Origin of the sequence: Candidatus Enterococcus courvalinii, from assembly GCF_017315945.1 — a bacterium.
Taxonomy (GTDB): domain Bacteria; phylum Bacillota; class Bacilli; order Lactobacillales; family Enterococcaceae; genus Enterococcus_B; species Enterococcus_B courvalinii.
Window position 1 is genome coordinate 1 of the sequence record NZ_JAFLWI010000019.1, and the last position, 57,671, is coordinate 57,671.

The 57,671-nt window shown below is 36.0% G+C and carries 53 protein-coding genes, 2 tRNA genes, 2 pseudogenes and 1 other annotated feature (1 of these 58 running past the window's edge); of the genes and pseudogenes, 45 read left to right on the top strand and 12 right to left on the bottom strand.

The genetic code is table 11. The features are described from left to right. Positions 1-161: 161 nt before the first annotated feature. Entirely contained in the window at positions 162-524 is a 363-nt protein-coding gene (locus JZO71_RS11020) for an iron-sulfur cluster biosynthesis family protein (RefSeq protein ID WP_206899564.1), read from the top strand. A 60-nt stretch (positions 525-584) separates the two neighbouring features. Here the strand turns inward: JZO71_RS11020 and JZO71_RS11025 are convergent, their stop codons facing one another. Both JZO71_RS11025 and JZO71_RS11030 read right to left on the bottom strand, forming a co-directional pair. After that, positions 585-1,217 carry a cadmium resistance transporter gene (locus JZO71_RS11025; protein WP_206899566.1) on the bottom strand — a complete coding sequence of 211 codons (633 nt, stop codon included), beginning with the start codon at positions 1,215-1,217 and terminating at the stop codon, positions 585-587. A 330-nt stretch (positions 1,218-1,547) separates the two neighbouring features. Then, positions 1,548-1,620 (bottom strand) — tRNA-Thr (locus JZO71_RS11030). Between the two features lie 258 nt (positions 1,621-1,878). Between JZO71_RS11030 and JZO71_RS11035 the strand changes: the two genes are divergently transcribed. The 4 genes from JZO71_RS11035 to JZO71_RS11050 all read left to right on the top strand — a co-directional run bounded on the left by JZO71_RS11035 (position 1,879) and on the right by JZO71_RS11050 (position 5,247). Continuing rightward, positions 1,879-1,952, top strand: a tRNA-Asn gene (locus tag JZO71_RS11035). Between the two features lie 150 nt (positions 1,953-2,102). Continuing rightward, entirely contained in the window at positions 2,103-3,431 is a 1,329-nt protein-coding gene (locus JZO71_RS11040; protein ID WP_206899567.1) for a C1 family peptidase, read from the top strand. A 229-nt stretch (positions 3,432-3,660) separates the two neighbouring features. Further along, entirely contained in the window at positions 3,661-4,494 is an 834-nt protein-coding gene (locus JZO71_RS11045; RefSeq protein ID WP_206899569.1) for a fructosamine kinase family protein, read from the top strand. Between the two features lie 15 nt (positions 4,495-4,509). Further along, positions 4,510-5,247, top strand: coding sequence for an acyl-ACP thioesterase domain-containing protein (locus JZO71_RS11050; RefSeq protein ID WP_206899571.1), 738 nt, complete (start codon positions 4,510-4,512; stop codon positions 5,245-5,247). Positions 5,248-5,310: 63 nt separating this feature from the next. On the opposite strand, the gene JZO71_RS11055 is transcribed toward JZO71_RS11050, so the two are convergent. Then, on the bottom strand, positions 5,311-6,279 hold the full coding sequence (locus JZO71_RS11055; protein ID WP_206899573.1) for an asparaginase: 969 nt from the start codon (positions 6,277-6,279) through the stop codon (positions 5,311-5,313). Positions 6,280-6,527: 248 nt separating this feature from the next. On the opposite strand from JZO71_RS11055, the gene JZO71_RS11060 reads away from it, so the two are divergent. The 12 genes from JZO71_RS11060 to JZO71_RS11115 all read left to right on the top strand — a co-directional run bounded on the left by JZO71_RS11060 (position 6,528) and on the right by JZO71_RS11115 (position 20,941). After that, positions 6,528-7,361 carry a DUF72 domain-containing protein gene (locus tag JZO71_RS11060; protein WP_206899575.1) on the top strand — a complete coding sequence of 278 codons (834 nt, stop codon included), beginning with the start codon at positions 6,528-6,530 and terminating at the stop codon, positions 7,359-7,361. Positions 7,362-7,378: 17 nt separating this feature from the next. Continuing rightward, the gene (locus tag JZO71_RS11065) at positions 7,379-8,224 is read left to right on the top strand and encodes a Cof-type HAD-IIB family hydrolase (protein ID WP_206899577.1); all 846 of its coding nucleotides are present in this window, start codon (positions 7,379-7,381) and stop codon (positions 8,222-8,224) included. 33 nt (positions 8,225-8,257) lie between these two features. Continuing rightward, positions 8,258-8,809 carry a pyrophosphohydrolase domain-containing protein gene (locus JZO71_RS11070; RefSeq protein ID WP_206899579.1) on the top strand — a complete coding sequence of 184 codons (552 nt, stop codon included), beginning with the start codon at positions 8,258-8,260 and terminating at the stop codon, positions 8,807-8,809. Positions 8,810-9,026: 217 nt separating this feature from the next. Then, positions 9,027-10,751, top strand: a complete 1,725-nt coding sequence (locus tag JZO71_RS11075) for a septation ring formation regulator EzrA (RefSeq protein WP_206899581.1) — start codon at positions 9,027-9,029, stop codon at positions 10,749-10,751. Between the two features lie 488 nt (positions 10,752-11,239). Further along, a complete protein-coding gene (locus JZO71_RS11080) occupies positions 11,240-12,382 on the top strand; it encodes a cysteine desulfurase family protein (RefSeq protein ID WP_206899583.1) in 1,143 nt (380 codons plus the stop codon). 16 nt (positions 12,383-12,398) lie between these two features. Then, positions 12,399-13,610 carry a tRNA uracil 4-sulfurtransferase ThiI gene (thiI, locus tag JZO71_RS11085; RefSeq protein ID WP_206899585.1) on the top strand — a complete coding sequence of 404 codons (1,212 nt, stop codon included), beginning with the start codon at positions 12,399-12,401 and terminating at the stop codon, positions 13,608-13,610. A gap of 412 nt (positions 13,611-14,022) precedes the next feature. Further along, positions 14,023-14,676 (top strand): redox-sensing transcriptional repressor Rex, encoded by a 654-nt coding sequence (locus tag JZO71_RS11090; protein ID WP_206899588.1) that lies wholly within the window; start codon positions 14,023-14,025, stop codon positions 14,674-14,676. A gap of 55 nt (positions 14,677-14,731) precedes the next feature. Then, positions 14,732-14,971 (top strand) — a binding site (T-box leader). A 46-nt stretch (positions 14,972-15,017) separates the two neighbouring features. Continuing rightward, on the top strand, positions 15,018-17,663 hold the full coding sequence (locus tag JZO71_RS11095) for a valine--tRNA ligase (protein ID WP_206899597.1): 2,646 nt from the start codon (positions 15,018-15,020) through the stop codon (positions 17,661-17,663). 227 nt (positions 17,664-17,890) lie between these two features. Next, positions 17,891-19,204, top strand: a complete 1,314-nt coding sequence (locus JZO71_RS11100) for a bifunctional folylpolyglutamate synthase/dihydrofolate synthase (protein ID WP_206899599.1) — start codon at positions 17,891-17,893, stop codon at positions 19,202-19,204. Continuing rightward, positions 19,194-19,844 (top strand): HAD family hydrolase, encoded by a 651-nt coding sequence (locus JZO71_RS11105; protein WP_206899601.1) that lies wholly within the window; start codon positions 19,194-19,196, stop codon positions 19,842-19,844. Before JZO71_RS11100 ends, JZO71_RS11105 begins: the two co-directional genes overlap by 11 nt. 54 nt (positions 19,845-19,898) lie before the next feature. After that, a complete protein-coding gene (gene radC, locus JZO71_RS11110; RefSeq protein ID WP_206899604.1) occupies positions 19,899-20,591 on the top strand; it encodes a RadC family protein in 693 nt (230 codons plus the stop codon). 149 nt (positions 20,592-20,740) lie between these two features. After that, complete coding sequence (locus JZO71_RS11115) at positions 20,741-20,941, top strand: cold-shock protein (protein ID WP_067480248.1); 201 nt, start codon at positions 20,741-20,743, stop codon at positions 20,939-20,941. Positions 20,942-21,269: 328 nt separating this feature from the next. Here JZO71_RS11115 and rnjA read toward each other — a convergent pair whose 3' ends face one another. Both rnjA and JZO71_RS11125 read right to left on the bottom strand, forming a co-directional pair. Then, positions 21,270-22,952 (bottom strand): ribonuclease J1, encoded by a 1,683-nt coding sequence (gene rnjA / locus JZO71_RS11120; protein WP_206899607.1) that lies wholly within the window; start codon positions 22,950-22,952, stop codon positions 21,270-21,272. 1 nt (position 22,953) lies between these two features. Next, a complete protein-coding gene (locus JZO71_RS11125) occupies positions 22,954-23,166 on the bottom strand; it encodes a DNA-directed RNA polymerase subunit epsilon (protein WP_067480254.1) in 213 nt (70 codons plus the stop codon). Between the two features lie 382 nt (positions 23,167-23,548). On the opposite strand from JZO71_RS11125, the gene efrA reads away from it, so the two are divergent. The 4 genes from efrA (at position 23,549) to JZO71_RS11145 (ending at position 27,940) form a co-directional block, all read left to right on the top strand. Next, complete coding sequence (gene efrA, locus JZO71_RS11130) at positions 23,549-25,279, top strand: multidrug efflux ABC transporter subunit EfrA (protein ID WP_206899615.1); 1,731 nt, start codon at positions 23,549-23,551, stop codon at positions 25,277-25,279. Further along, on the top strand, positions 25,276-27,036 hold the full coding sequence (efrB, locus tag JZO71_RS11135) for a multidrug efflux ABC transporter subunit EfrB (protein WP_206899623.1): 1,761 nt from the start codon (positions 25,276-25,278) through the stop codon (positions 27,034-27,036). The genes efrA and efrB overlap by 4 nt, the downstream gene beginning before the upstream one ends. 105 nt (positions 27,037-27,141) lie before the next feature. Beyond that, the gene (locus JZO71_RS11140) at positions 27,142-27,315 is read left to right on the top strand and encodes a hypothetical protein (protein ID WP_430733289.1); all 174 of its coding nucleotides are present in this window, start codon (positions 27,142-27,144) and stop codon (positions 27,313-27,315) included. A 136-nt stretch (positions 27,316-27,451) separates the two neighbouring features. After that, positions 27,452-27,940: a gamma carbonic anhydrase family protein gene (locus JZO71_RS11145; RefSeq protein ID WP_206899626.1), complete on the top strand. Its 489-nt coding sequence runs from the start codon at positions 27,452-27,454 to the stop codon at positions 27,938-27,940. A gap of 41 nt (positions 27,941-27,981) precedes the next feature. Here JZO71_RS11145 and clpP read toward each other — a convergent pair whose 3' ends face one another. Beyond that, the gene (clpP, locus tag JZO71_RS11150; protein WP_206899628.1) at positions 27,982-28,575 is read right to left on the bottom strand and encodes an ATP-dependent Clp endopeptidase proteolytic subunit ClpP; all 594 of its coding nucleotides are present in this window, start codon (positions 28,573-28,575) and stop codon (positions 27,982-27,984) included. 184 nt (positions 28,576-28,759) lie between these two features. Between clpP and JZO71_RS11155 the strand changes: the two genes are divergently transcribed. The 13 genes and pseudogenes from JZO71_RS11155 to JZO71_RS11215 all read left to right on the top strand — a co-directional run bounded on the left by JZO71_RS11155 (position 28,760) and on the right by JZO71_RS11215 (position 42,569). After that, positions 28,760-29,287 (top strand): hypothetical protein, encoded by a 528-nt coding sequence (locus JZO71_RS11155; protein WP_206899630.1) that lies wholly within the window; start codon positions 28,760-28,762, stop codon positions 29,285-29,287. Between the two features lie 281 nt (positions 29,288-29,568). After that, positions 29,569-30,300: a glycerophosphodiester phosphodiesterase gene (locus JZO71_RS11160; protein ID WP_206899632.1), complete on the top strand. Its 732-nt coding sequence runs from the start codon at positions 29,569-29,571 to the stop codon at positions 30,298-30,300. A 7-nt stretch (positions 30,301-30,307) separates the two neighbouring features. Then, complete coding sequence (gene miaA / locus JZO71_RS11165; protein ID WP_206899634.1) at positions 30,308-31,237, top strand: tRNA (adenosine(37)-N6)-dimethylallyltransferase MiaA; 930 nt, start codon at positions 30,308-30,310, stop codon at positions 31,235-31,237. Next, positions 31,234-32,487, top strand: a complete 1,254-nt coding sequence (gene hflX, locus JZO71_RS11170) for a GTPase HflX (RefSeq protein ID WP_206899636.1) — start codon at positions 31,234-31,236, stop codon at positions 32,485-32,487. The genes miaA and hflX overlap by 4 nt, the downstream gene beginning before the upstream one ends. Further along, positions 32,471-33,724 carry a methionine gamma-lyase family protein gene (locus JZO71_RS11175; RefSeq protein WP_206899637.1) on the top strand — a complete coding sequence of 418 codons (1,254 nt, stop codon included), beginning with the start codon at positions 32,471-32,473 and terminating at the stop codon, positions 33,722-33,724. The genes hflX and JZO71_RS11175 overlap by 17 nt, the downstream gene beginning before the upstream one ends. Before the next feature lie 159 nt (positions 33,725-33,883). Then, complete coding sequence (locus JZO71_RS11180) at positions 33,884-34,276, top strand: MerR family transcriptional regulator (protein ID WP_067480287.1); 393 nt, start codon at positions 33,884-33,886, stop codon at positions 34,274-34,276. Between the two features lie 40 nt (positions 34,277-34,316). After that, the gene (gene glnA / locus JZO71_RS11185; protein ID WP_206899639.1) at positions 34,317-35,657 is read left to right on the top strand and encodes a type I glutamate--ammonia ligase; all 1,341 of its coding nucleotides are present in this window, start codon (positions 34,317-34,319) and stop codon (positions 35,655-35,657) included. 556 nt (positions 35,658-36,213) lie between these two features. Further along, complete coding sequence (gene pyrG, locus JZO71_RS11190) at positions 36,214-37,824, top strand: CTP synthase (RefSeq protein WP_206899641.1); 1,611 nt, start codon at positions 36,214-36,216, stop codon at positions 37,822-37,824. A gap of 338 nt (positions 37,825-38,162) precedes the next feature. Beyond that, on the top strand, positions 38,163-39,032 hold the full coding sequence (locus JZO71_RS11195; RefSeq protein ID WP_206899643.1) for a class II fructose-bisphosphate aldolase: 870 nt from the start codon (positions 38,163-38,165) through the stop codon (positions 39,030-39,032). Positions 39,033-39,130: 98 nt separating this feature from the next. Then, positions 39,131-39,421, top strand: a pseudogene (locus JZO71_RS11200) (ROK family protein); the annotation flags it as partial. 222 nt (positions 39,422-39,643) lie between these two features. Further along, positions 39,644-40,915, top strand: coding sequence for a UDP-N-acetylglucosamine 1-carboxyvinyltransferase (gene murA / locus JZO71_RS11205; RefSeq protein ID WP_206899651.1), 1,272 nt, complete (start codon positions 39,644-39,646; stop codon positions 40,913-40,915). Further along, positions 40,912-42,207, top strand: a complete 1,296-nt coding sequence (gene rho, locus JZO71_RS11210) for a transcription termination factor Rho (RefSeq protein WP_206899652.1) — start codon at positions 40,912-40,914, stop codon at positions 42,205-42,207. The genes murA and rho overlap by 4 nt, the downstream gene beginning before the upstream one ends. Before the next feature lie 98 nt (positions 42,208-42,305). After that, positions 42,306-42,569, top strand: coding sequence for a type B 50S ribosomal protein L31 (locus JZO71_RS11215; protein WP_206899662.1), 264 nt, complete (start codon positions 42,306-42,308; stop codon positions 42,567-42,569). 31 nt (positions 42,570-42,600) lie between these two features. Here JZO71_RS11215 and JZO71_RS11220 read toward each other — a convergent pair whose 3' ends face one another. From JZO71_RS11220 to JZO71_RS11240, 5 genes are all read right to left on the bottom strand, one after another. Next, positions 42,601-43,824: a site-specific integrase gene (locus JZO71_RS11220; protein ID WP_242590596.1), complete on the bottom strand. Its 1,224-nt coding sequence runs from the start codon at positions 43,822-43,824 to the stop codon at positions 42,601-42,603. A 94-nt stretch (positions 43,825-43,918) separates the two neighbouring features. After that, positions 43,919-44,194, bottom strand: a complete 276-nt coding sequence (locus JZO71_RS11225; protein WP_206899664.1) for a DNA-binding protein — start codon at positions 44,192-44,194, stop codon at positions 43,919-43,921. Between the two features lie 21 nt (positions 44,195-44,215). Further along, a complete protein-coding gene (locus JZO71_RS11230; protein ID WP_206899665.1) occupies positions 44,216-45,061 on the bottom strand; it encodes a rolling circle replication-associated protein in 846 nt (281 codons plus the stop codon). A gap of 204 nt (positions 45,062-45,265) precedes the next feature. Next, positions 45,266-45,616 carry a hypothetical protein gene (locus JZO71_RS11235; protein WP_206899667.1) on the bottom strand — a complete coding sequence of 117 codons (351 nt, stop codon included), beginning with the start codon at positions 45,614-45,616 and terminating at the stop codon, positions 45,266-45,268. 370 nt (positions 45,617-45,986) lie between these two features. Further along, positions 45,987-46,835, bottom strand: coding sequence for a helix-turn-helix domain-containing protein (locus JZO71_RS11240; protein ID WP_206899669.1), 849 nt, complete (start codon positions 46,833-46,835; stop codon positions 45,987-45,989). 254 nt (positions 46,836-47,089) lie between these two features. Here JZO71_RS11240 and JZO71_RS12505 point away from each other — a divergent pair, with 254 nt between their 5' ends. The 5 genes from JZO71_RS12505 (at position 47,090) to JZO71_RS11265 (ending at position 50,248) form a co-directional block, all read left to right on the top strand. Beyond that, positions 47,090-47,737: a hypothetical protein gene (locus JZO71_RS12505; RefSeq protein WP_242590598.1), complete on the top strand. Its 648-nt coding sequence runs from the start codon at positions 47,090-47,092 to the stop codon at positions 47,735-47,737. Between the two features lie 225 nt (positions 47,738-47,962). Further along, positions 47,963-48,175, top strand: coding sequence for a hypothetical protein (locus JZO71_RS11250; protein ID WP_242590600.1), 213 nt, complete (start codon positions 47,963-47,965; stop codon positions 48,173-48,175). Further along, positions 48,138-48,845 (top strand): ATP-binding cassette domain-containing protein, encoded by a 708-nt coding sequence (locus JZO71_RS11255; RefSeq protein WP_206899678.1) that lies wholly within the window; start codon positions 48,138-48,140, stop codon positions 48,843-48,845. Before JZO71_RS11250 ends, JZO71_RS11255 begins: the two co-directional genes overlap by 38 nt. Next, complete coding sequence (locus JZO71_RS11260) at positions 48,826-49,761, top strand: hypothetical protein (RefSeq protein ID WP_347401347.1); 936 nt, start codon at positions 48,826-48,828, stop codon at positions 49,759-49,761. The genes JZO71_RS11255 and JZO71_RS11260 overlap by 20 nt, the downstream gene beginning before the upstream one ends. A gap of 274 nt (positions 49,762-50,035) precedes the next feature. Beyond that, the gene (locus tag JZO71_RS11265) at positions 50,036-50,248 is read left to right on the top strand and encodes a hypothetical protein (RefSeq protein ID WP_206899682.1); all 213 of its coding nucleotides are present in this window, start codon (positions 50,036-50,038) and stop codon (positions 50,246-50,248) included. Positions 50,249-50,698: 450 nt separating this feature from the next. Here the strand turns inward: JZO71_RS11265 and JZO71_RS11270 are convergent. Further along, positions 50,699-51,255: pseudogene (locus JZO71_RS11270) on the bottom strand (transposase). Positions 51,256-51,622: 367 nt separating this feature from the next. Between JZO71_RS11270 and JZO71_RS11275 the strand changes: the two are divergent. The 6 genes from JZO71_RS11275 to JZO71_RS11295 form a co-directional block, all read left to right on the top strand. After that, positions 51,623-52,867: a hypothetical protein gene (locus JZO71_RS11275; RefSeq protein WP_206899684.1), complete on the top strand. Its 1,245-nt coding sequence runs from the start codon at positions 51,623-51,625 to the stop codon at positions 52,865-52,867. 77 nt (positions 52,868-52,944) lie between these two features. Beyond that, entirely contained in the window at positions 52,945-54,414 is a 1,470-nt protein-coding gene (locus JZO71_RS11280) for a DUF5677 domain-containing protein (RefSeq protein ID WP_242590602.1), read from the top strand. Between the two features lie 14 nt (positions 54,415-54,428). Continuing rightward, complete coding sequence (locus JZO71_RS11285; protein ID WP_206899686.1) at positions 54,429-55,505, top strand: hypothetical protein; 1,077 nt, start codon at positions 54,429-54,431, stop codon at positions 55,503-55,505. 532 nt (positions 55,506-56,037) lie between these two features. After that, the gene (locus tag JZO71_RS12560; RefSeq protein ID WP_277988617.1) at positions 56,038-56,160 is read left to right on the top strand and encodes a hypothetical protein; all 123 of its coding nucleotides are present in this window, start codon (positions 56,038-56,040) and stop codon (positions 56,158-56,160) included. Continuing rightward, positions 56,150-56,980 (top strand): pentapeptide repeat-containing protein, encoded by an 831-nt coding sequence (locus JZO71_RS11290; RefSeq protein ID WP_206899688.1) that lies wholly within the window; start codon positions 56,150-56,152, stop codon positions 56,978-56,980. Before JZO71_RS12560 ends, JZO71_RS11290 begins: the two co-directional genes overlap by 11 nt. 253 nt (positions 56,981-57,233) lie before the next feature. After that, positions 57,234-57,671: the 5' portion of an HNH endonuclease signature motif containing protein gene (locus JZO71_RS11295; RefSeq protein WP_206899690.1), read on the top strand. The gene runs 705 nt beyond the window's last position; the window shows 438 of its 1,143 coding nt (coding positions 1-438); its start codon is at positions 57,234-57,236; its stop codon lies beyond the right edge, outside the window.

Here is a 57,671-nt window from a genome sequence, read left to right on the forward strand (position 1 = left end):
TCGTAGGTTCGAGTCCTACTGCCGGAGTAATAAAAAAGAAGGAAGAAATCGTAATGATTTCTTCCTTCTTTTTTATTGTATTAGTTGATGAAGCAAGTGACTCGCTATATTTATTAATATGTGTTAGCATTTTTTTGGAAGAATAAAGGAGGTTTTAAATAATGTATTTAAAAATTTCTACTGAAGCACAAGAACGATTACAAAAATATTTAGATGAAGAAGCAGTCGTGATTCTTGATCTCGATGATGGTGTAGGTGCATATTCTAAAATGGGAGTTTGCTCATTAGACACTAGTTTTCGTCTATTGATTTTAGATAAAGCACAAAAAAAAGAAGACTATCAATTAGTTTTGGATAGTGATGTTGGCGAGCTTTATGTGAAAGACTACTCCAAAATGTATATGGACGAGGCAATGACTTTGTCTCTTGATACAAGACTAGGTGTATTCCAATTGTCGAGCCCCAGTGGTATGCTAGATAGCCATGTTCAATTAGTAGATCTTCGTCCTAATAAAATTGTGTGACTCTTTAATTAAATAAGAAAAACTCTCTTATGCATAAACTTTTATACATAAGAGAGTTTTTTAGTTCAACAAACCACTGTCGATAAGAATGTAGATTCCTAATCCAATAAAGATGACCGGGATTAAAAATACTTGATGCCGCTTGAGTTCTTCTTTTATAAATGAAAGATTGGCTAATTTAAAACTTAGATAACACCAGATAGCAATCATAATCATAAATATAAGAATAGTTATGATTAAATCAATGAAAGAATACCTACTAAATAATGGAATATAAATTCCGATATTATTTGAGCCATTGCCAATGGTCAAAAGAGTAACATTTAAAAAATGTGGTCGTAAGCCACTTGTTAATAGTTTTTCATCTGGGAGATCTGTCTCGTCAGCTGAGGTTTCTTTCTCAATAAAAGAAGTTCTTTTTTTATTTTTAACAAAGTCAAACCAAGACTTAATTCCTAAAAAAATTGGGATGAAGCCCAACAAACCTAAATACTCTGTTTGTATACGATTCAAACTGTGGGAGGCTAAGATACTGATTAGAACTAAAAGCCCTACTCCCAAATATTGTCCAAAAACAATATCTTTTTTCGATAAATTCTTCCCAACTTGAGAAAATAAAATGGTTAATATAAAAATATCATCAATGTTGGTGCTGATAAAAGAAATCAAACTGGTAGTAATTGTCGTAATCACTGGAATACCTCCTCACATTTAAGGATAAATAATCTTATACTTAATTATAACGTTTTATTTAGTTGGTGTGCTAGTAAGAGAGGCACAACTACGAGATCAGATGATAGTTCATTTACTACGAAAAGTTTTGAGTGAAGATAGTTATAAATTGTAAGCATTGAAGCAAAATTAAAAATGGTTACGAGTTTTTAGTTGTTGTTTAGACTGTGATTTGCGTGGAGTGGAAGAGGATAGTTTAAAAGTAAATTTGATTTTGTGGACTTTTCGTGGGACAAAATAAAAAAATAGCACAGATACGTTGTTAAAACAACATATCGCGCTATTTTACAAAGCCACTTGACGGGCTTGAACCGTCGACCCCCACCTTACCATGGTGGTGCTCTACCAGCTGAGCTAAAGCGGCATGAATATTTTCACAACTAATAGAATAGCGAAAATAATGAAATTTGTCAATCCTATTTATGGCGAAAAGTGGATGTAATAAATTAAAATAAGTCAGTGAGAGATTGATTTTCAATAGTGTTTTATGAAGGATAAGAGAGATTCGTTTGTTTAAAAAATAATGAAAAGAACGATAATTTTTTTAGCTAAAAATATAAAAAAAAACAAAAAAAGTCTTGCACGCGGTGAAATAAATTGCTATTATATTCTTGTACTTGATTCCGGCATAGCTCAGTTGGTAGTAGCGCATGACTGTTAATCATGATGTCGTAGGTTCGAGTCCTACTGCCGGAGTAAGAATAAAAAAACACAACTTTTTGAAGTTGTGTTTTTTTGTTTTCATTTAAATAGCTACTTACTAGGAAAGTCTGTTTGGCAGATTGTAATTAGTGGAGCAGAAGAGTAGAATGGTGATTGTATCATGGATTTGGAAAGGATGATTGGATGTCAGCTATTACACCTGAGATGACAAAAAAGTTTGAGGAACAGTTTTTAGAAAATAATAAACAACAGGCGTTACAACGTACGGTTGTGAAAAATGGAATTTCTGCATCAGCAGAGAATATTTCTGCTCACGTTGCGAATACACCCGTATTTTCAATTGATTTAGCAACAGGGAATGTTGCCAATCAAAAACAATCTGGACGCTGCTGGATGTTTGCAGCATTGAATACGTTCCGTCATAAAATGCTTACGCAATTTCAATTAAAAGATTTTGAATTATCACAGAATTATACTTTTTTCTGGGATAAATATGAAAAAGCAAATTATTTCTATGAAAATGTTATTGCAACTGGTAAAGAGGACTTAACAAGTCGTAAAGTGGCTTTCTTGTTAGCAACACCACAACAAGATGGCGGGCAATGGGATATGATTGTTTCTTTATTCCAAAAATATGGAGTAGTACCTAAGTCTGTTATGCCAGAAAGCGCAAATAGTTCAAATTCTCGCGACTTAAATAATTATTTGAATAAAATCTTACGTAAAGATGCAGTTACTTTGCGGGAATTAGTTGCTAAAGGATCACCTGAAGCAGAAATACAAGCTAAGAAAGAAGCAATGCTTAAAGAAGTCTATCAATTTTTGGCGATTTCACTAGGTACACCACCAGAATCTTTTGATTTTGAATACCGTGATGAAGAAAAAAATTACCATATTGACCAAAAACTAACACCAAAGACATTTTATGATAAGTATGTGGGTGTGAATTTGGATGACTATGTCAGCATCATTAATGCACCAACTGAAGACAAGCCTTTTGAACGTTCATATACGGTTGAAATGTTAGGCAATGTCGTTGGTGGAAAAGAAGTTAAATATTTAAATGTGGATATGCCAACATTTAAAAAATTAGCGATTGCACAATTAGAACAAGGGGAATCTGTTTGGTTTGGTTGTGATGTAGGTCAATCTTCAACTAGAGATAGTGGGATCATGGCGTTAGATGCGTATGACATGAATGATTTATTCGATGTCGATTTTACAATGACTAAAGCTGAACGCTTAGATTTTGGTGAAAGCTTGATGACCCATGCAATGGTCTTAACTGGCGTTGATCTAGTGGACGATAAATCAACTAAGTGGAAAGTTGAAAATAGTTGGGGAGAAAAAGTTGGAACAAAAGGTTTCTTTGTAATGAGTGATGAATGGATGGATGAGTATACTTATCAAATCGTTGTTCGAAAAGATTTATTGACGAAAGAACAACTCGAAGCATTCAATGCAGAACCAATTGTTTTAGCACCTTGGGATCCAATGGGCGCTTTAGCTTAATCAAATAAATACGAGACTTGAATACTCAGTTATCGAGGATTCGAAAAAATCCCGTTTAGACAAATCATTTACTTGGTTTGCTCTGAACGGGATTTTTTTGTTTTGGTTTCAATCGAGGAACAACGTTTTTTTAATCAGCTATGCTATAATTTTTAATAACAGAAAAATTAAACGAATGCTGTTGGCAACTGAGGAGTGAAAGGGCTGAGTTATTTAGGGGGTAAATAAGATGGAAATTCAATCCGTGCTAAAAGAATTAAATTTAACTGGTAAAGTTGTACCAATTGTTGGTGGTGATGTCAATCAGGCATATCGAATTGAAGAACAAACGAGAACTTATTTTCTAAAGATTCATCCAAAAGTCAAACGTCGTTTTTTTGAGGTAGAAGTGAATGGACTGAAGGAATTGGCGCCTTATGTCCGAGTTCCTGAAACCTATTTATTAGGGGAAACAATCGATGGAGCTTACCTATTAATGGAATGGATCGAGCCTGGAAGTGGGAATCAGAAAGACTTAGGACGTGCCTTGGCAACAGTTCATCAAGCAACGGCACCGCAATTTGGTTTTTATGAAGATAATTATTTAGGTATTTTGGAACAAACGAATACTTTCGAAGAAAATTGGTGGACTTTTTTCTTTAAGAATCGCTTAGAAAAACAACTCACGATTGCAGAAGCGAACAATCATTGGAATCATTGGCGACAAGAAAAGTTTTTCCGATTCAAAGAAGCTTTTTTGCGGGATGTCGGGAAGCAAAAGATTATCCCAAGCCTCTTGCATGGCGACCTATGGAGTGGTAATGTTTTCTTTGACCAACAAGGACATCCGGTGTTGATTGACCCAGCTGTTTCATATGGTAATCGCGAGCAGGATATAGCAATGAGTCAACTATTTGGAGGGTTCCGCCCTGAATTTTTAGTAGGCTATCAAGAACTAAATCCACTGGATAAAGGCTGGAAGGAACGTTTACCGGTCTATCAGTTATATTATTTACTTGCTCACTTGAATATGTTTGGCGAAAGTTATGGCGCGCAAGTTGATCAATTATTAGTTAGGAAGTAAGAGGAGGATAATTTTTTGGCAAAGAAATATTCCAGAAAACATGAAGTAGCATATTACGAATGTGATATTAATCAAACGATGACTTTTCCAGCTATGCTAGGGGTCGTTATTAAAACATCAGAGGATCAAAGTGATTCACTGGGAAGAAGCAGTGACTTTATCAAAAACTTTGGGTTAACATGGGTAATCACTAATTATTCGATGGAAATTACACGACTTCCACGAGTAGGTGAAATCATCAATGTGACAACTCAAGCAATGGAGTACAATAAATATTTTTGTTATCGAAATTTCTGGATTCATGATGAAGCAGGAAATGAATTAGTAAAGATTGATTCTGTGTTTGTTTTGATGGACTTTGTGAACCGAAAAATGAGTAGTGTTAATGAAGAAATCATCGCACCTTTTGAAAGTGAAAAAATCAAAAAAATCAAAAGACAACCTAAGATCGAAAAAATTGAGGCAGGTTTCATGTTACCTTATCGCGTTCGATTTTATGACATTGATAGCAATCAACATGTGAATAATGCAATGTATTTTAACTGGATGATTGATGTTTTGGGACGTGATTTCTTAACAACACATGTACCAAAAAGTGTCGTGATTCGCTTTGATAAAGAGGTTGAGTATGGTCACGAAATCGAAAGTCATTTTGAACAAGTTTCTGTGGAAAATGGGGTTAAAACGAGACATGAAATTCGAATGCAGGATCAAGTTTACTGCGAAGCGAATATCATGTGGGAAAATAAATAATGAAAAAGAGGTTGGAATGTACGAAATGTACAGTTATTCCAGCCTCTTTTTAGTTTAATTTCTTTAATTATGAATAAATGTAACTAATTCTTTCCCAGCAAGACCATAGTTGAGTGCAATTAATAGTTTTAATCGTGCTTTTTGACTATTGATGCTATCACAAAAAATCACACCCATATCTTCCAGCTCCTTACCACCACCGGCGTAATCATAGACTGGTTCAGCAATCCCATTAAAACATCTTGAAACAAGAACTACTGGAATTTTTTGAATGAGTAGTTTTTTTAATGCAGCAAGTGTTTGTGGTGGAAGATTTCCTGCACCAAGGGCTTCAATGACTAACCCATCGACTTTGGTGTGAGCCAATGCTTCAATCAATTCTCCGTGCATTCCTGCATAGGCTTTTACAATAGGAATCACACCATCAACTGTGCCAATATCTAAGTGATGAGTAGGCAAGAGTTCTTGCATAAAAAGAATTCGATTCTTAGTAACTAAACCAATTGGGCCTAAGGTTGGTGTTCGGAAAGTGGCTACGTTCGTGGTATGTGTTTTAGTGACATAGCGTGCGGAATGAATCTCATCATTCATCACAATCAGGACGCCTTTATCTTTTGCTTCAGCACAACTAGCTACTCGTATCGCACTTTCAAAATTATATAAGCCGTCACTACCAAGTTCATTACTAGAGCGCATCGCACCTGTTAAGACAATCGGAAGTTGCTCACCAATCGTTGTATCTAAAAAGAAAGCTGTTTCTTCTAATGTATCTGTTCCGTGAGTAATGACGACACCTGTTACTCCAGCTTTGATTGCTTCTTGAATCCGATTTTTCAAAATCAACATATGATTTGGCATGATGTGTGGAGAGGGAAGATTAAAGATATCTTCAACTAATAACTCCACATTTTCAGGGATTTCGATTTCCGCATCCATTAATGGATTGGCAACATCGGGACTGACGCCACCGGTTAAAACATTTTCTTTCATGGCGATTGTTCCGCCAGTGTGTAGTACAAGAATTTTTTTCATTCGACGACTTCCTTACCAATAATTTTGCATAGAGTTTCATGCTTATTGTATACTATATAAAAGAGTTTTGCTATCTATGAAAACAAGTGAGATTTGGTTGATTCTGTTGATAAAAAGACAAATAAAAGGCTGTGCTTACGGAAGTGTTAGATAACTCAACTTATTTTCTGCTATCTTAGCGGGAAAATGCAGTTGAGTTTTTCATTTTTAGGAAACTTTTTTGTTAAAACAAATTAGGAGGAAAGTAGATGATCCGTATAGGTCTGACCTCGTTTAAAGAACATGATAAATTAACCGGTAAAAAAAATAATACATTATTTGAGTATGCAGCGTTCTTACCACTTGTTGAATTAGACACCGCTTATTATGGAATACCAAGGAAAACATCTGTTGAAAAATGGATCCAAGAAGTGCCTGATTCCTTTCGTTTCGTGGTAAAAGCTTACCAAGGTATTAGTGGTCAAGGAAACTGGCAAGACTATTATCAATCTGAAGAAGAAATGATTGATAAGTTTTTAGATGTAATGAAGCCGATGATTGATGCTGGTAAATTATTTTGTTTTTTGATCCAATTTCCTGCTTCATTTAAATGTACCAAAGAAAGTGTGGCGTATTTACGCAAGTTGCATGTTTGGTTCAAGGATTTGCCTGTTGCAATCGAATTACGTGACTATTCTTGGTATAGCGAAAACTATTTAGAACGAACACATAAATTTATGCGACGTGCGCAATTTTCATTAGCAATCATCGATGAGCCACAACTATTGAATGCAACGGTTCCTAGAGATCTATTTGTCACGAATGAGACATTTACTTTATTTCGTTTTCACGGTCGTAATGTGCAAGGATGGCAAGCAAACGACGCAGATTGGCGAAAGAAGAGAACACTTTATCGTTATTCTAATGAAGAGCTAGAAGAGTTAGCAAAAGAAATCATCAGTTTAAAGGACGAGACGCAGGACATTGGGATTATTTTCAATAATAATTCTGGCGGAGATGCGGCTGAAAATGCGTTGACATTACAACATATTTTGGGACTTAAACCAGAGGGACTAAACCCAACCCAAATTGACTTATTCTAAGAAGGAGTCTAAGACAAATGATTAAAGCAATCTTTTTTGATATCGATGGGACACTTGTCAATAGTCATTCAAAAGTGCTTGCGTCAACAAAAAAGGCAATCCAAGAGGCTCAAAAGCAAGGAATTTTATGTGGGGTAGCTACGGGACGAAGCCCAGTACGATTAGAGGAAATGTTGGATGGATTGGCTCTTGATATGTATGTGGTCTACAATGGGCAACTTGTTTTTACAGCAAAAGAAACAATTGTCAGTCGACCGTTTACGCCAGCTGTTTTGCAAAAAATCGTTACTTTTTCAGATGAAAACCATCGACAAATTTTATTTGGCGGAAGAAATCGATTAGAAGGATCGTCTACGATGCTTCTTGCCCAATCAATGAATATCAAACGGCTAGTTGCTTTATTACCAAAAAAATTTCCAGTCCGTTTATTAAAAAAATTATTGCAACTTTTTAGTCCTCATCGGCAAAAAGAACGTTATGAAGCTTTACCAATCCTGAAGGAACCAGTTTATCAATGTATTTTATTGAGTGCAGAGTCGGAGCAACAAAAATTAAGTAAAGCTTTCCCTGAGTGTACGTTTCAACGTTCCAATACTTATACAGTTGATATGATTCCTAAGGGCGGTTCCAAATTGTTAGGAATTCGAGCCTTTGCCAAAGCAAAAGGCATTGAAATGTCAGAAATCATGGCTTTTGGTGATCATTTTAACGATGTAGAGATGTTAAAAGGCGTTGGTATTGGTGTCGCAATGGGAAATGGGCAACCAAGTGTAAAAGCAGTCGCAGATTATATCACGCAAACAAACGATCAAGCTGGCATCTTCACAGCACTTCAATACTTTGGAATCGGAACGTCAAAATAACCAGTTTAGGATTCGTGTAAGGAGAGAACAAATATGTCAGAAAAAACGCCTTTTGAACAAGTAGAAGAATTTCATGCAGTATTTGATCCAAGAAAACCAAAGCAACCCACACCATTTACAGAACAAGAAGCGATTTATCGTGCAGGATTCAAAGTAGAAGAATTAGTTGAACTGATTGCTGCAACAACCAACGGGCAAAAAGAGCAACTCCATCTGGCTGTCCAACAGCTCCATGAAGCAATCGACCAAGCAGAACAAAAAATGTTGAAAAAAGAACACTGGGGTCAGCAACCACTAATTGAACAAGTCGATGCACTAACAGATATCTTGTACTTTACTTATGGATCATTTTCACTTTTGGGTGTGGATCCAACGAACATCTTTGACATTGTGCATCAAGCAAATATGGGGAAACTTTTTCCAGATAATAAACCACATTACCATCCAGTGACCAACAAAGTACTGAAACCTGAAAATTGGGAGAAAGATTTTGCGCCTGAACCTCGAATCAGACAAGAAATCACAAAGCAAATTGCTCAAGCACAACAAAAAAACATCGAAAAAAAGGAACTAGTTTCTGATTAAATTCAATTCAGAACAGAAATTAAATAACCAAAATAGCGTTATGTTTTCCTTAGACAAAAATGAAAGATTTTTTTCTAAGTTAGTGAATGCTCGAAAAGAGTGTGCTATAATCTAAGATAGATGTCTTTTTACACGAAAGATTACTATTGGTTTTTATGCGTGAAAGAATGTTATTTCGTGCGTAAAGAGATGCACATTGAAAACGGAGGAACCTTAAATGGGAAGTAATGTTATCATCGGAATCGTCACTGCAATTATTATTGTAGCCATCGTCGTTTTTCTGGTTGGTTATTTGCTAAAGAAAAAAAATCAAGACCGGTTGAATGCTTTGGAAAAACGCAAGGAAGAATTATTCGACTTGCCTGTGATAGAAGAAGTTGATGATGTAAAGAAGATGCATCTGGTTGGGCAAAGCCAAAATACTTTTCGTGAATGGAGTCAAAAATGGAACGACATATCTACCTCTTCATTTGCTGAGTTAGAAAGCCAAATTTTTGAAGTTGAGAACCTCAATGAAAGTTTCCGATTTTTAAAAGGCAAGAAAGCTGTCCTAGTTGCTGAAACTACTATGGATAAAATGGAAAAAGAAGTTACTGAAATCCGTGATGGTCTAAAAGAATTACGCGAAACGGAAGAACGGAACTCTCTAGCTGTACAACAAGCTTTGGATGTCTATGAAGAATTGAAGAAAAAAGTCAATGAGGACGAAACCGAGTACGGTCCGGCAATCGCTGAGTTGCGTAAACAAATTAAGACAATTGAAGATGAATTCACTAAATTTGTAACGTTAAATACCTCAGGTGATCCTGTCGAAGCCCGTGAAGTTTTGGATAACGCTGAAAAGCGAACGTATGAAGTTGAAGCTTGGATGAAAAAAGTGCCACCTTTATTCGAAGACTTGAACACAACTTTCCCAGAACAAATCGAAGAGATCAACGACACTTATACAAAGCTTTTGAAGGAAGAGTATGTTTTCCCAGAGGAAGATTTTGCGAACGATATTGCGCGTGTGAACAAACGAATTGAAAGTTCACTTGCGAATCTCGAAAAAACAGAGGTTGAAACGGTTGAAATTGAAAATCGTGAAACAGCTGATTTGATCGATTCGTTATATGATGTATTAGAAAGAGAAATGGAAGCAAAAGCGTATGTGATGAAAAACCAAGCAACGATTGATGAATATATCACACATGCGACAAAAAACAATCGTCAATTATTGATTGAATTGGATCATACTTCTCAAAGCTATGCACTAAATCATAACGAAATTGGTCGAGTACGTGGTTTCCAATCTGAAGTGGAAGAAATCGAGCGTCAAAATGCGCAGATGACACCACAAATTGAGAACCATGAGATTCCTTATTCTGAAGTACGGACTTTTTACAAGAATGTTTTCAAAGTATTGGAAGATATCGAGAGTCAGCAAATTGGAATCGATGACTCATTACATGAATTACGAAAAGGTGAAAAGATTGCGCAAGAAAAAATCGATGTATTTGAATTTAAATTGCGTAGTTTGAAACGTTTTGTTGAAAAACAACGTTTGCCAGGCTTACCAAAAGATTATTTAGAGTTCTTCTATGTAGCAACTGACCGAATTGAAGAATTAAGTGTTGTTTTGAATAAAATCAGAATCAACATGGAAGAAGTCAATCGTTTAGTTGATCTTTGCGAAGAAGATTTGGAACTGCTAGATAAGAAAACCCATGACTTAGTAGATGCTGCTGCATTGACTGAACAAATGTTGCAATATGCAAATCGTTACCGTCATACTCATGCAGAAATCAAAGAAGCGATTGATAAGAGTTTTTATTTATTCAATAAAGAAAATCAATATCAAGAAGCTTTGGATGAAATCGGCACAGCACTCGAACGTGTGGAACCAGGAGCATTTAAGCGAATTGAAGATTTTTACTTCAATAATCCTGACTTAGTTAGCTGATGCTTAATTTGCAGAATCAACAATAAAGAAAGAAAGTGGGAAGTGATCCTACTTTCTTTTTTTTATGTGCTTTGTGAAAGAACATGACCTTTGGAATTTTTTGATGAGGCCATTACGTTTTGTCAGTTTCTCATTATTTTTTCGGAGCTGGCTGCTTGAAACCACAACCTTTTTCCTCGGTGCTCAAGAAGTAACTCCTTCCAAATAAATCCAAATTTCACAAAAATTTGAGAAACAATTTCTGGCAATTTGTTCTTATTTATTGGAGTTGGACACTTCTTTCACAACCTTTTTCACGGTGTTCTCCAAGCAGCTTCTTCGGCAATGAGGCCTCTTTTCATAAAAATATGGAAAACTATTTTTAGAAAAGTATTCTTATTGCTTGAAGCTAACCGCTTGGAGCCACATCCTCTTATGAAAAAGAATTGTTGAAAGCATATAGGACAACCGTTATAATAGAAAAGAATTTCAAAAAAGAGGGGTTTCTTATGATATATTTTGACAATAGCGCGACAACCCCAATTTTTCCGCAAAGTTTAGATGCCTATGTGAAGACAAGTCAGCGGATTATTGGGAATCCATCAAGTTTACATGACTTGGGTAACCAAGCCAATCGTTTATTACAACAGGCAAGAAAGCAGATTGCTGAGCTTATTGGCGCAACTGCAGAAGAAATTTATTTTACCTCAGGTGGGACAGAAGGCGATAATTGGGTCTTGAAAGGTACAATGATTGAGAAACGTGAATACGGTAATCATTTGATTATTTCTGGAATCGAACATCCTGCAGTGAGCGAAACTGCCGAGCAACTAAAAGAACTAGGACTGGAAGTCAGTATTGCACCTGTGGATAAAAATGGTTTCGTGATTGTAGAAGAGCTGAAGAAATTAGTTCGTAAAGAAACCATTTTGATTTCAATCATGGGTGTTAATAATGAAGTTGGTTCTATTCAACCAATTCAAGAAATCAGTGAATTTTTAACAGACTATCCAAAAATCCATTTTCATGTTGATGCCGTGCAAGCAATTGGGAAGGTTCCAACTGACCAATGGCTGACTGAACGTGTTGATTTTGCAACATTCTCTGCGCATAAATTTCATGGACCTCGTGGAATTGGTTTCATCTACTGGAAAAAAGGTCGTCGTTTAGCACCTTTACTAACTGGCGGAGGGCAAGAAAACAATCAACGAAGTGGAACGGAGAATGTTCCTGCAATCGTCGCAATGGCAAAAGCATTACGCCTTTCTTTAGATACAAAAGCACGAAAACCTGAGCATACACAAAATCTTAAAACGGCATTGATCGGCGCGCTGAAAACATACGACAAGGTGACGATTTTTTCTGAAGGAGAAAATTATGCACCACATATTTTATGTTTTTCATTAAAAGGCATTCGCGGTGAAGTGCTTGTACATGCGTTAGAAGAAAAACAAATCTTTATTTCAACAACGAGTGCTTGCTCTTCTCGCAAACACATGGCTAGCAGTACGTTACATGCGATGCATGTGCCTCATGATTTGGCGACATCTGCTGTCCGGATTAGTTTAGATGAAAGTAATTCAATGGCTGAAGTAGAACAGTTTATGATTATTTTTAAACAACTTTATCAAAAGTTCTCAGCTATTAATTAAATGAAGGAGTGTTCCTGTGAAATATAGTGAAATTATGGTTCGCTACGGCGAGCTATCGACAAAAGGAAAAAATCGCAAAACGTTTATTATGCAATTGGCACAAAATGTACGTCAAGCGTTAAAAGAGTTCCCAGAAATCAAAATTCATGCAGATCGTGATCGTATGCATTTGTTATTAAATGGTGCAGATGGTCAGTTGGTTATACCCAAACTGGCAAAAATTTTCGGTATTCAAAATTTTTCACCAAGTATTCGTGTAGAAAAAGATGTTCAAGTCTTAAAAGATAGTGTTCAAGCAATCATGAAAGAAATTTATACGGGGGAACAAACATTTAAAATTATTGCCAAACGTAGTGACCATGATTTTGAATTAACCAGTAATGAATTGAACCAAACATTGGGAAATGCTGTATTTGATATTTTTCCAGAAATCAACGTTCAAATGAAAAAACCAGACATTCCATTACGTGTGGAAATTCGTCGCGATGGTGCCTACCTTTCTTATGAGACAATCAAAGGTGCGGGTGGGTTACCTGTTGGAACGAGTGGAAAAGGGATGTTGATGTTATCTGGTGGGATTGATTCACCTGTTGCAGGCTATTATGCCATGAAACGTGGTGTCGAAATTGAAGCCGTTCATTTCGCTAGTCCGCCTTATACAAGTGAGCAAGCATTACAAAAAGCCAAGGATTTAACTGCCAAGTTAGCACCATATGTGGGAACGATTCAGTTTATTGAAGTACCATTTACAGAAATTCAAGAAGAAATTAAAAAATCAGTCCCACAAGGATACTGGATGACGATTACCCGTCGGATGATGTTACGATTAACAGATGAAATTCGTCGTATTCGTCATGGATTGGTTATTTTAAATGGCGAATCATTAGGCCAAGTGGCATCTCAAACATTGCAAAGTATGGTGGCAATCAATGAAGTAACAAATACACCGATTATTCGTCCTGTGGCAACAATGGACAAACTAGAAATTATCGAAGTTGCTGAAAAAATCGATACATTTGAGTTATCCATTCAGCCATTTGAAGATTGCTGTACTATATTTGCACCACCACAGCCAAAAACGCGTCCCAACTTGGATAAAGTTCATCAGTATGAAGAACGCTTAGCGATTGATGAAATGATCGAGCGTGCGTTGGCAGGTTTGAAAATCGAGGCAATTGGTGTGGATGCTGTTCAGGAACAAGAAGAGGAATTTGCTGATTTGTTGTAAAAGGTTGTGAAAGAAGTGTTCAGCTCTGATAAATAAGAAAAAATTGCCAGAAATTGCTTCTCAAATTTTTGTGCAATTTGGGCTTATTTTGAAGGAGTTACTTCTTGAACACCGAGAAAAAGGTTGTGGCGCAAAACGGTTCAGCTCCGAAAGAATAAGGAGCAACTGACAAAAATAGCTTTTCATCTTTTAAAGTGAATACAAGCTATATGGAGGAGTCGCTTTGGAAGTAAACGACACGAGCAAATATCACTTAAGAAATGCCAAAGTACGCAATAATTAATTGAATTAGCTAGAAAAGCAAAGGATAATTTTTATTGTTCTTTGCTTTTTTCATTGACATGAATGCTTGTTCCAACGTTTCAAACATGATACACTAAATATGTGAAAATATGAACAAGGAGCTTTGAACATGCGAGAGTTGAAAAAATCTGAAACGTTACCAAAAGCAACAGCAAAACGTTTACCGTTATACTTACGTTACTTAAAGATGTTGGATGATTCAGGAATCGTTCGCATCAAATCAAAAGAATTTAGTGAGATTACGCAAGTACCGCCTGCAACGATTCGAAGAGATTTTTCACATCTTGGTGAGTTGGGAAGAAGTGGTTATGGGTATGATGTTCCTTTCCTGATCGAAGTTTTTAATAGTATTTTAAATACCCGCGAAGAAAAAAGAATCGCGTTAGTGGGTTATGGAAATTTAGGTAAAGCTTTACGACATAACAATTTTCGCCGAAATGATAATTTAAATATTGTTTGTGTGTTTGATAATGATCCTGAACTGATTGGCAGAGAAATAGATGGCTTGACGATCTATCCAATTGAACGTTTTGCCGAAATTTCAAAAGAAATGCAAGTCAGCGTTGCGATCTCTACAGTACCTAGCAAGTACTCACAGTCAGCTGTTGATGAAATTGTCAAAAGTGAAGTTACAGCTATCTTAAATTTTGCACCTGACCGAGTGATTGTGCCGGAGCATGTCAATGTTCAGTACATTGACTTAACAACAGAGCTACAAACGCTGATTTATTTTGACGAAAATTATTCGACTGTTTTCTCTTAAACGTTGACTAAGAATAAAGTGTAGTTGACACATAAAAAAAAGGAATGTAGAATGAATCATGACGTTGATCAAGAGGAGTAACTAGTGATTTATTTTTTAGAGAGAGAGCGAATAGCTGAAACGTTCTTAATAATAGCTGGTGAAGGTAGCTTGGAAGTCTTTGTCTTGAATCTCATTGTGCTAGTCAGTGAGGGAGTAGAGATAAACGGGTCGTGATCGTTAACTCACTTGAGAGGTAGTAGCAAAACTTGCTAGTACAAATTAGGTGGTACCGCGTAAATTATACGTCCTAAAATACGAAAGTATTTTAGGACTTTTTTTATTTTAAAGGAGGAAACAGGATGACGGAAGAAAAAAATTTATCAACAAAATATAATCCGCAAGAAGTTGAAGCTGGCCGCTATCAAAACTGGTTAGACCAAGATTTATTCAAACCAAGTGGCGATAAGAAAGCGAAACCTTACTCAATTGTTATTCCACCACCAAATGTAACTGGTAAATTACATTTAGGTCATGCTTGGGATACAACATTACAAGATATGCTGATTCGCCAAAAGAGAATGCAAGGTTTCGATACATTATGGTTACCAGGAATGGACCACGCAGGTATTGCGACTCAAGCAAAAGTAGAAGAAAAACTTCGTGAACAAGGAATCTCTCGTTATGATTTAGGTCGTGAGAAATTTATCGATCAAGTTTGGGATTGGAAAGAAGAATATGCTAGCCATATTCGTGAACAATGGGCAACAATGGGCTTGTCTTTAGACTATAGCCGTGAACGTTTTACTTTAGATGATGGCTTGTCAGAAGCTGTCCGTAAAGTGTTCGTGACTTTATATGAAAAAGATCTGATTTACCGTGGTGAGTATATCATCAACTGGGATCCACAAGCGCGAACAGCGTTATCTGATATTGAAGTAATCCACAAGGACATCGAAGGTGCATTTTACCATATGAGCTATGAACTAGCAGATGGTTCTGGTGTCGTTGAGATTGCAACAACGCGTCCAGAAACAATGCTTGGGGACACTGCAGTGGCTGTTCACCCAGATGACGAACGTTATCAAGATTTGATTGGCAAAACGGTTATCTTACCATTAGTCAACAAAGAAATTCCGGTAGTTGCGGATACGTATGTTGATATGGAATTTGGAACAGGTGTTGTTAAAATTACACCAGCACATGACCCAAATGACTTCGAGGTTGGTAATCGTCATGACTTGCCTCGCGTCAATGTAATGAATGAAGACGGAACAATGAATGAATTAGCTGGAAAATATGCTGGTATGGATCGTTTTGAAGCAAGAAAAGCCGTTGTCAATGACCTAAAAGAAATCGGTCGTTTAATCAAAATTGATACCATGACGCATAGTGTCGGTCATTCTGAACGTACAGGGGTGGTTGTTGAACCTCGCTTATCCACACAGTGGTTTGTTAAAATGCAACCACTTGCTCAAAAAGCAATAGAAAATCAAGAAACAGATAACGCGGTGGAATTTTTCCCACCACGTTTTGACCAAACCTTCTTGCGTTGGATGGACAATGTGCACGACTGGGTTATCTCTCGTCAATTATGGTGGGGACATCAAATTCCTGCTTGGTATCATAAAGAAACTGGTGAAATGTATGTTGGAATGGAAGCCCCTGCAGATAGCGAAAACTGGGTACAGGATCCAGATGTTTTAGATACATGGTTTAGCTCTGCATTATGGCCGTTTTCAACAATGGGCTGGCCGGATACAGACAGCGAAGACTATAAACGTTATTTCCCAACAAGTACATTGGTGACTGGCTACGATATTATTTTCTTCTGGGTTAGTCGAATGATTTTCCAAAGTCTCGAATTCACTGGGGAACGACCATTTGATAACGTCTTGATTCATGGATTGATTCGGGCAGAAGATGGTCGCAAGATGAGTAAATCGCTGGGTAACGGAATTGATCCAATGGAAGTGATTGAAAAATATGGTGCTGATGCACTTCGTTGGTTCTTATCAAATGGTTCTGCACCAGGACAAGATATGCGTTTCAGTTATGAAAAAATGGATGCTGCTTGGAACTTTATCAATAAAATTTGGAATGCTTCACGTTTTGTTATCATGAATGTGGAAGGCATGACTGTTACCGATATTGATCTAACTGGTGAAAAATCAGTTGCTGATCGTTGGATCTTGACACGTTTAAATGAAACAGTTGCTAAAGTAACAGATTTATTTGACCACTTTGAATTTGGTGAAGCAGGTCGTCAATTGTATAACTTCATTTGGGATGATTTTTGTGATTGGTATATCGAAATGAGTAAAGAAGTTCTTTACGGGGATGATGTGGATTCAAAACAAACGACACGTAGTATCTTAGTCCACACCTTAGATCAAATTTTACGTCTGTTGCATCCGATCATGCCGTTTGTAACGGAAGAAATTTGGCAACATATCCCACACGAAGGTACTTCATTGGTTGTGGCGGAATATCCTGTTGTTCGTCCAGAATTTGATGATGAAACAGCTTCAAAAGGAATGGAAGTCCTAAAAGAGTTGATTCGTGCAGTACGTAATATTCGTTCAGAAGTGAATACACCGTTATCAAAACCAATCACTTTATTGATTAAGACGACTGATCCAAAAATTGATCAATTCTTGGTTGAAAATACCAATTATATTGAGCGTTTCTGTAATCCGGAAGAATTAGTTATTTCCAGTGAGATTACTGCACCAGATTTAGCAATGTCGGCCGTCTTAACAGGGGCTGAAATTTTCTTACCATTGGCTGGATTAATCAATATTGAAGAAGAAATCAAGCGTCTTGAAAAAGAACTAGCTAAATGGACAGGTGAAGTAAAACGAGTTCAAGGAAAACTTGGCAATGAGCGTTTTGTATCCAATGCACCGGATGATGTTGTTGAGGCAGAACGTGCAAAAGAAAAAGATTATTTAGAAAAACAAGCTGCTGTAAAGGATCGTATTGAAAGTTTGCGTACGATTGGCTAAACGGTGAAAAAATTGTTTAAAAAAAGAAGATTCAAGAAGAGAGAAGACCAGAAATTTTTGGTCTTCTTTTTTTGGAGGATAACCAAGAAATATTTTAACCTTTTATCAGAAGCTCCTATAGTAGAAGGAAGAAGGCGATTTTGAATGATTTTTCAGTTTTCTTTAAGTGGAACTCTTCTATCATTCTTTCTTTTTGCTATAATGAAAGAGAAATGGGGGCATTGTTGATGACAATTGAAGAAGCAATTGCTTGGATCCATAGTCGATTACCTTTTGGCTCACGTCCAGGTTTAGATCGCGTAAATGCATTATTGGAAGTCGTTGATCACCCAGAAAAAAAAATCAAAACAATTCATATTGCTGGGACCAATGGCAAGGGTTCAACTGTAACGTACTTGCGTTGTTTGTTAGAAGAAGCAGGATTAACAGTAGGAACCTTTACCTCGCCTTATATTGAAACATTTAATGAACGAATTTCGATCAATGGGAAAGAAATTCCTGATGAAGAATTGATCCAATTAGTGGAAAAATATCAGCCATTGGTTGAACATCTTGATAAATTTGAAGTAGTTGCTGGTATTACGGAGTTTGAGACTTTGACGGCAATGGCATTTGATTATTTTTTAGAAAAACAAGTTGATGTTGCAATTATTGAAGTCGGCTTGGGCGGCTTGTTGGATTCAACCAATGTTGTCGAACCAATACTGACAGCAATCACAACGATTGGACTGGATCACACCGAGATTCTTGGCAAAACACTAGAAGAAATTGCAGCACAAAAAGCAGGAATCATTAAGCAGGGTGTACCTGTTGTAACTGGAAAAATCGAACCAAATGCACTAGAAGTGATTAATAAGATAGCCAAAAATAAAAATGCAAAACATTATTTATTTGGTGAAGACTATCAAGTGGCTTATCAACATCCAGCTAAAAATTGGGGGGAGATTTTTGACTTTTATAATGAAGCTGGGAAAATGGTTGGTTTAAGTACAAGTATGTTGGGCCAGCATCAAGTAGAAAACGCAGGTGTTGCCATTGAAGTGTACGCTCTTTTTTGCCAAACGGAAAAGTTACCGTTTCGTGAAAAAGAAGTCAAAAATGGATTGAAGCAAGCACACTGGCCTGGGAGAATGGAGCGATTAAGCAAAGAACCACTAGTTATTTTAGATGGCGCGCATAATACGCATGCAGTGAAACGATTAGTTCAAAATATGAAAAAAGAGTTTTCTGGCTATCGGATCAATATTTTGTTTTCGGCATTAACTACGAAAAATGTGAATAGCATGTTGCAACAATTACAGGAAATTCCTAATGCCCATATTTATCTCACCACATTTGAGTATCCGAAAGCAATCGAGTTAGATCAAGTAGCAGATTTAGCCAATCAAAAAGTATCAATCGTTTCACTTTGGCAATTTGGATTAGCCGAAATTTTAGAAAAAATGACAGACGAAGATGTATTGCTAGTAACAGGTTCTCTTTACTTTATTTCAGAAGTTCGTAAACTATTAGTTGAATTAGGAGGAAATGATGAAGGTTAATGCAGTGATTTTTGATATGGATGGCTTATTGTTTGATACAGAAATGGTTTATTATGAGGCAACTCAGATGGTAGCTGACCAAATGGGATTCCCATACGATAAAGAGTTTTATTTACGCTTTTTAGGTGTTTCAGATGAAGAAGTTTGGGCAAATTATCATGAGATTTTTGCTGAGTATGGTCGAGAAACGGTTCAGCGATTTATTGACGAGTCTTTCCAAGAAACGCTCACTCGTTTTGCCTCAGGAAATGTTCAACTAAAGCCTGGTGTAATGGAACTGCTGGATTTCTTGGATAAACAGGAAATTCCTAAAGTCGTTGCTTCTAGCAATCAGCGAAAAGTGATCGAACTCTTGTTAGAAAAAAATGATTTATTGACTCGCTTTGATACGATCGTTTCTGCTGAAAATGTGAAACGCGCAAAACCAGATCCAGAAATCTTTTTATTAGCGCAACAAAAGTTAGGAACCGCTAAAGAAAATACCTTGATTTTAGAAGATTCGCAAAATGGGATTTTAGCAGCAGAAGCAGCAGAAATACCTGTGATTATGGTACCCGATTTACTGCAGCCATCTGCTGAACTTGCAGATAAAACAGTTGCTGTAGTCTCTTCGTTACATGAAATTCCAACATTTATTTGATAAAAAACACCTCTTTTTTCGTAGCTTATAGTGAACGGAATAGGAGGTTTTTTTATGGGAAAACGTTTGATGAAAGAAGTACCGACGACATCACTTCCAAGAGAGCGAATGGAGTCTTACGGTGTAGAGGCGTTATCGGATCAAGAATTATTAGCGATTTTGTTGCGCACAGGACAACATCCTTATAATGTAATGGATATTGCAGGTGAGGTTTTGAAGAAGTTTGTTGATTTAACTGCTTTACGTCAAGCTTCTTTAGTTGAGTTGCGGGAGATTCGGGGAATCGGTCGAGTCAAAGCATTAGAAATTTGTGCATTGATCGAGTTGGGGCAACGAATCCAAGCAGAAGCCCGTCCAGCAAGTACACTCGTACGCTCAAGTTATGAACTTGCGCAACAATTGATTATGGAGATGCGTGATTTTCAACAAGAACATTTAGTCTGTATTTACTTAGATACCCAGAATCAAATTATTTTGAAGAAAACGTTGTTTATTGGTTCTTTGAATCAGTCAATTGCTCATCCACGAGAAATTTTTCATTTTGCCGTGAGAGTTTCTGCAGCAAAAATTATCTTGGCACATAATCATCCATCTGGCAATGTTATTCCATCTAAGCAAGATTTACATTTTACTAAACGAATGAGAGAGTGTGGGGAGTTGATGGGGATTGAAGTATTAGATCATTTGATTATTGGTACGAAACAATATTTGAGTTTAAGAGAAGAGGGATTACTGGAAGAGGAGTAAGTGACATTCTTGCAAAAAAAACAGAGCAAGTGTACAATTATAGTGTAATTTTGTTTGGGAATAGAAGTTAGACATTTGTTCACCTCTATCGTACACGAGCAATGTTACAAACAAATAAGTGCTCTTATGCACGAGGAGGCTATTATATAATGGAACATGGAACAGTTAAATGGTTTAATGCTGAAAAAGGATTTGGCTTCATTTCACGTGAAGACGGAAGCGACGTATTTGTTCACTTCTCAGCAATCCAAGGCGACGGATTCAAAACATTAGAAGAAGGTCAAGCTGTCACTTTTGATGTAGAAGATTCAGATCGCGGACCTCAAGCTACAAACGTTGAGAAAGCTTAATTTACTCAATATCCAAAAGGCAGTAACTGCACTTGATGTAGTTACTGTCTTTTTTTATCTAAAAGAAGAGTATACTTAATAGGGAATCACTACAAAAGACAAGAGAGTCTTTCTTTAAGATAATATTCTTAATGAAACAAAGAAATAATTATAAGATATATTCAGAAATAGCTAAATGATTTGAAAGTCTTGAAAGTCAAAAATTATTTTTTATTTCCATGATGGTTGAGTCATTTTGAGAACAAAAAACACCCCTGCTAGCTCATTATCAAACGAAGTAACAGGGGTGTTTTTTGTTCGCATTTATTTTGTGGAAGCAGTCCAAAGATTATTCATCCATATCGGGGGTCATAATCATTGGTAAAATCATTGGATGTCTTTCTGTACGATCGAACAAGAAAGGTTGTAAAGCACTAGTCATTGCTTCTTTTAGTTTATGTTCTGAGCAATCAGGTGCGTTCAAGCATTCTCTTAAGGCGTGGAATAAAATTCGTTGTGCCTCATTGATCATCTCACCAGATTCACGCATATAAACGAAGCCACGTGATAAGATATCTGGACCAGCCAAAATTTCTTTTTTCTTGATGTCAACTGTAGCAACAGCTAACACAAGTCCTTCTTGAGATAAGGTGTGGCGATCACGCAAGACAACATTGCCGATATCACCGATTCCGCTACCGTCAATATAGACATCGCCAGAAATAAAGTGTCCAGCTGGTCGAGCAGAGTCCGCAGTCAATGCTAAGACATCACCATTTTCCATAATAAAGCAGTTTTCAGCAGGAACACCCACATCTTGTGCTAAGGAAGCATGGATTTTTAACATTCGAAATTCACCATGAACGGGAATGAAATATTTTGGCTTGATTAAACGTAACATCAATTTTTGTTCTTCTTGGCCACCATGACCAGAAGTGTGGATGTTGTTGATTTTTCCGTGAATAACTTCAGCACCAGCTTCAGATAATAAATTAATCAAGTGATTAACACTTGTTGTATTTCCTGGAATTGGTGAGCTTGAGAAAATGACTGTATCATCTGGTTGGATTTGAATCTGACGGTGAGTTCCATTTGCGATACGGCTAAGAGCTGCCATTGGTTCACCTTGAGAACCAGTACATAAAATCATTGTTTCATTTGCAGGCAAACGATTGATCTCATGCGCATCGACAAATGTACCATCAGGAACGTTGATGTAGCCTAGACGTTGTCCATTAACGATCGCATTTTCCATGCTACGACCAAAGACCGCAATTTTTCGTCCAGTTGCAACTGCTGCATCTGCTGCTTGTTGCAAACGGAAGATATTTGAAGCAAAGCTGGCAAATATAATGCGTCCTTCGATTTTCTCAAAGATTTTTAAAATCGATAAGCCAATCGTTTTTTCTGACTTCGTAAAAGTCGGGATTTCAGCATTTGTGCTATCAGATAGTAAACATAGAACGCCTTCTTCACCAATACGTGCCATCTTGTGTAAGTTAGCTGGTTCGCCAACGGGGGTAAAATCAAATTTGAAGTCACCTGTTGCAACGATGTTTCCTGATGGTGTTTTAACGACAACACCTAAAGCATCTGGAATACTGTGCGTTGTGCGGAAAAAGCTAACGGATGTTTTTCTAAAACGGATCACGGTATCTTCATTGATTTCGTGAAGTTCAGCATCACGAAGCAAGCCATGTTCATCCAATTTATTTGTGATCAAGGCTAATGCAAGCGGTCCAGCATAAATAGGAATATTTACTTGCTTCAAAAGATAAGGAATACCACCGATATGATCTTCATGTCCATGAGTGATCACAAGAGCTTTCACTTTGTGTATGTTTTGAACGATGTAGCTGTAGTCAGGAATCACATAGTCAATTCCAAGTAAATCATCTTCTGGGAATTTAATTCCAGCATCAATGATGATGATTTCATCTTGAAATTGTACCCCATACGTGTTTTTCCCGATTTCACCTAATCCACCAATTGCAAAGACGCCTGTCTCATTATTTTTGATGGAAAGTTTCATCTTAAAACTCCACTAAAGTAAATTGAACGTTCTCTTTTTCGTATTCTAGGTGATTTCCTTCTAGAAGTTGAACGAACTCAATATTGTATGGGGTATTTTCTTCGACGCGTTGACGTGCTTCGACATCATCTTTCGCATCGATGTAAAGAACTTGTGTTTCTTCCCGTTTTGGGTTACGGATTTTTGATTCTTGATAGTAAACTTTGTAAATCATTTATTTTGTCTCCTTTATCTGCATACGCAGGAATTTAGCTAGTTGATTTTTTAGACAACACAAAACGAGTGGGCAAGCCACCTGAATTTTGATATGCTTTGACTCAAATTAATTATTTGAATCAAAGAGACAAGCCTCGCTTTGCTTGTTCTGTTCGGAATTTTCTTCAACCGTACCTTTGTATAAAAATTATACAATAATTACTTGTTATTCTAGCACAAATTGGGGAATAAGTATAGAAATCAACAGCAGAGTCCTAAAAAAATGTTGGGGATTTATTTCCAATAATTTTTTGAACAAGAAGTGTTCTAATAAGGATTTTAGTGTGCTATCATGGGTTTTAATGGCAAAAAAATGAAATTTTTAAAAGGGAGATGAGAAAGTGAAGTTAATGTGGCACTACACAATGAGGTATAAGAAATTTTTACTTTTCAATTTCATTTGTGTATTTGGGTTTATCCTCATTGAATTAGGTTTACCAACAATTTTGGCACGAATGATCGACTTTGGGATATTACAAGATGATTTTGATTACGTTAAACAACAAGGAATCGTCATGATCGTGATCACCGTCATCGGAATTATTTTAAATATTCTTTTAGGCTATTTTGGCTCAAGAATCACGACAAATATCGTTGCGGATATTCGCGATGATTTATTTGAAAAAATTCAAAGTTATTCGCATCAAGAGTATGAAAATTTAGGTGTTTCTTCTTTGATCACGCGTACAACGAATGATGCGTATCAAATCATGCTGTTTTTACAAAACATTTTACGGATTGGTTTTATGACACCGATGATGTTTGCAGTTAGTTTATATATGGTTGTTCGGACAAGCGCGAGATTAGGGCTTTATGTAGTTGGTGCGCTCCCTTTCTTACTACTTGCCGTGATAGCAATTGCGAAAGTTTCTGAACCATTATCCAAAAAGCAACAAAAGAATTTAGATAAAATCAATAGCATACTAAGAGAAAATCTATCTGGCCTACGTGTCATTCGCGCTTTTGTGAATGAAAAATTTGAAGAAAAACGTTTTGGCAAAGTCAACGAAAATTATGCTTCAAGCTCAAAAAGTTTATTTCGTCTAATGGCAGTAGCGCAACCAGGTTTTTATTTCCTATTTAATATTGTCATGGTTTTGATTATTTGGAGCGGAACACTACAAATTGATGCCGGGGCACTAAAAGTCGGGGACTTGATTGCATTTATCGAATATATTTTCCACGCGCTCTTCTCATTTATGCTTTTTGCAAGTGTCTTTATGATGTATCCAAGAGCGGCTGTTTCTGCTTCACGTATCCAGGAAGCCTTAGATGCACAGCCTGAGATCTCAGAAAATCCTGACGGGGTTTCGGAAACGAAAACAAAAGGATTTGTTGAGTTTAAGGATGTAACATTTGCTTATCCTGGTCATGCACAAGAACCAGTCATTCGAAATGTAAGTTTTACCGCGTCGCCAGGGGAGACAGTTGCGTTTATCGGAAGTACGGGGAGCGGTAAGTCAACTTTGATCCAACTGATCCCGCGTTTTTATGACGTGAGTGAAGGGAAGATTTTAATTGATGGTGTAGATGTACGAGACTATCGTTTGAGCACTTTACGTGACAAAATCGGGTTTATTCCGCAAAAAGCATTACTATTCACCGGGACCATTGCAGAAAATCTTCGTTACGGAAAAGAAGATGCGACAGATGAAGAAATGAAAGCAGCAGCAGATATTGCACAAGCGACTGACTTTATTTCTCGTAAACCAGATGGATTCAATGAACATCTTTCAGAAGGAGGCTCAAACTTTTCTGGTGGTCAAAAGCAACGGTTAGCCATTGCCCGCGCAATCATTCGTCGACCAGAAATTTATATTTTTGACGATAGTTTCTCTGCTTTGGATTACCAAACAGATGCGAAACTTCGCGCTCGATTGAAGAAAGAGACAACAGAATCAACAGTTTTAATTGTGGCACAACGTGTTGGAACGATTATGCACGCTGATAAAATCGTTGTGCTGAATGAAGGGGAAGTTGTGGGAATGGGTACGCACCGTGAATTACTAGAAACTTGCCCAATCTATTACGATATTGCCGCCTCTCAACTATCGAAGGAGGAATTAGCATGAAACAGACATTTTCTTCTTTAAAAAGACTGGCACATTATATTAACCCGTATAAAACAACTTTTATTTTGGTCCTTTTCTTTACTGTCTTAACGGTTGCTTTCAATGCAGCCCTTCCTTATGTAACAGGGTTGCCAACAACGGAGATCAGTCGAAATTTAGCAAATAATGAACCAATCAACTTTTCTTATATTATCCAATGCTTGATTTGGATCACGATTGTCGGAATCGGTTACTGTGTTTCGCAATTGTTGTCAGGTGTGCTGATGACGAATGTGGTGCAAAGTGCAATGCAGGATTTACGTCGTGATATTGAAGAAAAGATCAATCGTTTGCCAGTATCTTATTTTGATAAAAATCAACAAGGAAATATCTTATCTCGGGTAACGAATGATGTGGATGCTGTAAGTGGTGCATTACAACAAGCGTTTATCGGAATTGTCAATGCTGTACTTGCAATTGCAATGGCTGCAGTAATGATGTTTTACATCCAACCAATCATGGCACTCATTTCGATGATCATGATACCAGCTTCCATTTGGATTTCTAAAAAAATTGTGAATGTATCGCAAAAAGATTTCCAAAATATGCAAAATTCACTTGGTGATTTGAATGGATATGTGCAAGAAAACATGACGGGATTTACTGTGTTAAAAGTTTATGGACGTGAAAAACAAACACTAGATGGCTTTAAAGCTGTTAATCATCAATTAAAATACTTTGGTTTTAAAGCAGCTTTTATTTCTGGTTTAATGATGCCGTTAGTTCAATTGACTGCTTATGCAACGTATATTGGCATGGCTGTCATGGGAAGTTTCTATGTTATCACTGGTGTGATCGTTGTGGGGCAACTTCAAGCGTTTATTCAATACATTTGGCAAATCAGTCAGCCAATGGGAAATATCACGCAACTTTCTTCTGTGTTACAGAGTGCTTCTGCAGCAACAAAACGAGTATTTGAAATTCTTGATGAGCCAGAAGAACCTTTGAACGAAATTGATGCGACTTTACCTGAAGTTGTTGAAGGTGCGGTCACATTTGAGCATGTCGACTTTGCTTACGATCCAAGTAAACCGTTGATCCAAGACTTGAATTTTGAAGTCAAAGCAGGACAAATGGTGGCTGTAGTTGGGCCGACTGGTGCAGGGAAAACGACTTTGATCAATTTATTGATGCGTTTTTATGATGTAAACAGTGGTGCAATCAAAATTGATGGTATTGATACCAAATCCTTGAGTCGAAGCGATGTTCGTTCGCTATTTGGCATGGTACTACAAGATGCTTGGTTGTACGAAGGAACTATCGCAGACAACATTCGTTTTGGGAAGTTGGATGCCACTGATTATGAAGTCGTTGACGCGGCGAAGACAGCGAATGTCGATCACTTTATTCGCACGATGCCAGACGGATATGAAATGGAAATCAATGCTGAAGGTGACAATGTTTCTCTTGGTCAAAAGCAGTTATTAACGATTGCCCGCGCAGTGATTTCTGATCCTAAGATTTTGATTTTGGATGAGGCAACAAGTTCAGTTGATACACGTCTTGAAGCTCTGATTCAAAAGGCAATGGATCGTGTCATGAAAGGACGCACAAGCTTTGTGATTGCGCACCGATTATCGACGATTCGTGAGGCAGATTTGATTTTAGTAATGGATCAAGGTTCCATTATCGAAAAAGGAACACATGAAAGTTTACTTGCACAAGGTGGTTTTTATGAGAAACTTTACAATAGCCAATTTGCTGAAGAAGTCGAGTAACAGGTAACTAGTTAATCGGGAAATTATTCTTCAATGCGAAATTTTTGTTTTTCCAAAAACTTGGTGATACAGTTGAACTATCAAGAAGAAACGGAGATGGAAAACATGGAACAATTTCTAAACAAACAAATCGCTGAAGCCAAGAAAGAAATCGACCGTTTAACAACACGCCGACAAGAAGAATTAGGCAATTCAATCAATTTTATCGAAAACGAAGTGCAAATCGAACGTTTACTCGCACAAGTTGAAGCTTATGAAGTTGTCTTAGAACAACTATAAGATTCAATTCAAGTTTAAGGTTGTAACATAGAGTCTGAGGACTTTTGTTGCAACCTTTTTTCGTCGATTCTTTTCTAGTATTCACTGAAAAGTATTGCTATACTTTGAACAAAGGATGAGTGAAAGTGGGAGGCAAATGGAGAAAATATTTATTGCGCCAAATGCAACAGTAGTTGGTGATGTTACTTTAGCCAAGGATGTTACGATTTGGTATCAAGCTGTTTTGCGAGGAGATAGTAACTGGATCAAGATAGGAAAAGGAACCAACATTCAAGATGGAACGATTATCCATGTAGATCATGATGCACCAACAGAAATTGCAGAAAATGTAACAGTTGGCCATCAATGCTTACTTCACGGGTGTAAAATTGAAAAAGGTGCATTGATTGGGATGGGCTCAACGATTTTGAATCATGCGCAGATCGGCGAAAATAGTCTGATTGGCGCAGGATCTTTGGTAACGGAAGGCAAAGTGATCCCGCCAAATGTGTTGGCGTTTGGGCGACCAGCTAAAGTGATCCGTTCGTTAACAGAGGAAGAAATTCAAAAAAATCAGGCAAATATTCAGCACTATATTGAGTTAGGACAAGAATACTTAGCAGGTAAATATTCAATGAGAACATAAAAAAACGCGCCGGTAAAGGCGCGTTTTTTTATGTTCTATGCTTATTTTAAAGCAGAGTTGTTTTCCATTACTTCGTCGATCAAGCCATAATTTTTTGCTTGTTGAGCAGTCATATAATTGTCACGATCAGTATCTTTTTCGATGACTTCAAGTGGTTGACCTGTACGTTCAGCTAAGATTTTGTTTAAGCGTTCACGAGTTTGTAAAATGTGGCGTGCAGCAATTTCAATTTCAGTTGCTTGACCTTGTGCGCCACCAAGTGGTTGGTGAATCATGATTTCTGCGTTTGGCAAAGCAAAACGTTTGCCTTTTGTACCAGCAGTTAGTAAGAAACTGCCCATTGAAGCAGCCATCCCCATAACGATTGTTTGGACATCTGCTTTGACAAAATTCATTGTGTCATAAATGGCCATACCTGCTGTCACAGATCCACCTGGAGAGTTGATGTAAAGATAAATATCTTTTTCAGAGTCCTGAGCATCAAGGAAAAGCAATTGTGCAATGATCGAATTTGCAAGATCATCTGTTACTTGTCCGCTCAACATGATGATACGGTCTTTTAATAGACGAGAATAAATATCGTAGGCTCTTTCACCATGAGATGATTGTTCGATAACTGTAGGAATTAAATTCATTCTAAAATTTCCTCCTTAAAATTCTTTCAAAGTTAGTGTAACACAAAGTATTCTTAAATACCTAAGAAGAAGTATACCTTTTTGGTCAATAAAGGTCAAATGAAAAAACTTCGACAAATTGGTCGAAGAAAGACTTCTTTATGTTATGATAAAAAGAGAACAGAAACAAGGGGGAGCAATAGATTTGGAAGTGGGAATCATAGGTTTTATCGGCGTTCTTTTGGGTGCAGTGGTTGTCTATCTTGGCATGGCGATCCAGATGCGTCATTTAGAAAATAAAGAAACACGTCGACGTGAATTAGAACTAAAGGTCAAAGAAATTGAAACGTTGAATCAATTGAATAAGAAAATCAATGAGATTCTGCAAAAACGTTCCACTCTAATGGAAGAGTATGTCAGCTTTGACGCATTTGATGACTGCTACATCACGATTGACGATTTTGCTTATTTGCAATCATATGCGACACAAAATAATTTTTATTTACCTAACTATATTTTAGATGAATTGTTCAAAACGATTGCTCATCGAAAAGTAATCCTTTCGCCTGACGAAACAATGAAAGTAGGTGGATACGCGTACAAAGGTGGTCGTGTCATTTTAGAAAACTTTAGTGATAATCTGACTGAGATGATCAATGAGAAAAAATTACAATTAAAAAATCTGACGAAACAACCAATCGGCTTCTTTTCAAAAGATGACGTGTGGAGCTAACTAAAAATCAATTAGCAGCAGAACCTTGACGAGAGTCAAGGTTCTTTTTTGTTGCAGATAGAAAATCTTTCTTAAAAAAATTGGTTCATCTTGGTGTGATGAAGGCTTTTTAGCAACAAATTTATTTGTGAGCTTTTTAAAGTAACAAATCGAAAAAATGCGTAGCTATATAAAAACAGGGAGAGTTCTTTGACGTGCTCGTTCCTTGTTCAGCTAGGGTCAGTGCTTGAGCTAGAACTTCTTCCATATGTTACAATAGTACTCGATTGGAGTGAATGAATATGGTACAGATTTACGCACATCGCGGGAGTAGCGGAACACATCCTGAAAATACATTGCCAGCATTTGCCGAAGCGGTTCGTGTTGGTTCAGATGGAATCGAGTTAGATGTTCATCTTAGTGCAGACGGCCAAATAGTTGTGATGCATGATGAAGAAGTGGATCGAACAACAAATGGTAAAGGATTACTTCGCGAGAAAACGTTAGAAGAAATCAAAAAGTTGAACGCCGGTAGTTGGTTTAGCAAAGATTTTTCTGCGGCAAAAGTGCCAACTTTAAAAGAGGTACTGAACCTTTTGCTCCAAAAAAACTATCGCGGTGTATTAATGATCGAATTAAAGACAGATAAGTATGAATATCCTCAAATTGAGGAAAAAGTTTCTGCCTTGTTGCAACAGTCTTGGCCATTTGAACATGGGTATTGCAGTTTCAACCTTGCTTCTTTAGAGCGCATGGCGAAACTAGAACCTGGCGTTCAATTAGATGTTTTGACAGGGACTTCAAAAAATAAAATCATGTACGCAAAGGAAAACGGATTTATCGAAGGCGTTCATCCCAAAAAGACTTGGTTGCAAGAGCAACCTGAACAAGTAGGAATATTTGATAAACCTATTCGACCTTGGACGATCAATACCGAAGAAGAAATTAATTGGTGCTATGGATTTGGAGTGACAGGAATCATTACCGATTATCCTGAGAGAGCCATTCGCCTGAAACAATTTATGAAAAAGTAGGATGCTTATGGAAAAAGTATTAGTAATTGTTGGCCCAACGGCTGTTGGTAAAACAGCTTTGAGCATTGAATTAGCAAAAAAATTTAATGGGGAAATCATTAGTGGTGATTCCTTACAAGTGTATCAAAAACTAGATATTGGGACAGCAAAGGTCACCACAGAAGAAATGGCTGGCGTACCACATCATTTGATTGATGTGATTGAGCCGACGCAACGCTACTCAGCTGCTGATTTTCAGCAGTCTGCTAGACAATTGATTGCTGAAATCACGGCTAGAGGTCATTTGCCGATTATTGCTGGTGGCACAGGATTGTATATCCAGTCTTTACTTTATGATTACCAATTAGGTGCTGCAGACAAACAGCAAGACGAAACCAAACTAGTTCGCCAAAAATACGAAGCATTTGCTGATGAATATGGAAAAGAAGCTTTATGGACGATGCTTAAAGAAAAAGATCCAGAAGCAGCAGAAAAAATTCATTGGAACAATCAGCGAAAAGTTGTCCGGGCGTTGGAAGTTTTAGAAACGACAGGATTCAGCATTACTGCTCCCAAAGAACAACCAAAACAATTATACGATTATTACATGATTGGCTTGGATACCAACCGAGAGAAGCTTTATGAACGAATCAATTTACGAGTGGATTTGATGCTAAAAGCTGGTCTGGAAGATGAGGCACGTTTTGTTTATCAATTAGGTGATACACAAGCAAGTCAAGGAATTGGGTACAAAGAATTTTTCCCCTATTTTAATGGACAGGATTCTTTAGCAGAAGTCGTAGAACAAATCAAACAAAATTCCAGACGTTATGCAAAACGACAACTTACTTGGTTTAGAAATCGACTAACTGCCCAGTGGTTTGATTTAATAGAGCAGCCCGAGGAACAGCAAGTAATTGAAACGGAAATTCAAAAATGGCTGGAGGAGTCACAATGATTAAAGAGAAAGAAAAAGTGGTGATCGTCGGGGTCGAAACGGAAAAAAATCAACATTATTTTGCAGAATCAATGAAAGAATTGATTCAACTGACGAAAACTGCAGCAGGAGAAGTGGTTTTTTCGCTTACACAAAAAAGACCACAAGTCGATCGCCAAACATTGATTGGTAAAGGAAAATTAGAAGAATTAATCCAGCAAGCAACTGCTTATGAAGCAGATTTAATCATTTTTAACCATGAGCTAACGCCACGACAAAGTCAAATCATTTCAGATGCCGTAGGATTACCGGTTATCGACCGAGTACAATTGATTTTAGATATTTTTGCGATGCGCGCACGTTCAAGAGAAGGCAAACTGCAAGTAGAGTTGGCACAGCTTGAATATTTGCTGCCCCGATTGGTAGGACAAGGGAAGACTTTATCTCGTTTAGGCGGGGGAATTGGAACAAGAGGACCCGGTGAAACAAAACTAGAAACGGATCGTCGTCATATTCGCAACAAAATCTATGCAGTCAAACGTGAACTGAGAGAAGTTGAGGCACATCGGGAGCGCAATCGGCAACAACGAAAAAATAATGAGATTTTTCAAATTGGTCTGATTGGTTACACGAATGCTGGAAAATCAACGATTTTAAATCTGCTGACTCAAGCAGATACGTATTCAAAGGATCAGTTATTTGCAACACTGGATCCATTGACGAAAAAATGGCATTTTCCTGAAGGATTTGAAGTGACGATGACAGATACTGTTGGTTTTATTCAAGATTTGCCAACACAGCTGATTGATGCGTTTCATTCAACTTTAGAAGAAAGTCAAAATATGGATTTACTTCTACATGTCGTGGATGCTAGTGCACCTGAACGAATTTTACAGGAACAAACGGTTTTGAAATTAATGGATGAACTTAAGATGAAAGATGTACCAATCTTGACTATTTATAATAAAGCAGACCAAGTTAACCGTGGAACTTTTACACCCACACTGTTCCCCAATCGTTTGATTTCAGCCAAAAGTGAATCGGGAAAACAAGAATTGACACGAGCAATCAAACGAGAAATCATGGAACTATTGACACCCTATACACTTTTCTTACCAAGTGATGCAGGGCAACAGTTAAGTGAAATCAAGCGACAAACCTTGGTGTTAAGTGAAGAGTTTATCGAAGAAAAGAATAGCTATGAAGTCAGAGGATTCGCGAAGAGTACTTCGAAATGGATAAGGAGAATGACAGATGAGTTGGACAGCTGAGTTAGCGCCTGAATTAGTTGAAAAAATAGATGAAGTGGATCAAAAGGTTGCTAAGCGATTAGCTGAGGTTCGAGAAGTAGCATTGACGAATCAGGCAAAAGTGTTAGCAGCATTTCGAGATCAGCAAGTATCAGAGACCCATTTCTTGCCATCAACTGGTTATGGAAATGATGATTTAGGCCGCGATGTTCTGGAAGCTGTATATGCTCAAGTATTTGGGGCAGAAACAGCACTTGTTCGCCCACAAATCGTCTCAGGCACGCACGCAATTGCAACAGCACTTTTTGGGGTGCTACGTCCAGGTGATGATTTACTTTATATTACAGGAACCCCATATGATACTTTATTGGAAGTCATTGGTGTGGCCGGTAACGGAATTGGTTCATTCAAAGAGTACGGGATTGGATACGACCATGTTGACTTGCGAGTAAATGGAGAAGTAGACTTTGAACAAGTGAAAAAGAAAATGACAAGCAAAACAAAAGTGGTTGCGATTCAACGTTCACGGGGCTATGCTACACGTCCATCTTTTACGATTGAAAAGATTAAAGAAATGTGCACTTTTGTACATGAAATTAATCCCAATGTGGTCATTTTTGTCGATAATTGTTATGGAGAATTTGCTGAACTAATGGAGCCAACTCAAATTGGAGCAGATCTCATTGCTGGGTCATTGATCAAGAATCCCGGTGGCGGAATTGCGAAAACAGGTGGTTATATTGCTGGGAAAAAAGAGCTCGTTGAGCGTGCGGCTTATCGTTTGACTACACCAGGCGTTGGTGCAGAAGGTGGCGCAATGTTGGGAAACGTCTATGATATGCTGCAAGGCTTTTTCTTAGCACCACATGTAGTTAGCCAAGCGATTCAAGGTGCAGTCTTTACAGCAGCTTTATTGGAAAGTTATCAACTGCGTTCGACACCACGTTGGGACGAGCCACGAACGGATTTGATCCAATTAGTTGAAATGGAAAATGCGGAAGCCATGGTCACCTTTTGCCAAGCAATCCAAAAATTTTCACCAATCGATTCATTTGTTGCACCGATTCCCTCGTACATGGCTGGATATGAAGATGATATTATTATGGCAGCAGGTACTTTTGTCCAAGGTGCGAGTATCGAATTAAGTGCAGATGGTCCTTTGAGAGAACCCTATGCGCTGTATATTCAAGGTGGGTTGACCTTTGAACATGTAAAAATTGCAGTTTCTCACGCAGTGAATGCTGTTTATCATCAATAAATAATCAAATGATGAGCTTTTTCTAGCAAAGAAAGAGCTCATTTTTTTGTATGGAAAAATTTTTTGTTTTTCATGTTAGAAAACCTTACATGAATCGTTGACAAGTAAAAAATAAATTGGTACACTTTTCTCAACTTAGGAAACGAAAGGAGACATCTGATGGGAGAAAAGGAATTACGACGCTCAATGTCAGTTTTTCCAATTGGTACAGTTATGAAGTTGACTGATTTAACTGCAAGACAGATTCGTTATTATGAAGAGCAAGAACTTGTTCATCCTGAACGTAGCGAAGGAAATCGTCGTATGTATTCGTTAAATGATATTGATACATTGTTGGAAATCAAAGATTATCTTTCGGATGGTCTGAATATGGCAGGAATCAAGCGGGTATATGAAATGGCACAGGCGAAGAAAAAAGAAGCCAAGAAAAAACGACCATTGACCGATCATGATGTCCGTCAAATCTTTCGTGATGAAATGTTATCACAAGGTGGACTAAGTAAAACTGGGCACTATCAGTCGCAAGGAATGCAACATCAATTCTATGACTGAATAAAATAAAAAACAAAAATGAAAGAGAAAGAGGGATACCATGGTAAAGAAACAAATCACTGGCGAAGAAATCAAACGAATTATTGAGGAAGAAAACGTACGCTTTTTACGTCTAATGTTCACAGATATTTTAGGAACCATCAAAAATGTTGAAGTTCCAGTAAGTCAAATCGACAAAGTCTTAGAAAATAAAATGATGTTTGATGGTTCTTCAATCGAAGGATTTGTTCGAATTGAAGAAAGCGATATGTATTTGTATCCAGATCTTTCAACTTGGATGATTTTCCCATGGGAGAGTGCGCATGGAAAAGTTGCACGTTTAATTTGCGATATTTACAATCCAGATGGAACACCGTTTGCTGGCGACCCTCGTGGAAACTTAAAACGTGCGTTGTCAGATATGAGAGAACTTGGTTTTACCTCTTTCAATTTAGGCCCAGAACCCGAATTTTTCTTATTTAAACTTGATGAAGATGGCGGAATCACTACGACACTAAATGACAAAGGTGGTTACTTTGATTTTGCCCCAACGGATTTAGGTGAAAATTGTCGTCGTGATATCGTTTTGGAACTGGAAAGTTTAGGGTTTGAAGTTGAAGCTTCTCACCATGAAGTTGCGCCAGGACAACATGAGATCGACTTTAAATATGCAGATGTCGTAGATGCTTGTGATAATATTCAAACGTTCAAACTAGTTGTCAAAACAATTGCTAGAAAACATGGACTACACGCAACCTTCATGCCAAAACCATTATATGGAATCAATGGGTCAGGGATGCATTGTAATATGTCCTTGTTCAATGAAGACGGCAACGCTTTTTATGATAAAGAGGGTGATTTAGAATTAAGTCAAACAGCTTATCATTTCTTAGGTGGTTTATTACATCATGCACGTGCGTACACAGCTGTTTGTAATCCAACAGTGAACTCATATAAACGTCTAGTTCCTGGATATGAAGCACCTGTTTATGTTGCATGGAGTGGACATAATCGTTCACCATTAGTTCGAGTTCCTGAGTCACGGGGCGTATCCACTCGTTTAGAATTACGTTCAGTTGATCCATCTGCAAATCCTTACTTGGCAATGGCCGTATTATTGCAGGCTGGGTTAGACGGTATCCGTCATGAATTGACACCGCCAGACGCGGTTGACCGTAACATTTATGTGATGAATGAAGAAGAACGTGAAGCAGCACAAATCCAAGATTTACCTTCAACAATTCATAATGCAATTAAAGAATTACGTAAAGACGAAGTAATGATCGATGCACTAGGTCAACACATCTTCTCAAACTTTGTTGAAGCGAAGCGCTTGGAATGGGCAGCTTTCCGTCAAACCGTTTCTGAGTGGGAAAGAGAACAATATTTGGAACTTTATTAATGCAAAAAATTAAGCAAACACAGGGGCAATCTTTTGTCTCTGTGTTTTTTTCATCCATTATTTTTTTGTGTCCCGCAGGTTTATTTCCCTGTGATTATAATAAGAAAAAATAATTGGTGAAAGATTCTAACTGAAGTTTTGCTGTGGACGAGTAGTGTGATTACGAAACCTTGGATTCTTTTGGTTTTATAGCTATGTTGTTTAGAGTACTTACAAAAACTGTAATAATGAAAAATAGAGAGGTGGTGAATTTAGAGCGATGATGATCCGAATGCTCTCAAAACAATTGGAAACGTTTTTGAAATAGTATTTTAAGTTTTAGCGCTAAGTTGTTTAAAATGCGTCCAGCACCAACAATTTTTTTGAAATCGTAATCATCAAATTGATGTCTTGACTTTCGATTCTGGAGCTTGTATTATACTCCTTGGGCACCCTTTTAAAGGGTCAGAAGTTTACAGAAATTTCAGCTCCCTATTCTTGTTAGAAGAATAGGGAGCTTTCTTTATTTTTTCTGGGACTTTTCCTGCAGATAAAACAAGAAGGAGTTTTTGAATTTATGACAAAATACATTTTTGTAACTGGCGGCGTTGTATCTTCGATTGGTAAAGGGATCGTAGCAGCTTCATTGGGTCGCTTGTTGAAAAATCGTGGCCTAAAGGTAACTATCCAAAAATTTGACCCGTACATCAATGTTGACCCAGGAACAATGAGTCCTTATCAACATGGAGAAGTGTTTGTAACAGATGATGGTGCGGAAACAGACTTAGACTTAGGTCACTATGAACGTTTTATCGACATCAATTTGAACAAATACTCCAATGTTACCACAGGAAAAATCTATTCTGAAGTATTGCGTAAAGAACGTAAAGGGGAGTACTTAGGGGCAACTGTCCAAGTGATTCCACATATCACAAACGAAATCAAAGAAAAGATCATGCGTGCCGCAAAATTAACGGACTCTGATGTAATTATTACCGAAGTTGGCGGAACAGTGGGCGATATCGAATCATTACCATTCTTGGAAGCTTTGCGCCAAATGAAAGCAGATGTTGGTGCAGACAACGTAATGTACGTGCATACAACTTTGATTCCTTATTTAAAAGCTGCTGGTGAGATGAAAACCAAACCAACACAACACAGTGTGAAAGAATTACGTGGCTTGGGGATCCAACCAAATATTTTGGTTGTTCGTACGGAGCAACCTGTTTCACAAAGCGTAAAAAATAAATTAGCACAATTTTGTGATGTTGAACCAGAAGCAGTGATTGAATCGCCTGATGTGGATACATTATATTCCATTCCATTATTGTTACAAAAACAAGGAATGGATCGAATTGTTTGCGAACACTTGAAACTTGAAACACCAGAAGCAGACATGACGGAATGGAAAGAATTAGAAGAACGTGTCTTGAACTTGAAGAAAAAAGTACGTATTGCTTTAGTTGGTAAATACGTTGAGTTACCTGATGCTTATATTTCAGTAGTAGAAGCACTGAAACATTCAGGCTTTGCTTATGATGCGGATATTGAACTGGATTGGGTCAAGGCACAAGAATTAACGGAAGAAAATGTTGCAGAACGTTTGAAAGATGCTGACGGAATCTTAGTTCCTGGTGGATTTGGTGACCGAGGCGTTGAAGGGAAAATTGAAGCAATCCGTTTTGCCAGAGAAAATGATATTCCATTTTTAGGTATTTGCTTGGGGATGCAAATGGCTTGTGTGGAATTTGCACGCAATGTAGTTGGTCTTCCTGACGCGGCTTCAGCTGAAACAAATCCAGATGCTCAAAATAATATTATTGATTTGATGGCTGATCAAGAAAACGTTGAAAACCTTGGTGGAACACTTCGTTTGGGCTTATATCCATGTAAAATCAAAAAAGGAACGAAAACAGCAACAGCATATGAAGAGGCAGATGTCGTTCAAGAACGTCACCGTCACCGTTATGAATTCAACAACCAATACCGCGAAATGTTTGAAGAACAAGGATTGGTCTTCTCTGGTGTTTCACCAGACAATCGCTTGGTTGAAATCGTTGAAATTCCTGAGAAGAAATTCTTTGTTGGTTGCCAATTCCATCCGGAGTTGATTTCACGACCAAATCGTCCACAAAAACTTATCAAAGCATTTGTTGGTGCTTCGTTAGCGGATCGCGAATCAAAATAAAAAATAGATCAAACAGAGTAGATTTTATAAACTACTCTGTTTTTTTGCGGAAAGATCCAAAAGCAGGAATTAAGTGAAATAAATGAGGGTTTATGAAAAAAGGATGATTTTTTCTATTTGTTCTTTTGTTATTAAATAGGAAAGGAAAACATAATAAAACGGTATTTTTGTCTAGTTATATTCTGTTATTGTGTTTCTTTTTTACAAAAAACTTGTTGAAAATTTTCATTTTCGGTGATTTTAGTAGAAAAGTACCACAATGTTTGGTAAAATAAGGTCGTTGGTTAAGAATTGTCTTAACAAATTTAGTTTTTACAAAACTTAGGAGGAATTTTATTATGCCAGTAGTATCAGGAGCTGAATTTTTAAAAGCTGCTCGTAAAGGCGGTTACGCTGTCGGCGGATTCAACACAAACAACTTAGAATGGACTCAAGCTATTCTTGAAGCAGCTGAAGCTAAACAAGCACCAGTACTTATCCAAACTTCAATGGGTGCAGCTAAATACATGGGTGGTTACAAAGTATGTAAAGATTTAATCACTGATTTAGTTGAAGCAATGAACATCACTGTTCCAGTTGCTATCCACTTAGACCATGGTGACTATGATGCAGCTTTAGAATGTATCGAAATCGGCTATACTTCAGTTATGTTTGATGGTTCTCATTTACCATTCGAAGAAAACTTGAAATTAGCTAAAGACGTTGTTGAAAGAGCTCACGCTAAAGGAATCTCTGTAGAATGTGAAGTTGGTTCAATCGGCGGAGAAGAAGACGGAATCATCGGTAACGGCGAATTAGCTGACATTGAAGAATGTAAACAAATGGTTGCTACAGGTATCGACTACTTAGCATGTGGTATCGGTAACATCCACGGTCAATACCCAGAAAACTGGAACGGATTAGCATTTGATCATTTACAAGCAATTGCTGATGCTGTAGGTCCAGATATGCCTTTAGTATTACACGGCGGATCAGGTATTCCTCAAGACCAAATCGAAAAAGCTATCTCAATGGGTATCTCAAAAGTGAATGTTAATACTGAATTCCAATTATCATTTGCTGCTGCTACTCGTGAATATATCGAAGCTGGTAAAGACCGCGAAGGTAAAGGATTTGACCCTCGTAAATTATTAGCACCAGGTAAAGCTGCAATCGTTAAAGATGCAGAATCTCATATTGACTGGTTCGGTTCAGCAAACAAAGCTTAATTTGCTTCCTTTGTTGACTGATGAAAAGGGTGGGACAAAACAAATTTGTTTTGTCTCACTCTTTTTTGTCTGCTGAAAACTTTTATCGCTAGTTTTTAAAAGTATTAGCAATCAACACCGTAGAACAATTCTTAACAGATTTAGCTGTGGGGATGTTGAATTTAATCAGTTGCTTTGATCCAGAACTGATTTTGTTTGGTGGAGGAATCAGTTCAAATGAGCAATTTAATCGACGCTTTCAAAAACGTTTGGAAGAACTGATGGATCGACACGAATCAATTCACTACCTTAAAGATAAAACGATTGCTGCTGTTCGACCAGCCAAATTACAAAACGATGCAGGTATGATCGGGGCTGTTTATCAAATTTATCGTCAAGTGACAAAATGAGTAAAGCATTTGGCTATTCAAAGAATATTCGATAAAAGGTTGTTTAAATTGCTAAATAGAAAGTAGACTGGAAACTTATTTTTCAGTCTTTTTTTTTGTAAAAAAAGCGGTTGAAAGGGACAAAAAAAGTTGTTTGTGTATTGGCACAGTCCCAAGCTTTTGAAAAATGACAGTCTATGGTAAAATTAACGAGTATGAATAAATTAAGAATAGGTGGATTTTATGAAGAAAATCGTTATCAATGGTGGCCGTTCACTAACAGGTGAAGTAACGATTAGTGGGGCAAAAAATAGTGCAGTAGCATTGATTCCAGCGGCTATTTTAGCAAATTCCCCAGTGATTTTAGAAGGTGTCCCTGATATTCAGGATGTCCATTCGTTAATTGAAATTTTAGAAATTATGGGTGCAAAGATTACTTTTTCAAATAACGTATTAGAAATTGATCCAACAGAAATCGTATCTGTGCCAATGCCAAATGGAAAAATCAATAGTTTACGTGCATCGTACTATTTTATGGGAACATTATTAGGAAAATTTGGTGAAGCTGTGGTTGGCTTACCTGGTGGCTGTTATTTAGGCCCACGACCAATTGACCTACACGTTAAAGGATTCGAGGCGCTAGGCGTACAAGTTACGAATGAGCATGGTGCGATGTATTTGCGAACTGAAAGTGATCAAATGCAAGGAAATCGAATTTTCATGGATGTAGTCTCTGTAGGTGCAACAATCAATATCATGCTTGCGGCAGTAAAAGCAAAAGGCCAAACAATCATTGAAAATGCGGCTCGTGAACCAGAAATTATTGATGTTGCGACATTATTGAACAATATGGGAGCAAAAGTACGTGGGGCGGGTACGGACATTATCCGTATTGATGGTGTCGAGGAATTACATGGCTGTCGTCATTTCATGATTCCTGACCGAATCGAAGCGGGAACGTACTTAGCTCTTGCAGCAGCTGCAGGGAATGGAATAAAAGTAAAAAACGTTATTTTTGAACATCTCGAAAGCTTCATTGCTAAATTACAAGAAATTGGTGTCAAAATGAAAATCAGCGAAGATGAAATCGAAGTCTATCCATCGACTGATTTGAAAGCTGTGAATGTGATGACTTACCCATATCCAGGTTTTGCGACAGACTTGCAACAACCTTTGACCCCCTTATTATTAATGACATCTGGCACGGCAGAAATTATTGATACGATTTATGCGAAACGCGTCAATCACGTACCTGAGTTAGCACGAATGGGTGCAGATATCTCAGTTGAAGGAAATATGATCATTGTAAATGGTCCAAGTAAGTTACATGGGGCAGAAGTCGTGGCATCTGATCTGCGTGCAGGGGCTTGTTTAGTTATTGCCGGATTGCTAGCAGAAGGAACGACGACAATCTATAATGTCGAATATATTCTACGTGGATATGATCACATTATCGAAAAACTGACTGCTTTAGGTGCATCAATTGAAATGATTGAGGAAGTGGAGGCCGAATGAGCGATTATTTGACAATGGCGGAGCTGGAAAATAAAACATTAAAAGAAATTTACAGCTATGCCAAGGATTTTAAAATTCCTTATTACAGTAAAATGAATAAAAAGGAACTTTCACTCTCTGTGATTCGTGCACAAGCAGAAAAACAAGGGTTCTATTATATGGAAGGAATTTTAGATATCGTAGGACAAGATGGGTATGGATTTTTACGTCCAATCAATTATGGTCCAAGTGTAGAAGACATCTATATTTCCGCTTCACAGATTCGCCGTTTTGGTTTGCGAAATGGAGACAAAGTTGCTGGAAAAGCCCGTCCACCGAAGGAATCAGAACGTTACTATGGATTGATGCATGTCGAAAGCGTCAATGGAAAAGATCCAGAAGAAGCAAAAGAACGACCTCATTTTCCAGCATTAACACCTCTTTACCCACAAGAACAGTTAACATTAGAAACAACCACTAATCGATTATCCACACGAATGATTGATATTTTTTCTCCTGTCGGTTTTGGCCAACGTGGGCTAATCGTTGCGCCACCAAAAGCAGGAAAAACAACGGTCTTAAAAGAAATTGCCAATGGTATCACGGAGAATTATCCTGACGTTGAATTGATTGTTTTATTAATTGATGAACGACCGGAAGAAGTGACTGACTTAGAGCGTAGTGTAAAAGGGGATGTGGTATCTTCAACGTTTGATTTGCAGCCACAAAACCATACACGTGTCGCAGAATTAGTTTTAGAACGTGCAATGCGGCTGGTTGAAGATAAACGAGATGTTGTCATTTTAATGGACAGTATCACACGACTTGCCAGAGCCTATAACTTAGTTGTTCCACCAAGTGGTAGAACCTTAAGTGGAGGAATTGACCCAGCTGCGTTGTATAAACCAAAGAAATTTTTCGGAGCAGCACGTAATATCGAAGAGGGCGGGAGCTTAACGATCCTAGCAACTGCTCTGGTAGATACGGGCAGTCGAATGGATGATGTCATCTACGAAGAGTTCAAAGGAACAGGAAATCTTGAACTTCAATTGTCACGTGAATTGGCAGAAAGAAGGATTTTCCCAGCAATCGACATCAAAAAATCAGGAACACGTAAAGAAGAATTGCTAATTCCAAGTACGCAATTAGAAGAAATTTGGAAATTACGTAAAAATATGATTGGCGATTCTTTAGAGTACACGGAGCAATTGATTCGTTTCTTGCGGAAAACCAAGAATAACCAGCAGTTTTTTGCAGAGTTTCAAGATGTTTCCTTTGGTAAGAAAAATCAAATGAGAAATCAAAAAAGATAATTGCAACCTTGAATGAAACATGATAAGATGTTACTGTTGTAAATCGACAAATCAACTCTGGTTCAGCAAATGAAGCAGGGCAAAGGAGCGAAAAAACTATGAAAGCAAACATTCATCCAGATTACCATCCAGTAGTATTCATGGATTCAACAACTGGTTTTAAATTCTTGTCAGGTTCAACAAAAACTTCACAAGAAACAGTTGAATGGGAAGACGGTAATACATACCCAGTCATCCGTGTCGAAGTAACTTCTGACTCACATCCATTCTACACTGGACGTCAAAAATTCACACAAGCAGACGGACGTGTGGACCGTTTCAACAAAAAATACGGTCTCAAAGACGCAAACGCTGCGGAATAAGAAAAACATTGTTAAATCAACGTTTAGCAGACTATCTAATAGGGATAGTCTGCTTTTTTTCGCTTTTGACCATACTTTTGACCTTCTGAAAACTTCCTTGTTGTTCCTCTGTGAAACTCATGAAATCCGCAAAACGATTTGCCGTTTCTTCCGTCTGTTTTTTTGTGACATGGGTGTAGATATCCATAGTCGTTTTAATATCTGTATGTCCTAACCGAACTTGAACTTCTTTAAGAGAAGCTCCGGATTCAAATAGCAGACTGCAATGGGTATGACGAAAACCATGAGGTGTGATACGTTTTAAGTTATTCTCATTTATGATGATTTTCAAGTTGTGATTTACATAGTCTAAATAAAGTGGTTTATTTTCTTCTGATACAAATAGGAGCTGTTCACCATTCTTTGCCGGTTTAATTCCCATTTTAAAAAAATATTCTTTTTGCTTTAATTGCCATCGTTTTATTACTTGTAAGGTTTCAGAGTCTATCGAGATTGTTCGAAGGCTCTTTTCTGTTTTGGGAACTTGGAATTTGATTTCCCATTTATCACATGTGGCTAACGTTTGTTTAACAGAAAGTGTGCTTTTCTCGAAATCAATGTCTTTCCAACGTAAGGCTAATAATTCACCCTTACGTAATCCTGTAAAAGCTAAAATCCGGAAAATTGGATAAATCGGATCTGGATATTTTTTGGCAATTTCAAGGAATTCCAATAGCTCTTCCTTTTCATAGTAAGGTGCAGAATAGCGTTCCTCGTCAATTCGTTTCTTACGCTTTGGACGAATCACAGCATCCATGGGATTACTTCGGATGAGCCGTAAACTCAAAGCATACTTGAAAACAGATGAAGTCAGACCAATTAAGTTGGAATATTTTTTGTAATAGCTATACCAGTGATTTACCTGTTTTTGACAATAAGGAATTGAAATTCTTGAGATTTTCAAATTGCCAAAAAGAGGTAAGATATGCTTTTTGTAAGCCAATTTTTGGGCGACATAGGTACTTTCACGAACCGTGTTTTTATATTGCTCAAACCACTCATCTGCCAATTCTGAAAAAAGGCGTTGTGAATTTGTCACCACATCATTTTCTTCTACTTGTACCATCAAGCGATTATAAGCTTTCTTGGCTTCTTGTGGTGATTTAAAACCACGCTTGGTGGTGTATTTCTTTTTTCCTGTAACCGGATCAATACCGAGATATGCTTTAAACATATAGGCGATTGTGCCATTTTTCTTTTTATATTTATTTATCATAAGTTTCTCCCTTGATTCACTCGCCAGTATATCAAAGAGAAGGGTTTCTCCTTTCTTATCGGTATCATAGTCAGCGAAAACAAGTAAGTCAAGGTTAGATTTTTAGACTGTCTAAATAAAGTTTTACATCTTCACGGTCAAATCGAGTTTCTTTACCAAAAGGAATGACTTTTAACCCATGATCAATCCAATTATTGAGGCGAGTATCGCCAATCTTTAGTTGTTGCTTTAACTGTTTTCGTGTTGGGTAGGGAGGTAATTCCTTTGTTTTGGGTTGTTGTGCTTCTTCTTCCTCAATTTTTTGCTTTGTTAATTGAACAAGCTCTTCAATTATTTCTTGATTGAATTCAATCGGTACTGTAACAGTCATATTTTTACCTACTTTCAATATTCATTTTTTTATTTTTGTATAGCGAACAGTGCTTTCCTGAAAATCCATCACTTGTTCAGGAGTTCCACCTTCATTTATTGTACTGTAAAATATTGGACGTCTTACGAGATACTCATTGGTATAAAGGACGTCTTGATTTGTGGTATCAAAAGGTTGATCCACGAGTTGTTTTGTTACGCTGGGCACTTTGAGGTTACGGGATTTGAAGAACGCTTTTTTCTTATGCTCTTTCATATCCAAGTCCTTATCAAAATATTTACTGATATAGCGTCCACGATTTTCGATACTATCCACATCAATCTTGTTGATTTTGACAAATCCATGTCCCCAGATGGTTGTAAGGCGATTGAAGGAGATAAAAGGAAAGTCAAACAGGATAATGTGATAATGGATGGCGCCTCGTTCTTGCTTTTCCCACGTGGCAAGGTATTTTAACTTAGATTTTTTTGTGTGATAGAGTTCGTAGTTTAGTCGTTTGATAAATTTATTAAATTCATTATTCGCATAGGCAATGTCTTGAATGTTTTCTCTGAAAGTGAGGGTTAAAAATTTTGTCTGATTGTCAAAGTTCATATCCACGAGTCGAGCAATTTCAAATCGCATATTTTGATAGTGTTTTTGTTTTCGTTTTAAGCTATCGTATTGTCCTTGAGCGGATAATTCATCATAGTTTTTTCTCTTATCAGTGATGGTGTTTTCTTCTTCATAAAGCCAAGCTAATTCTTTCTTTCGTTTTGGATTGGTTTCATTTTTGTCTGCTTTTTGTTTCGGAGTAATGATTGCTTCATAATCATAAATTTCAAGGTACGTGGGAGTTTCAATGATTTTCTGATTATAAGCCTTCAAAAATCATCACTCCTTGTTGTTTATTCAATTGTCAATGAGCCGTTTATTTTCTCTAGATGTTGTTCTATAAATCAAGTTAAGGGGAAGTCCTGCAAAGCAGTCCTTCCAGCCTATGTGTTTATTGGGCGGTCTTAACGGACTGAAGCGGCTCTATGGCGCTGCCTCGCCGTTTCGTCCTAACCACCCAACAAACCCATAGGAAAATTAGTTTTGCGTAAGGTTACCTTGTTTTTTCGGAATCAAGGTTGCTGCATCTGCCGTGGCTGATAAGCCGTAACTAACGAATTGACCATTTGATCGTCCCCAAGGTGCAATCACTAAATTGGCAAATGTAACCATGGCTAAACCTTGTTGGATAAGTTCTTCCGGAGTAATCACAGGATTTTCAGATTTGACTTTGACACTGATTTTCTCGTAGCGGAGTTTAGGTAGGATACATTCGTAACTCCAACCTAGAATTTCCCCATCTTTTTGCCAGCGAGTAACATTGACGATTTGGTATTCTTTTTCGAGTTTTTCTTTTGGTAAGGTGAGATCGTTGATTTTAATTGGCATAATAGCCCTCCTTAGTTATATGTTGAAGGTTTTCATAGAATGTTGGTAGCTACCTTTCTTTTCTTCCTTCGTTAATAACAACAATTTAAATTTGCTTTTTGATACTAATTCATTCATTTTTCATCAAAAACTTAGATAGCTATCTAGCTGATCTTCAACATTGATACAATTTGATAGGGCGATCTTTTGAAAAATATAAAAGAGACGTTTGAACGATTTCAGCTTTGTTATGCTGGTTCGTTCAAACGTCTTTTGTTTGAGTATTTGATAATTCTTGAAAAATTAGGGTTTTCGAAAAGCTCCATGAGTATTTTAGTATCAGGATTTAGAATGATTCTCAATTTTTTTGTTAGTAGATAATTTCTGATAGTTAAGCAAAGCTAACAATTTCTTTTTCCAATTCGAGCACTAGATTGTCATGTCCAACTAAATTTAACAATAGCATGCCATTTTCAATCCGCTGTTTATCATTCGAACATATTCCTAAACGAACTGTCGAAATTCCAATGAAATCTACTCTATTTAATTTTTTTGATAAGTTCAAGGCTTCTGTAAGAATTTCCTGACTTTCCAAGAAGTAATGATTCTGCATATAAATATAAGCAAGATTGATAAGTAAAGTGGTGTGCAATACATCAATATTTGTATAAAACTCATATTTATGTAAAGCTTGTCTCAATTTGGGTACTAGTTCCAGGATTGTGGTGAATTCTAAATGATATAAGATTGCGTTTATCAATCGAATATCATCATAGGTCCAGATGTCTATTTTAGATAGTCGATTCCACACCAATGAAACTAATTCCTTAGTAGTTGAGGTAATTTGATCAGGAGAATCAGTTTCCAATTTAGATAATGCAGCAAGTATAAAGTGAATTTCGCGAATTTTGTTATCTTCCGATGATTTCAGATAGGTCTCGCATTTTCTTTGTAATTTAGAGATTTTCTCAATTTCTGCAGTGGAGACAATAGTATAGTACTCGTTGATAATCTTATCTCTAAAACTTGGTTGAAATTCATTGCAGATATACTGAAATTCATCCCATGAAACGTTTATTTGGTCAAGAAGATATTGCATTGACTCAAAGCTTGTATTTTGATTGTCATTTTCAATACGTGACAGAGTAGTTCGATTAATTTGATTATGGCAAACATCTTTTTGTGATAATCCTTTACCGATTCGAATTGACTTGTATATCTGACCAAAGTCCCAGCGCATATGTTTCCTCCCGATGATGTGCATATATTCAACATTATAATATAACCAATGTATCGAATTGTAAAATCAACGCATAAGAAATATAACAGAAAGGAGTAATCAAATGAATATATTTGCCATCATTAGGCAACTAGGTTTATGGCTAGTTGGTGCAAGTTTTGAATGAATAATCTTTTGTGGAGAAGGTACATGTTAGTTTTATGTAGAAGATCTATCTTGATATTTGAAAATTTTGAATAGAACGGAGAAGTATTATGAATAAAGTTAAAATGGCATTACTTGGGACGGTTACTATGACTATTCTTTCAATATTTAGTCTTAGTGGAGCTTCTGTAACACAAGCATCTGAAATATCGAAGGATAGTGTGACGACTTCTGAGGAGATTCAGAAAATAGCCGTCTCACCTCTTTACACAGAAGAAGAGAATCGTGCGCAAAATGCACTGAATATTATTAAGGAAAAATATTCGAATGTAGAAAGTAAAATAAATAAAGCGGGAGAAGTTATTTTAAATGATGAAGATGAAAAGCGTGTCAGTCAGGCTATTCAAGAGTATTTAGATTTAGTGGGATATAATTCTCTATTGAGAGGGGTTGGAAAAAATTGGTGGAATTCAACAAGTTTTGTTTCTACAGTTATTGATGTAGGATTAATTGCACTTGGACTATGGACGACGGCTAGTAGTGTTAGTGCAGTAAGAACTCTTCTTAGAAATAATAGGAGAAATATTACTAGGATGGTAGAAAAAGAAATCATGAAGAAAATAGGGTTAAGTGTGGGGAGCTTTGTGGGTGCGGCAATAGATGTAGCACTGACAATTGCAAGTACTTCAGTGGGAGGTGTGCTCGCTGAAGGGTTCGATCGTGTCGATGGGAAAAATGATAATTATATTTTTGCATAATTTGCTATTTATTGAGAATAGAGGTTAACATTAAGTCCATGAGTAAAGAATTTAAACATAAATTAAAGAAATTTCTATATGTCTTGGTTGCTAGTGGCTGTGCATTATTGAGCCTCTCCATTTACTTAATTATTAAAAGGGAATATCTAATTGGAATCTTGAGTGGCTTGTTTTCGATATTCTTTATTATCGGATGGATTCATGTATTAGACGATATAAACCTTGATGACAAGTAGAGGCAAGCAATGGGTTTTTCCAAATATTGTTAGGAAAAATGGAATTACCCGTTATAGTACCTCTAGTTCAACACACAAATGGCGTGGAGAAAAAACTATTGGTGCTGGTGTAGTATCACCGTGGGGAGACGTTACAATTTATAACTACGATTTTACTGACTATTATGGTGTCCATGGTAATGGCTCAAGTAGTTGGTATTAATACAGGGAGTAATGAACCTATGTTGAAATTGAGTGGTTTTTCGAAGAGCTTTGGAAACAAGGCTCTTTTTCAGAATGTTTACATGGATTTTTATCAAAATAGAATTTACTATATTTACGGAGAAAATGGAATTGGTAAAACTACATTGTTTCGATGTATTTTAGGGCAAGAAAAATTTGAAGGAGAAATTTATAAAGCAGACTCTAATCAATTCTGTATTTTTGACGATACGCCTTTTTTTTCAAATCTGACTGGGTTAGATAATATAATTTTCTTTACTAAAAATATGAAGATAAAACATCAGATTGAAAACTTAGATGTTCAATATCTAAATAATGAATTGCTATGTAAGTCAAAAGTAGCTACCTATTCCCTAGGAGAGCGGAAAATGTTAGCGTTACTACTTGCAAGATTGTTAAACTCTAAGATTCTCCTGCTTGATGAAGTGCTAAATGGACTAGATCAAAGCAATCGCGTTGTCCTTTTTAAAACGATAGAATTCCTAAAGAAGCAGGGATCACTCATTATTATGAGTGGACATGAAAAATTGTACCTAGATATTTGTAATGAAAAGCTATGGGTGAAAAATAAGACTATAGAAGTGGTACCTGATAAAAAAGTTCGGAGTTTATTTGCTAATGTAAAAGAGGGTGATTTATTTGTTGAGTGAATTACACTACCAATGGAAAGCTAGAGTTTATCTGATTTTTTTAGGAATTTCGATATTTTTAGTTGTAATGATGTATCTATCACAGAGAAACTTTTTAACTAGCAACTTGAGTAGTTTTTATCAAGCGATAGAAGATGCAAATGCAAATGGAGAAGATATTAAAGGTTTGCTAGAAGGTAGTTTTAAAATAGATCAACTGCAAAATATGGAAGTAATTAATAATCCACTAAAATACTATTTCATGTCCTATCAAGCTAGTTTAGTAGCAATGTTTCCGCAAAATGGAATCAATCAACTACTATCATCGTCATTTTTTATTATTTTTCCATGTATGAGTGGAGTTTATGGGGCCATTATCGCAAATGCTGAAGTAAAGTATGGAACACAAAAAGTTCATCGAACAATTAGGTCACAATGGCAAATCAATCGCTCTAAATTAATAGCCAGTGCAGTATCTATTTTCAGTGTATTATTTATTTCGATAATGACTTTTATTGCAATACAATTGTTGACTTCTTTAACCTTTCCGATGAAAGTTGATACTATTGTGAATTTGGATAATCTCAAAAAAATTTCCTATTTAAGTAATGCTTTATATCAGATTCTGTTTATTTTTGGAATTAGCTTACTTTATTTTATTGTTACTTTTTATTTAACTTTAGTGACAAAAAATATTTTGATAAGCATATTTGTGTTAAGCGCGTATAATTTATTTTTACCAGTTTTAGGAAGGTTCGATTTTAAGAATATCGTACTCAATATTTATCTAAAAGTTTTTAATACAAATGCATCTACTTTTAATATAGCTACTGGTAGTGTTATATCTCTTACATCGTGGATAGTAATTATTCCTTTTGTTTTGTTAGTGTTCTATATCCTTATTATGGAAGTAGTACTGCTTCGCAAAGAAAAATAAAAAATATGGAAGGATGGAATGGCATGTTGTTTTTCAAAAGAAATTTTCACATATTAATGCTAGTAATAACACTTGTTTGCTTCTTCATAGCCTATCAACTTATGTTTTCTGGAATAGCGATGATCCTCTTTGTTGGTATTCCAGCCGTACTAACAGGATGGTTATTTGCAAATAAAAATTGTGCATCTGACTAAAGAAATTTGACTAAAAAATCGGTATTGCACATGTTTCAATCATTTTTTATTCAATCTAAAAGAAAGCTGAGGGAGGAGAGATGTTAGAGACAGCTTCTAATTTAATAATTATTCCAATTTTAGTATGTATGTTTGTAGGTATTGATAGAGATAAGTGGATATCATGGAATAAAAATAAACAAATTTTTTTCTTTATAAGTTGGTTAGTTATGGCTGCAATTTTAATAGATAATAATCTTTATATCTTTGTTTTAGGATCAATTATTTTATTTTTCACTGAGCTCTACTTGTAATTAATTGTTTTGATTTTAAAAATATGTAGGGACTCTTAAATAACTAAAAGATGGTGACTTATTGATGCGTTTCTTAAGACTATTTTTAAAGGAACACCCTTTCTTTAGTTTTCTTATACTCTTGGGGATATCTAATATTATTGGGATAATAATTGATAAGCTTCGAGATGAAAAAATAGGTAAAGCAGGTATTTATACTATAATTTTTACGAGTATTTTAGGATTTATCTTAGTATACAAATCAACTAAAAGTAATAAATAGGTGACTTGAAACATCTAGAATTCTCTTTATTGAATTTCTGGATGTATCATTAATCCAAAAGTACTTTGTTAGAAAATCGAGTTGAAAGGCTAGATAACGAAATGGAAATTTTAGTAGAACTCCAGAGGTTTAAAGAAAATGAAGGGGAAATTTCTGAGATATTGGTTCAGTATACTCAATTTCATTTGTCAAATTAACCTAGACACAATCGCATCATTCATGTAACTCAAAAAACTTCCATTGGGGTTCGGTAGTTCAGTGATTTCCTGGGAATACGATTTCTTTTTGAAGAGATAGATTGGATAAAGACTTGATCAACCGTGTTGAAATCCATTTGTTTTGGCAGTCCGTCTCTGCTTAACAACCCATTTGAATGTTCATTTTACTGGAAGATTCCCACAGTCAAAAAGGCCCTTTTTGAACATCCAATAAAGTGTTCGAACAGAACGGGCAATCGGCCTCTCTTCACGACCAACCAGAACATCGTGTGTCCATCTTTATTTTGAACGTATTCTTTCTGTGTATCAAGTAAAATAATTGGATGCTGGCCACAGTGAGATTTATGCTCTTGGTATTGTTGGTAGTATTCGAGAGCGCTGTGTCCGTCTGCTAGAAAGTGGTATACGTTCTAAATGATTTGACGAGCACGATTTAATCGTTTTGCGACTTGTCCAACAGGCTGATGAGTATTGAAATAAGACTCTATTAAAACCAGTTCGTCTGTAGTAAGATGAGTATCGGTCATTTAGGCGGACTCCTTATCTTTCTTTAGTCGGAAATATAAGTTGAGTGTAGCATAAATGACTTTTTCCGTTGTCTAGCTTAATTTTACAATCGGCGAAATAAAAAAGTTGGTGCACGAACGCTAACTTTTAATGCTAGGTTGGCATTAGCTTAGTCAATAATGCATGCTCTCGTTTCAAACGTTTTTGTTTGAGCGAGTGTTTTTTAGTTATAGGTAGATCCAATAGGTGAAAAATTAGGAAAAGTAAATACATAGAGAATACGGAGAGGCGTGCATGCTATAGTTAAATTAAAATTTCGAGTATATTTATTAATCAATGCTAGCTCAAAATTGATGTTGTAAAAAAAGGGAAAGGAAGTAATGTTCAATGAAAAAAATAAAATTGAATTCGTCTAAGAAGTTTTCTGGTACTGCGAAAGAATTGAAGGAGAAATTCGAAGAAAAGGTAGATATATATCAAACCTCAACTACATATTCTAACACGGAAGCTCCACTACTATGGATTATACGTGGGAGCATTAAATATTTTGATAAATTAGATACAAATTTTTTAGGAATAGGAAATGAATCAGGTATTCCAAGTATGAAAGCAGACTATTTTGCAAATAATACTTATCGATTGATTAACGCAATTGACTATTTAGCAGAATTGTGGAAGTTAACAATTGAAAAATCTGATGAATTAAAATTTTTGTTGGATATTCGAACATTGATTGTTCATTCTGGAGAACCGATAAATAAAGTGGAATCTTTGAAACTAGAAGGTTATAAGGATAGTCAATTAGGACGCATTTTCCCTCGGAAAGAGTGTAGAGCATTCCCTTTTCCAGAAGAATACTCTGATATGGACTATTGTATAGAAGTTTGGAATGATAAACACGATAAGACCAAGAAGCATAATTTATCAAAAGTTGATCACCATGTAGAAAATGAAAGTTATTGTGACACGGGTATTTACTTGAAATCTTCTGATGTTAGAGATATTATGTTATGTCATATTGAAAAATTTATTGATTGTGGGAATAAAACTAAACAATCTCAAAAAGTAAAAAAGCTTCCAAATATAAAAGCTAAAGTTATGGATATGGAATCAGATACTATTGATTTTGATAAAATAGCTGATTTAATATCAAAAGATTTAAGAGGAGGATATTTTAAAGAGAGGGGAATAGAGTATTGGGATGGGTTTGGTTTAAAAAGGTTATATGATTATTCAAAAAAGCATTTAGGTACTTTGGATAAAGTTCGTGTAATCATTAAAGAAGAAATTCATACGGTCATGTCGAAATATTGGGATGATTATCAAGATGAAAATTTGACCATTGATGATTTACCTAATCTAGACATTAGAACTGTATTCACAGAATTTACTCCAGAATTTGAATATAAAGGTTATTTGGAAGGTGAAAAATTATTTATTTATATTGCGCCCTTTTTTAATACAAGAAACTATCCTGATAAAAGAACGGATATCGATTATTTGAATATGTTTGTCAATGAAGCAAGTAATGCTTTAGGAAAAAAATTAAGTATGGGAGAATCTGTTGAAGATTTAGTGTGTGACTATTTTATTCAGTCAATCCAAGTTAAATATGATAATAAGAGGCTTTGATCTTAAGTTAAACATTTTTGCTGAGATATAGAAAGTCTCTGTTTATGTTAGGAAATTTTTGTGAGGTGAAAATAATTATGTCTCAAGAAAGAGAGTCAATGCATAGTAAATTAAGTGATCATAAGTTTAATAAGGGTGTTTTTAAAAGCGGATTTAGTCAATTAATCACAGCTCTAGGGAAAGAAGAAGACTGGGTACATTCAAAATCTCCAGAATATATTTGGTTAGCCTTAATTTTAAATGAAGAGGAGAGAACAAAACAACTAGAAAAATGCATGTATATTTTAAAAGAAATGGAAGATAAAATTTCTTCAAAAAATCTAGCTTCACCTACACTTAGTGGTATTTTAAGTTTAAATTCTAAAAATTTAGATATTTTTATAAATATTTTAAATGAAGCTGATGTTTTAGGGTTAATATCTCCAATTTCAGTAGTTTTATCATCAGAGAATGAAGGGCTTAGAAAGCGATTGAAGGGATATTTAATGACGGTAGATGAAAGAATTGAAAAATTAAATTCCGTTTTAGAAAACCTTGTAGATCATCAAAGCCAGTTATCGACAGATGTAAGATACCTTATCGTTTATCATAGCTCTATTTTAGATAAATTAAAATTTCCTATATCACAAAAAAGTATGATTGATGGATTAATTGAGTATCCATATCTAGATGTTGAGGATGAGAAAATGAGGTACATTAGGCCAATGATACGAAGCACGGAATTAGGGATATCATTTCAATTTTTCAATACTGATTCTACTTTTAATAAAAATTTTTGGGAAAATATAGCAAAATATATGAATTGTGAGATGTTTTTATTGAGGTTTGAAAGGAACGAGAACATTAATTTAACTGAGCTTAAGTCAAATTTATATGAATCATTGAAATATTATAGAGATTTGATTCAAAACGTTGAGCAAAACAATACCAAACTTTTGGTATTAACAAGCATATTGACATACTCATATAAAAGATTGTTGGAACTTGTTGATCATAATTTACGGCAAACTATATCAGGAAGATCAATTGTCCGATCTTGTATTGAAAACTTTATGATGACTAAGTATCTTTTGAAAAATGAAGGTCAACATAAAGATATTTGGGAGGAGTTTCAGTATTATGGAATTGGTAACTATAAATTAATTTTTGAGCGATATCGTGAAGAAAATCCTAGTGTTGAAGGTAGTCATGTTCAGTTTGATTACTTAGATCTACTCGTTTCAGAATATATAAACAAGGAATTTATTGACATGGACACCCGATATTTTGGAAACGGAAACATTCGAAAAAAATTTCAGGAGGTCGATGAAGATTTTCTTTACAAATATATATATGAGTATGATTCGCAATTTGAGCATGGATTATGGGGAGCCATCCGTGAAAGCTCAATATTAAAATGTAATGCACCGGGACATCAGTACCATGGAATCCCTGATATTGATAATGAACAATCCCTTTCTGATGTTGGAAAAGATGTGCAGGATATTTTGATAAGACATCTTGAAGTGATGAATGAAGTATATCCCAATCCACATTTGGAAAAATAAAAGAGGTGCTTTATATGCTCGAAGAACTCAGAAAAATTCAAAATGAATATTTATTGCTATTAAAGAATATTTTAGGAGAAGTAAAAAAAGAAAGTTTGCTAGATTCACTCGATGTAATCCAAATGTTCTGGATTAAAAATCGAAATATTATATTAATGGCCAGCGACCATCTTTTTAAGTATCATGATACTTTTTTTCTAACAGCTACTACTATTTTTGATGTCAATGATTCTGATCAAAATATTTTTCTCGTGAATAGCGATTATCTGATTTTTGATGATCCTATTCCGAATTATTTGACTTTTATTGCAACCAAGGATGTTCCAAAAGAACTTTTTAGTAATTACTTGGAAAAATTGGAGGAGATTGTTATAGAAACAATACAAGATGAAATAGTATTGTTAGAAGAAAAAAGAGAATTTTTCTTTGTGTTGCCATTAAGATACTATAAGTCGAATATTGATCCGGATTTTGATCCGATTAAAGTAACAAAAAAAGTCGTTCAAAACTTTTTTAGCAAAACAATTACAGATGAAGTATTGACGAAGCATCAAAATATAGAAAAAATTATTAATCATGAAGCGATTTCAAAAATAGTGCTTTTTGATGGTGACAATCCAAATGAATCAATTATTAATAGAATTAATAATTATATAGAGAGAAATGGAGATATATTGCCTAAAAATTTTAGTAACATTCAAACATTATATTTTGCACTAATTGGTGATTTTCAACAAGCATTTAATGTGTTGGAAGCATCGTTATATTTTAACGTTATTCCTTTGTTCAGATCATTTACTCCCTATAATAATTATTATATACTTGCACAAACTTTAGAGCATAATAATGATAGTCTGGTTGAGAAAAGAAGAATTCAAAAAAATGTAAATAAAAGTTTTCTGGGATATTTGTTGTATCACGAGTATTGCAAAAGAGATGTAGATATTAGTTTATCTGATTTAAAACAAAAGGCGCAAAATATTAACTTGAAAAGACGGATGCGAAGCTTAGAACCTAATGAAGGTGGGTTAGTGAGTCTAGAAATTTATGATGATGAAATAAACAGAATCATTGATGAACTTATTAAGTGAATGTTTAAAAAGGTAATTGTATTTTCGATGAATCGGCTCGCATTATTTTTGTTTGAAAAATTGACACCATTGATTTCAAATTTATTGAAATCCACTGAAACTTTAAAAAATAAATCACGCTGTATCCATTGCTACTAAAGGTTTTTTAAGCTTATTAAAAATCCAAGCAATCAACCAGGTCTTAAGAAAGTACGTAAAGCATCTCAATTTCAAAAAACTAGATAAATTGTAGGTTGAATGCTTGAAAGTAGTTTCAGATATATCTCAAAGTGTATAATACACTGGCGAGTATTTTTTGACCATACTTTTGACCTTCTGCAAACTTTCTTGTCTTTTCTCTATGGAACTCATGAAACTAGTTTATTAAAGGAGAAATTAAATAAATCCAATTTCTTGAAGGTGGTTTATATACAATAGTTAATGAGATATAATAAATTGAACCCGCCCCTGCTAGATGAGAGTCTAGCTTAAATTGTAGTCTACGGACGGATATTGGGGTTCACAAAGCAATTTATCAGAGGAGGTGGTTGTCATGTTAGGAAGTTTATCTGATGTTTTAACTTGGGTATCTTTCTTGTTGTTTTTGCTGATTCAGTTCTCAAATTCGAGTATGATAACTCCTCATCTGGTTGGGGCTGTTGCTTTTGAATTATAAACAACGAAAAAGCCTTCTTAAATTGTATAATAATAAGATTTTTAGCTATGGATATAAAAAACATTTGGAAAAGAATTTTAGCAGAAAAGATTTTTCTCTAACTTGGAATCAAAGAGTTATTTTTGCAGATTGTAGATTTGAACAGACTATTTTTACAACATCTAGAATTGAAAACTGTCTTTTTATAAATTGTAAGTTTAGCAATTGCTCTTTTGTGAATTGTTCCATACTATATACGACTTTCGAGAATTCAAGCTTTTATAGGGTGCTGTTTGACCAGTGCACAATTACTAACTCACTTTTTGAGTCAAATTCTTATTCTGATTCTATGGTTTATCCCTTTGATGCTGATGTATACGCTATTACAACGTCCTCAAAAATAAAGTATACAGATAAACAAAAAGAAACTATTTATAAGCTACTGAATCAGTTAAAGGCTAAACAGAATATGCGAGATACGAAAAGTTTATTTCATACTAAGAGAAGGATGAATCGCTCTAAAAGAGAAAAAGAAAAATATAAACGAATAAGGCCTAAAGAAGCTAAAAGGTTGGGACTCACAAAAAAAGAACGACTACTTGAAAATAGAAGGCGAAAAAGTGATAGAAATACTGAAAATGTGAGTTATAGTGAGGAAACTAAATTAGGTAATCACACTTCGGTAAAAGAAGGACCAGTTCTTTTTCTGATGAGAATATATCCGTTTGAAGAATTATATCAAGGTCTGAAATATGCTTGTGCAACAATGAACAAGAAACAATATCCACTTAGTTATTTAATGAAAATAATAGAAAATAACCAAACGGATAATGAAACGTGACCATGCAATGATAATTGTTTGGCGTCTTTTTTGATTTCTAGTTATCGTGGTAAATGTTATTTCTGTGTAGCAGAGAATTAACATTTACCAATTATTAACTGATATAGATCTTTTTGACAAGTATTTAAGAAAAATTCAGTTGTATTTAAGGCCAGTTAGTGATTGAATGAACAGTATAAGTTAAACTCTAAGAGTACGAGGAGTAAAAATCATGCATATTTTTGCTTTTATCTATTAAAAAGGAGAATTGTCAATGGGTAGAAAAACAACAAAAGAAGGTGTTTTAAGAAGGTTATATGCTGAATCAATGGGGAGATGTATGAACCCTAATTGTCAAATATCTTTGTTTCTTGATGCAGGAGACATTATTGAGAGAGCACATATAGTTCCTTACTGTGATGGAGAAGATAATTCGTTTGATAATTTACTTGTTTTATGTCCAAATTGTCATACGAATTTTGATAAAAATAAACTATTTAATACAAGTGAGGTAAGATCGTGGAAGCTAAAAAGAATGTCAGAGGTGGAATCATTTTTCTCTAAAAAATATAAAACATTTTTGGAAATGAAAGAAGTAATAAAACCATTGCTTTTGGATAACAAATCCATTTTCGAAAATTATTACATCGGAGAAAATAAAAATCTGTGGGAAAAATTTGAAGGTAAGGTACTAGTTAATAATGCGACAATT

Excerpts from the sequence above, each read along its gene's own strand:
- JZO71_RS11065 (WP_206899577.1), top strand. The coding sequence starts at position 7,379 with ATGATTAAAGCAATCTTTTTTGATATCGATGGGACACTTGTCAATAGT.
- JZO71_RS11115 (WP_067480248.1), top strand. The coding sequence starts at position 20,741 with ATGGAACATGGAACAGTTAAATGGTTTAATGCTGAAAAAGGATTTGGC.
- JZO71_RS11235 (WP_206899667.1), bottom strand. The coding sequence starts at position 45,616 with ATGCCAATTAAAATCAACGATCTCACCTTACCAAAAGAAAAACTCGAA.
- JZO71_RS11095 (WP_206899597.1), top strand. The coding sequence starts at position 15,018 with ATGACGGAAGAAAAAAATTTATCAACAAAATATAATCCGCAAGAAGTT.
- JZO71_RS11090 (WP_206899588.1), top strand. The coding sequence starts at position 14,023 with ATGCGAGAGTTGAAAAAATCTGAAACGTTACCAAAAGCAACAGCAAAA.
- JZO71_RS11220 (WP_242590596.1), bottom strand. The coding sequence starts at position 43,824 with ATGATAAATAAATATAAAAAGAAAAATGGCACAATCGCCTATATGTTT.
- radC (WP_206899604.1), top strand. The coding sequence starts at position 19,899 with ATGGGAAAACGTTTGATGAAAGAAGTACCGACGACATCACTTCCAAGA.
- efrB (WP_206899623.1), top strand. The coding sequence starts at position 25,276 with ATGAAACAGACATTTTCTTCTTTAAAAAGACTGGCACATTATATTAAC.
- JZO71_RS11285 (WP_206899686.1), top strand. The coding sequence starts at position 54,429 with ATGCTCGAAGAACTCAGAAAAATTCAAAATGAATATTTATTGCTATTA.
- JZO71_RS11145 (WP_206899626.1), top strand. The coding sequence starts at position 27,452 with ATGGAGAAAATATTTATTGCGCCAAATGCAACAGTAGTTGGTGATGTT.
- JZO71_RS11020 (WP_206899564.1), top strand. The coding sequence starts at position 162 with ATGTATTTAAAAATTTCTACTGAAGCACAAGAACGATTACAAAAATAT.
- JZO71_RS11075 (WP_206899581.1), top strand. The coding sequence starts at position 9,027 with ATGGGAAGTAATGTTATCATCGGAATCGTCACTGCAATTATTATTGTA.
- JZO71_RS11255 (WP_206899678.1), top strand. The coding sequence starts at position 48,138 with ATGGTGTCCATGGTAATGGCTCAAGTAGTTGGTATTAATACAGGGAGT.
- JZO71_RS11280 (WP_242590602.1), top strand. The coding sequence starts at position 52,945 with ATGTCTCAAGAAAGAGAGTCAATGCATAGTAAATTAAGTGATCATAAG.
- JZO71_RS11175 (WP_206899637.1), top strand. The coding sequence starts at position 32,471 with ATGAGTTGGACAGCTGAGTTAGCGCCTGAATTAGTTGAAAAAATAGAT.
- JZO71_RS11040 (WP_206899567.1), top strand. The coding sequence starts at position 2,103 with ATGTCAGCTATTACACCTGAGATGACAAAAAAGTTTGAGGAACAGTTT.
- miaA (WP_206899634.1), top strand. The coding sequence starts at position 30,308 with ATGGAAAAAGTATTAGTAATTGTTGGCCCAACGGCTGTTGGTAAAACA.
- JZO71_RS11180 (WP_067480287.1), top strand. The coding sequence starts at position 33,884 with ATGGGAGAAAAGGAATTACGACGCTCAATGTCAGTTTTTCCAATTGGT.
- JZO71_RS11070 (WP_206899579.1), top strand. The coding sequence starts at position 8,258 with ATGTCAGAAAAAACGCCTTTTGAACAAGTAGAAGAATTTCATGCAGTA.
- JZO71_RS11060 (WP_206899575.1), top strand. The coding sequence starts at position 6,528 with ATGATCCGTATAGGTCTGACCTCGTTTAAAGAACATGATAAATTAACC.
- JZO71_RS11105 (WP_206899601.1), top strand. The coding sequence starts at position 19,194 with ATGAAGGTTAATGCAGTGATTTTTGATATGGATGGCTTATTGTTTGAT.
- pyrG (WP_206899641.1), top strand. The coding sequence starts at position 36,214 with ATGACAAAATACATTTTTGTAACTGGCGGCGTTGTATCTTCGATTGGT.
- glnA (WP_206899639.1), top strand. The coding sequence starts at position 34,317 with ATGGTAAAGAAACAAATCACTGGCGAAGAAATCAAACGAATTATTGAG.
- murA (WP_206899651.1), top strand. The coding sequence starts at position 39,644 with ATGAAGAAAATCGTTATCAATGGTGGCCGTTCACTAACAGGTGAAGTA.
- rho (WP_206899652.1), top strand. The coding sequence starts at position 40,912 with ATGAGCGATTATTTGACAATGGCGGAGCTGGAAAATAAAACATTAAAA.
- rnjA (WP_206899607.1), bottom strand. The coding sequence starts at position 22,952 with ATGAAACTTTCCATCAAAAATAATGAGACAGGCGTCTTTGCAATTGGT.
- JZO71_RS11125 (WP_067480254.1), bottom strand. The coding sequence starts at position 23,166 with ATGATTTACAAAGTTTACTATCAAGAATCAAAAATCCGTAACCCAAAA.
- JZO71_RS11215 (WP_206899662.1), top strand. The coding sequence starts at position 42,306 with ATGAAAGCAAACATTCATCCAGATTACCATCCAGTAGTATTCATGGAT.
- JZO71_RS11240 (WP_206899669.1), bottom strand. The coding sequence starts at position 46,835 with ATGCGCTGGGACTTTGGTCAGATATACAAGTCAATTCGAATCGGTAAA.
- hflX (WP_206899636.1), top strand. The coding sequence starts at position 31,234 with ATGATTAAAGAGAAAGAAAAAGTGGTGATCGTCGGGGTCGAAACGGAA.
- JZO71_RS12560 (WP_277988617.1), top strand. The coding sequence starts at position 56,038 with ATGTTAGGAAGTTTATCTGATGTTTTAACTTGGGTATCTTTCTTGTTG.
- JZO71_RS11160 (WP_206899632.1), top strand. The coding sequence starts at position 29,569 with ATGGTACAGATTTACGCACATCGCGGGAGTAGCGGAACACATCCTGAA.
- JZO71_RS11275 (WP_206899684.1), top strand. The coding sequence starts at position 51,623 with ATGAAAAAAATAAAATTGAATTCGTCTAAGAAGTTTTCTGGTACTGCG.
- clpP (WP_206899628.1), bottom strand. The coding sequence starts at position 28,575 with ATGAATTTAATTCCTACAGTTATCGAACAATCATCTCATGGTGAAAGA.
- JZO71_RS11140 (WP_430733289.1), top strand. The coding sequence starts at position 27,142 with ATGGAACAATTTCTAAACAAACAAATCGCTGAAGCCAAGAAAGAAATC.
- JZO71_RS11100 (WP_206899599.1), top strand. The coding sequence starts at position 17,891 with ATGACAATTGAAGAAGCAATTGCTTGGATCCATAGTCGATTACCTTTT.
- JZO71_RS11225 (WP_206899664.1), bottom strand. The coding sequence starts at position 44,194 with ATGACTGTTACAGTACCGATTGAATTCAATCAAGAAATAATTGAAGAG.
- JZO71_RS11045 (WP_206899569.1), top strand. The coding sequence starts at position 3,661 with ATGGAAATTCAATCCGTGCTAAAAGAATTAAATTTAACTGGTAAAGTT.
- JZO71_RS12505 (WP_242590598.1), top strand. The coding sequence starts at position 47,090 with ATGAATAAAGTTAAAATGGCATTACTTGGGACGGTTACTATGACTATT.
- JZO71_RS11055 (WP_206899573.1), bottom strand. The coding sequence starts at position 6,279 with ATGAAAAAAATTCTTGTACTACACACTGGCGGAACAATCGCCATGAAA.
- JZO71_RS11080 (WP_206899583.1), top strand. The coding sequence starts at position 11,240 with ATGATATATTTTGACAATAGCGCGACAACCCCAATTTTTCCGCAAAGT.
- JZO71_RS11265 (WP_206899682.1), top strand. The coding sequence starts at position 50,036 with ATGTTAGAGACAGCTTCTAATTTAATAATTATTCCAATTTTAGTATGT.
- JZO71_RS11195 (WP_206899643.1), top strand. The coding sequence starts at position 38,163 with ATGCCAGTAGTATCAGGAGCTGAATTTTTAAAAGCTGCTCGTAAAGGC.
- JZO71_RS11250 (WP_242590600.1), top strand. The coding sequence starts at position 47,963 with ATGACAAGTAGAGGCAAGCAATGGGTTTTTCCAAATATTGTTAGGAAA.